Annotated in this window: 58 protein-coding genes and 1 tRNA gene (1 of these 59 cut by a window edge); 19 read left to right on the forward strand and 40 right to left on the reverse strand. The window is 70.9% G+C overall.

Annotation, left to right across the window (positions count from 1 at the left end; translation table 11 throughout):
* Positions 1 to 324: 324 nt before the first annotated feature.
* Positions 325 to 705 (reverse strand): type II toxin-antitoxin system death-on-curing family toxin, encoded by a 381-nt coding sequence (locus K6U06_RS13890; RefSeq protein ID WP_262322549.1) that lies wholly within the window; start codon positions 703 to 705, stop codon positions 325 to 327.
* Positions 702 to 914 (reverse strand): ribbon-helix-helix domain-containing protein, encoded by a 213-nt coding sequence (locus K6U06_RS13895; protein ID WP_262322550.1) that lies wholly within the window; start codon positions 912 to 914, stop codon positions 702 to 704. The genes K6U06_RS13890 and K6U06_RS13895 overlap by 4 nt, the downstream gene beginning before the upstream one ends.
* A gap of 272 nt (positions 915 to 1186) precedes the next feature.
* Here K6U06_RS13895 and K6U06_RS13900 point away from each other — a divergent pair, with 272 nt between their 5' ends.
* From K6U06_RS13900 to K6U06_RS13910, 3 genes are all read left to right on the forward strand, one after another.
* Complete coding sequence (locus tag K6U06_RS13900; RefSeq protein ID WP_262322551.1) at positions 1187 to 1465, forward strand: type II toxin-antitoxin system Phd/YefM family antitoxin; 279 nt, start codon at positions 1187 to 1189, stop codon at positions 1463 to 1465.
* A gap of 1018 nt (positions 1466 to 2483) precedes the next feature.
* Complete coding sequence (locus K6U06_RS13905) at positions 2484 to 2753, forward strand: type II toxin-antitoxin system Phd/YefM family antitoxin (protein ID WP_262322552.1); 270 nt, start codon at positions 2484 to 2486, stop codon at positions 2751 to 2753.
* The gene (locus K6U06_RS13910; RefSeq protein ID WP_262322553.1) at positions 2750 to 3016 is read left to right on the forward strand and encodes a type II toxin-antitoxin system RelE family toxin; all 267 of its coding nucleotides are present in this window, start codon (positions 2750 to 2752) and stop codon (positions 3014 to 3016) included. The genes K6U06_RS13905 and K6U06_RS13910 overlap by 4 nt, the downstream gene beginning before the upstream one ends.
* 7 nt (positions 3017 to 3023) lie before the next feature.
* On the opposite strand, the gene K6U06_RS13915 is transcribed toward K6U06_RS13910, so the two are convergent.
* Positions 3024 to 3428 carry a helix-turn-helix domain-containing protein gene (locus K6U06_RS13915; RefSeq protein ID WP_262322554.1) on the reverse strand — a complete coding sequence of 135 codons (405 nt, stop codon included), beginning with the start codon at positions 3426 to 3428 and terminating at the stop codon, positions 3024 to 3026.
* A 740-nt stretch (positions 3429 to 4168) separates the two neighbouring features.
* Here K6U06_RS13915 and K6U06_RS13920 point away from each other — a divergent pair.
* The 3 genes from K6U06_RS13920 to K6U06_RS13930 all read left to right on the forward strand — a co-directional run bounded on the left by K6U06_RS13920 (position 4169) and on the right by K6U06_RS13930 (position 7236).
* Positions 4169 to 6064 (forward strand): EAL domain-containing protein, encoded by a 1896-nt coding sequence (locus K6U06_RS13920; RefSeq protein WP_262322555.1) that lies wholly within the window; start codon positions 4169 to 4171, stop codon positions 6062 to 6064.
* Positions 6065 to 6169: 105 nt separating this feature from the next.
* On the forward strand, positions 6170 to 6943 hold the full coding sequence (locus K6U06_RS13925) for a universal stress protein (protein WP_262322556.1): 774 nt from the start codon (positions 6170 to 6172) through the stop codon (positions 6941 to 6943).
* 80 nt (positions 6944 to 7023) lie between these two features.
* Positions 7024 to 7236: a hypothetical protein gene (locus K6U06_RS13930; RefSeq protein ID WP_262322557.1), complete on the forward strand. Its 213-nt coding sequence runs from the start codon at positions 7024 to 7026 to the stop codon at positions 7234 to 7236.
* Between the two features lie 140 nt (positions 7237 to 7376).
* Here K6U06_RS13930 and K6U06_RS13935 read toward each other — a convergent pair whose 3' ends face one another.
* The 5 genes from K6U06_RS13935 to nadD form a co-directional block, all read right to left on the reverse strand.
* Positions 7377 to 7973, reverse strand: coding sequence for a hypothetical protein (locus K6U06_RS13935; protein ID WP_262322558.1), 597 nt, complete (start codon positions 7971 to 7973; stop codon positions 7377 to 7379).
* Entirely contained in the window at positions 7973 to 9952 is a 1980-nt protein-coding gene (locus tag K6U06_RS13940; RefSeq protein WP_262322559.1) for an alkaline phosphatase family protein, read from the reverse strand. Before K6U06_RS13940 ends, K6U06_RS13935 begins: the two co-directional genes overlap by 1 nt.
* 138 nt (positions 9953 to 10090) lie before the next feature.
* Positions 10091 to 10489: a ribosome silencing factor gene (rsfS, locus tag K6U06_RS13945; RefSeq protein ID WP_262322560.1), complete on the reverse strand. Its 399-nt coding sequence runs from the start codon at positions 10487 to 10489 to the stop codon at positions 10091 to 10093.
* A 34-nt stretch (positions 10490 to 10523) separates the two neighbouring features.
* A complete protein-coding gene (locus K6U06_RS13950) occupies positions 10524 to 10802 on the reverse strand; it encodes a hypothetical protein (RefSeq protein WP_262322561.1) in 279 nt (92 codons plus the stop codon).
* Positions 10799 to 11395, reverse strand: coding sequence for a nicotinate-nucleotide adenylyltransferase (gene nadD, locus K6U06_RS13955; RefSeq protein WP_262322562.1), 597 nt, complete (start codon positions 11393 to 11395; stop codon positions 10799 to 10801). The genes K6U06_RS13950 and nadD overlap by 4 nt, the downstream gene beginning before the upstream one ends.
* 86 nt (positions 11396 to 11481) lie before the next feature.
* Here nadD and K6U06_RS13960 point away from each other — a divergent pair, with 86 nt between their 5' ends.
* The 4 genes from K6U06_RS13960 (at position 11482) to K6U06_RS13975 (ending at position 17297) form a co-directional block, all read left to right on the forward strand.
* Positions 11482 to 12858: a class II 3-deoxy-7-phosphoheptulonate synthase gene (locus K6U06_RS13960; protein ID WP_262322563.1), complete on the forward strand. Its 1377-nt coding sequence runs from the start codon at positions 11482 to 11484 to the stop codon at positions 12856 to 12858.
* Between the two features lie 131 nt (positions 12859 to 12989).
* Positions 12990 to 14771, forward strand: a complete 1782-nt coding sequence (locus K6U06_RS13965; protein WP_262322564.1) for a nitrite/sulfite reductase — start codon at positions 12990 to 12992, stop codon at positions 14769 to 14771.
* A gap of 52 nt (positions 14772 to 14823) precedes the next feature.
* A complete protein-coding gene (locus K6U06_RS13970) occupies positions 14824 to 15519 on the forward strand; it encodes a phosphoadenylyl-sulfate reductase (RefSeq protein ID WP_262322565.1) in 696 nt (231 codons plus the stop codon).
* Between the two features lie 122 nt (positions 15520 to 15641).
* Entirely contained in the window at positions 15642 to 17297 is a 1656-nt protein-coding gene (locus K6U06_RS13975) for a glucosaminidase domain-containing protein (protein ID WP_262322566.1), read from the forward strand.
* Between the two features lie 24 nt (positions 17298 to 17321).
* Here the strand turns inward: K6U06_RS13975 and K6U06_RS13980 are convergent, their stop codons facing one another.
* Both K6U06_RS13980 and K6U06_RS13985 read right to left on the reverse strand, forming a co-directional pair.
* Positions 17322 to 18797 carry a vWA domain-containing protein gene (locus K6U06_RS13980; protein ID WP_262322567.1) on the reverse strand — a complete coding sequence of 492 codons (1476 nt, stop codon included), beginning with the start codon at positions 18795 to 18797 and terminating at the stop codon, positions 17322 to 17324.
* Between the two features lie 9 nt (positions 18798 to 18806).
* A complete protein-coding gene (locus K6U06_RS13985) occupies positions 18807 to 19706 on the reverse strand; it encodes an AAA family ATPase (protein WP_262322568.1) in 900 nt (299 codons plus the stop codon).
* A 130-nt stretch (positions 19707 to 19836) separates the two neighbouring features.
* Here K6U06_RS13985 and K6U06_RS13990 point away from each other — a divergent pair, with 130 nt between their 5' ends.
* Positions 19837 to 20277, forward strand: a complete 441-nt coding sequence (locus tag K6U06_RS13990) for a hypothetical protein (protein ID WP_262322569.1) — start codon at positions 19837 to 19839, stop codon at positions 20275 to 20277.
* 17 nt (positions 20278 to 20294) lie between these two features.
* Here the strand turns inward: K6U06_RS13990 and K6U06_RS13995 are convergent, their stop codons facing one another.
* Entirely contained in the window at positions 20295 to 21542 is a 1248-nt protein-coding gene (locus tag K6U06_RS13995; RefSeq protein ID WP_262322570.1) for a glutamate-5-semialdehyde dehydrogenase, read from the reverse strand.
* A 97-nt stretch (positions 21543 to 21639) separates the two neighbouring features.
* Between K6U06_RS13995 and K6U06_RS14000 the strand changes: the two genes are divergently transcribed.
* Positions 21640 to 22248: a hypothetical protein gene (locus K6U06_RS14000; protein WP_262322571.1), complete on the forward strand. Its 609-nt coding sequence runs from the start codon at positions 21640 to 21642 to the stop codon at positions 22246 to 22248.
* Positions 22249 to 22281: 33 nt separating this feature from the next.
* Here the strand turns inward: K6U06_RS14000 and gnd are convergent, their stop codons facing one another.
* The 20 genes from gnd to tig all read right to left on the reverse strand — a co-directional run bounded on the left by gnd (position 22282) and on the right by tig (position 43145).
* Positions 22282 to 23298, reverse strand: a complete 1017-nt coding sequence (gene gnd / locus K6U06_RS14005) for a phosphogluconate dehydrogenase (NAD(+)-dependent, decarboxylating) (RefSeq protein WP_262322572.1) — start codon at positions 23296 to 23298, stop codon at positions 22282 to 22284.
* 104 nt (positions 23299 to 23402) lie between these two features.
* Entirely contained in the window at positions 23403 to 24500 is a 1098-nt protein-coding gene (gene proB / locus K6U06_RS14010; RefSeq protein ID WP_262322573.1) for a glutamate 5-kinase, read from the reverse strand.
* 67 nt (positions 24501 to 24567) lie between these two features.
* Complete coding sequence (locus tag K6U06_RS14015; RefSeq protein ID WP_262322574.1) at positions 24568 to 24972, reverse strand: type II toxin-antitoxin system VapC family toxin; 405 nt, start codon at positions 24970 to 24972, stop codon at positions 24568 to 24570.
* Positions 24962 to 25240, reverse strand: a complete 279-nt coding sequence (locus K6U06_RS14020) for a type II toxin-antitoxin system Phd/YefM family antitoxin (protein WP_262322575.1) — start codon at positions 25238 to 25240, stop codon at positions 24962 to 24964. Before K6U06_RS14020 ends, K6U06_RS14015 begins: the two co-directional genes overlap by 11 nt.
* A gap of 67 nt (positions 25241 to 25307) precedes the next feature.
* Positions 25308 to 26543: a GTPase ObgE gene (gene obgE / locus K6U06_RS14025; RefSeq protein ID WP_262322576.1), complete on the reverse strand. Its 1236-nt coding sequence runs from the start codon at positions 26541 to 26543 to the stop codon at positions 25308 to 25310.
* Positions 26544 to 26590: 47 nt separating this feature from the next.
* Positions 26591 to 26848: a 50S ribosomal protein L27 gene (gene rpmA, locus K6U06_RS14030; RefSeq protein ID WP_262322577.1), complete on the reverse strand. Its 258-nt coding sequence runs from the start codon at positions 26846 to 26848 to the stop codon at positions 26591 to 26593.
* Between the two features lie 6 nt (positions 26849 to 26854).
* Positions 26855 to 27154 carry a 50S ribosomal protein L21 gene (gene rplU / locus K6U06_RS14035; protein ID WP_262322578.1) on the reverse strand — a complete coding sequence of 100 codons (300 nt, stop codon included), beginning with the start codon at positions 27152 to 27154 and terminating at the stop codon, positions 26855 to 26857.
* Between the two features lie 74 nt (positions 27155 to 27228).
* Positions 27229 to 29358, reverse strand: a complete 2130-nt coding sequence (locus tag K6U06_RS14040) for an Rne/Rng family ribonuclease (RefSeq protein WP_262322579.1) — start codon at positions 29356 to 29358, stop codon at positions 27229 to 27231.
* Between the two features lie 15 nt (positions 29359 to 29373).
* Positions 29374 to 30153 (reverse strand): TIGR03936 family radical SAM-associated protein, encoded by a 780-nt coding sequence (locus tag K6U06_RS14045; RefSeq protein ID WP_262322580.1) that lies wholly within the window; start codon positions 30151 to 30153, stop codon positions 29374 to 29376.
* A complete protein-coding gene (locus tag K6U06_RS14050; protein ID WP_262322581.1) occupies positions 30150 to 32126 on the reverse strand; it encodes a TIGR03960 family B12-binding radical SAM protein in 1977 nt (658 codons plus the stop codon). The genes K6U06_RS14045 and K6U06_RS14050 overlap by 4 nt, the downstream gene beginning before the upstream one ends.
* A gap of 59 nt (positions 32127 to 32185) precedes the next feature.
* On the reverse strand, positions 32186 to 33358 hold the full coding sequence (gene rodA / locus K6U06_RS14055; protein WP_262322582.1) for a rod shape-determining protein RodA: 1173 nt from the start codon (positions 33356 to 33358) through the stop codon (positions 32186 to 32188).
* The gene (gene mrdA / locus K6U06_RS14060) at positions 33355 to 35301 is read right to left on the reverse strand and encodes a penicillin-binding protein 2 (RefSeq protein WP_262322583.1); all 1947 of its coding nucleotides are present in this window, start codon (positions 35299 to 35301) and stop codon (positions 33355 to 33357) included. Before mrdA ends, rodA begins: the two co-directional genes overlap by 4 nt.
* Positions 35302 to 35352: 51 nt before the next feature.
* Positions 35353 to 35910 carry a rod shape-determining protein MreD gene (gene mreD, locus K6U06_RS14065; protein ID WP_262322584.1) on the reverse strand — a complete coding sequence of 186 codons (558 nt, stop codon included), beginning with the start codon at positions 35908 to 35910 and terminating at the stop codon, positions 35353 to 35355.
* A complete protein-coding gene (mreC, locus tag K6U06_RS14070) occupies positions 35907 to 36773 on the reverse strand; it encodes a rod shape-determining protein MreC (protein WP_262322585.1) in 867 nt (288 codons plus the stop codon). Before mreC ends, mreD begins: the two co-directional genes overlap by 4 nt.
* Positions 36774 to 36789: 16 nt before the next feature.
* A complete protein-coding gene (locus K6U06_RS14075; RefSeq protein WP_316044720.1) occupies positions 36790 to 37830 on the reverse strand; it encodes a rod shape-determining protein in 1041 nt (346 codons plus the stop codon).
* 99 nt (positions 37831 to 37929) lie between these two features.
* Positions 37930 to 38343 (reverse strand): nucleoside-diphosphate kinase, encoded by a 414-nt coding sequence (gene ndk / locus K6U06_RS14080; RefSeq protein WP_262322586.1) that lies wholly within the window; start codon positions 38341 to 38343, stop codon positions 37930 to 37932.
* A gap of 96 nt (positions 38344 to 38439) precedes the next feature.
* Positions 38440 to 39741, reverse strand: coding sequence for a bifunctional folylpolyglutamate synthase/dihydrofolate synthase (locus K6U06_RS14085; protein WP_262322587.1), 1302 nt, complete (start codon positions 39739 to 39741; stop codon positions 38440 to 38442).
* 57 nt (positions 39742 to 39798) lie between these two features.
* Entirely contained in the window at positions 39799 to 41076 is a 1278-nt protein-coding gene (gene clpX / locus K6U06_RS14090; RefSeq protein WP_262322588.1) for an ATP-dependent Clp protease ATP-binding subunit ClpX, read from the reverse strand.
* A gap of 18 nt (positions 41077 to 41094) precedes the next feature.
* Positions 41095 to 41730, reverse strand: a complete 636-nt coding sequence (locus tag K6U06_RS14095) for an ATP-dependent Clp protease proteolytic subunit (protein ID WP_262322589.1) — start codon at positions 41728 to 41730, stop codon at positions 41095 to 41097.
* Positions 41727 to 43145 carry a trigger factor gene (tig, locus tag K6U06_RS14100; RefSeq protein WP_262322590.1) on the reverse strand — a complete coding sequence of 473 codons (1419 nt, stop codon included), beginning with the start codon at positions 43143 to 43145 and terminating at the stop codon, positions 41727 to 41729. Before tig ends, K6U06_RS14095 begins: the two co-directional genes overlap by 4 nt.
* 88 nt (positions 43146 to 43233) lie before the next feature.
* Between tig and K6U06_RS14105 the strand changes: the two genes are divergently transcribed.
* Positions 43234 to 43308 (forward strand) — tRNA-Pro (locus K6U06_RS14105).
* A 25-nt stretch (positions 43309 to 43333) separates the two neighbouring features.
* Positions 43334 to 43897, forward strand: a complete 564-nt coding sequence (locus K6U06_RS14110; protein WP_262322591.1) for a Chromate resistance protein ChrB — start codon at positions 43334 to 43336, stop codon at positions 43895 to 43897.
* A gap of 76 nt (positions 43898 to 43973) precedes the next feature.
* On the opposite strand, the gene K6U06_RS14115 is transcribed toward K6U06_RS14110, so the two are convergent.
* The 6 genes from K6U06_RS14115 to K6U06_RS14140 form a co-directional block, all read right to left on the reverse strand.
* Complete coding sequence (locus K6U06_RS14115; RefSeq protein WP_262322592.1) at positions 43974 to 44183, reverse strand: hypothetical protein; 210 nt, start codon at positions 44181 to 44183, stop codon at positions 43974 to 43976.
* Positions 44180 to 44950: a COG4280 domain-containing protein gene (locus K6U06_RS14120; RefSeq protein ID WP_262322593.1), complete on the reverse strand. Its 771-nt coding sequence runs from the start codon at positions 44948 to 44950 to the stop codon at positions 44180 to 44182. Before K6U06_RS14120 ends, K6U06_RS14115 begins: the two co-directional genes overlap by 4 nt.
* A 37-nt stretch (positions 44951 to 44987) precedes the next feature.
* Entirely contained in the window at positions 44988 to 46145 is a 1158-nt protein-coding gene (locus K6U06_RS14125; RefSeq protein WP_262322594.1) for an ABC transporter ATP-binding protein, read from the reverse strand.
* The gene (locus tag K6U06_RS14130; RefSeq protein WP_262322595.1) at positions 46142 to 47932 is read right to left on the reverse strand and encodes an ABC transporter permease; all 1791 of its coding nucleotides are present in this window, start codon (positions 47930 to 47932) and stop codon (positions 46142 to 46144) included. The genes K6U06_RS14125 and K6U06_RS14130 overlap by 4 nt, the downstream gene beginning before the upstream one ends.
* Before the next feature lie 5 nt (positions 47933 to 47937).
* Positions 47938 to 49062: an ABC transporter substrate-binding protein gene (locus tag K6U06_RS14135; protein WP_262322596.1), complete on the reverse strand. Its 1125-nt coding sequence runs from the start codon at positions 49060 to 49062 to the stop codon at positions 47938 to 47940.
* A gap of 78 nt (positions 49063 to 49140) precedes the next feature.
* Positions 49141 to 49551 carry a hypothetical protein gene (locus K6U06_RS14140; protein WP_262322597.1) on the reverse strand — a complete coding sequence of 137 codons (411 nt, stop codon included), beginning with the start codon at positions 49549 to 49551 and terminating at the stop codon, positions 49141 to 49143.
* A 368-nt stretch (positions 49552 to 49919) separates the two neighbouring features.
* Here K6U06_RS14140 and K6U06_RS14145 point away from each other — a divergent pair, with 368 nt between their 5' ends.
* A complete protein-coding gene (locus K6U06_RS14145) occupies positions 49920 to 50699 on the forward strand; it encodes a phosphatase PAP2 family protein (RefSeq protein WP_262322598.1) in 780 nt (259 codons plus the stop codon).
* On the opposite strand, the gene K6U06_RS14150 is transcribed toward K6U06_RS14145, so the two are convergent.
* Both K6U06_RS14150 and K6U06_RS14155 read right to left on the reverse strand, forming a co-directional pair.
* Positions 50692 to 51321 (reverse strand): PIG-L deacetylase family protein, encoded by a 630-nt coding sequence (locus tag K6U06_RS14150; protein ID WP_262322599.1) that lies wholly within the window; start codon positions 51319 to 51321, stop codon positions 50692 to 50694. The two genes, K6U06_RS14145 and K6U06_RS14150, sit on opposite strands and share 8 nt — an antisense overlap.
* Before the next feature lie 35 nt (positions 51322 to 51356).
* A complete protein-coding gene (locus K6U06_RS14155; RefSeq protein ID WP_262322600.1) occupies positions 51357 to 51755 on the reverse strand; it encodes a carboxymuconolactone decarboxylase family protein in 399 nt (132 codons plus the stop codon).
* A 214-nt stretch (positions 51756 to 51969) separates the two neighbouring features.
* Between K6U06_RS14155 and K6U06_RS14160 the strand changes: the two genes are divergently transcribed.
* The 4 genes from K6U06_RS14160 to K6U06_RS14175 all read left to right on the forward strand — a co-directional run bounded on the left by K6U06_RS14160 (position 51970) and on the right by K6U06_RS14175 (position 55972).
* Positions 51970 to 54165, forward strand: a complete 2196-nt coding sequence (locus K6U06_RS14160; protein WP_262322601.1) for an MMPL family transporter — start codon at positions 51970 to 51972, stop codon at positions 54163 to 54165.
* Between the two features lie 21 nt (positions 54166 to 54186).
* Entirely contained in the window at positions 54187 to 54798 is a 612-nt protein-coding gene (locus K6U06_RS14165; RefSeq protein ID WP_262322602.1) for a class I SAM-dependent methyltransferase, read from the forward strand.
* A 119-nt stretch (positions 54799 to 54917) separates the two neighbouring features.
* Positions 54918 to 55061 carry a hypothetical protein gene (locus K6U06_RS14170; protein WP_262322603.1) on the forward strand — a complete coding sequence of 48 codons (144 nt, stop codon included), beginning with the start codon at positions 54918 to 54920 and terminating at the stop codon, positions 55059 to 55061.
* On the forward strand, positions 55061 to 55972 hold the full coding sequence (locus K6U06_RS14175) for a sulfite exporter TauE/SafE family protein (protein ID WP_262322792.1): 912 nt from the start codon (positions 55061 to 55063) through the stop codon (positions 55970 to 55972). Before K6U06_RS14170 ends, K6U06_RS14175 begins: the two co-directional genes overlap by 1 nt.
* A gap of 44 nt (positions 55973 to 56016) precedes the next feature.
* Here the strand turns inward: K6U06_RS14175 and K6U06_RS14180 are convergent, their stop codons facing one another.
* On the reverse strand, positions 56017 to 56371 hold the end of the coding sequence (locus K6U06_RS14180) for a LysR family transcriptional regulator (protein WP_262322604.1). 596 nt of this gene lie beyond the right edge of the window; 355 of the gene's 951 nt are visible here — the last part of the coding sequence; its start codon lies beyond the right edge, outside the window — the gene reads right to left on this strand; its stop codon occupies positions 56017 to 56019.

A 56371-nucleotide genomic window follows, 5' to 3' on the forward strand; every position in this document is an offset into this window, starting at 1 on the left:
CGTCCCGAAGAGCGACCGGCAGACGCATCGACGTGTTGGTGGTCTCTACCTCTGAGCTGTCGAGCAAGCGGGTGATCTGCTCGATGGCCTTCTCATTCCTCATGAGCCAACTGTACCACAGCCTTGTGGTACAGGACGCACCATCTCATAAGACTCACCCGGACCATCCCGATATCTCAATTCCAAGGGTGCCCTCCAACGCCGGGTCGTGGCTACGCAGAACGACGGAATCAACGTGGTTGCGCGAGTCGGCGTTAGGCGTGGGCAGATGAATGCGCCCTGCCGCTCGCACGAGCGCAGAACGGCGGGCGTCGCCCGGCAGGGTCAATGTCGGAGGCGGCCAGCGATCCATTCAGCCATGGCTGCCTCGTCGACGTCTCCGGCGGCGGCGAAGATCTGTTGGACGGCGTCTTCGACGCTGGTGTGCAGGTCGTGGCTGTTGAGGGCGCAGAACATCGTCAGGCACGACCAGGCGAGCCGCTTGTTGCCCTCGGGCAGCGGGTGGTCGCGGACGATCCGTACGGCAAGGACTGCCGCTTTGTCGACGAAGGCGGGGTACAGCTCGTGGCCGGCGAAGGATGCCTGTGGGGCGTGGAGGGCGGAGTCGAGCAGCCCGACCCCGTTGCCCTTGGAGAGCACGGCGGCGGGGATGCCGGTGACGGCCTCGGCGATGACGAGCGCTTCGCCGAGGCTGAGGTATCTCACTGGGCCAGGCGGTCCAGGATCTCCCGGTCGCGCTCGGTGAGGGCCCGCAGGTGCGCCATGAACTCGGTGTCGGCCTTGACGCGCTCGATCTCCGCGCTGAGGGCGTCGACGACGACGGCGTTGACGCTCACGCCCCTGCCGCGCGCAACCGCTTCCACCTCGTCGGCCAGTTGCTCGGGCAGCCGCACGGTCGTCGCCTTGCGCGTCATGACGTCATGCTATCGCCGGTCTGCCTCAGCGCGGGACGATCCGCCGCGAGGTCGAGGCCCTCGGCCGCCCGCCGCCCGTCGTCGGCGATCGATCTCGCCACCTTTGTGGCCCGGAGCACCACGATCGACCCGCGCCGAATATCGCCCAGCCCCCACCGTTGTCGCCTCTCCCCTGCCGGCAAGTCAACGGCACTGCATTCTGGACCCTCGAGGAGGCTCGCCGTAGCGGGACCAACCTGGAGGATGCCCGTACGGTCTGCCGGGAGGTTGGCGTGGAGAGGTTCGTCGGATTCGATGACGCCCGCAGCTCGCTCGGCCGCCTCGTCGAGGAGGTCGCGGCGAGCGGCGACGTCGTTTCGCTGACCAAGCGGGGCAAGGCGCTGGCGGTGCTGGTCAGTCGCGAGGAGTACCTCGAGCTGAAGCTGGCCGCTACCGAGCGGGCCCGGGCGGAGCTGACCGAGGCGCTGGCCCAGGCTCGCTCCACGGTGAGCCAAGCTGGCCTCGACGTCGGCGTGATCGACGAGGCGATCGCCGCTGCTCGCCAGCTGTGATCGTCGTCGTCCTCGACACCAACACCCTCGTGTCGGGTCTCGGCTAGTCCGGGCCGCCAGCACAGATCCTCGACGCCGTGCTCGCCGGCCAGCTGGTCCTGGCCTCGAGCCCGGCGCTGCTCGCCGAACTCGGGCGCGTGCTCGCCTATCCCAAGCTGGCCCGGGTGTTCCCCGAGCCCGACCGGCTCATCTCACGGTCTTCGGGCCGTCGTCGACCTGGTGGAGCCGACCGTCAGGTTGGCCGTCGTCGCCGACGAGCCCGACAACCGGATGCTCGAAGCTGCGGTCGCCGTCCGAGCCGACGCCGTCGTGACCGGCGGACGGGGGCCTGCTCGCCCTCGGCCAACACGATGGGATCCCCGTGCTTTCAACGGCAGCTTCAGGACATGGTGGGCCCGGGCGCGCTGATCGCTCTTGCCGACGAAGCCGGCCACAACCGGAGGCAAGCCTCCGGCTTCGTGCGCGATCCGTGCGCGATCGGTGCGCGAACGACCGGTCAGTAGGGGGTTGCCAGCGGCCATCGACGGTCAGGAGAAAGCGCAGGCCAACGATGGTTTTCGAGCGTTCGTGCCTGTCCTCGGGATGGCCCCCGCAGCCCGACGGCACGCAAGAGGTTCGTGGGTCCGATTCCCATCGCCTCCACTCCCTTCGACCGCTGACCCGAGATTCGCCGTTTTGCCAAACTGTCACGGCGTTGCTCTGGCCGGGGGCGTTGGCAGTTTGCCAAACCGGCAAAGGGACGACCGCAGCCGACGCCGCTCTCGCCACCGCCTCGCGAAACCGCCTGCGGGACTCGCCGCGAGCAGGCGGACGTTGAGCACTCGACGGCCACCCCGCTGGTCGCGGGTGGCGTCGACAAGGTCGGCCCGCCCCACCGTGAAGTGGAGGAGGTCCACCAGCGGCACCATGAGGTCGAGCCATCCCAGCGCCGTCGGGGGCGGCACAGTCTGGTGCGACCCGGATCATCGCGCCTGACCGCAAGTGCCGAATTAGCCGAACTTCTGGCTATGCTTTGTGCATGACGACCGTGCCGCTGGGCGAGGCAAAAGACCGTCTCTCGGAGTACATCGCCGGTGTGGAACGCACGCACGACCGGGTGACGATCACCCGGCACGGGCGTCCCGCCGCCGTCCTCGTCTCCCCTGATGACCTCGCTGCGCTCGAAGAAACCGTCGACATTTTGACCACGTCCGGCGCTCGGGACGCCATCGCCGAGGGTCTCGCCGACCTAGCGGCCGGACGAGTGGCGGACAACGAGGCCCTGCGTGCTCGCTTCGCTCCTCGTTGAGCGACCCTTACGACGTTCGCATCTCCGCGCGCGCGGAGCGCGATCTGCTCCACCTCCCCAAGAAGATCGGTGCTGCCTGCCTGGACTTCATCTTCGGTCCACTGGCCGGTGAACCGCACCGGCTCGGCGGGATGCTGAGCGGCCAGCTGACCGGCCTGCTCTCCGCTCGACGCGGAAGCTACCGCATCATCTACAGCGTCGACGACGAGCTGTTGCGCATCGACGTCGTTCACATCGATCATCGAGGCGACGTCTACCGCTGAGCCATCCTCAGGTTCTCGGGGAGTCGAGACGCGCCGGGGAAGCACCACCCCCCTGTCCCCGAGCGAAGGAACAGGAGCGCCACGAGAGGGGCACGCGGTTCGCTAATCGCCGTTCACGTCTGATCGCCGAAGCCGGCGACGACGCGGCGCTCTCCGCGGAGCGCCTCGATGTAAGAGCGCAGGGTCCCATCTCGGTGGAAGCCAGCTGCCGGTGCTCGATCTTGCCGACCCGCGCCTGGGACACCCGCATCATCCCGGCCACGTCGGCCTGGGTCAGCGACTGCTCCTTGCGCAGCTGCGCCAGCCGACGCGCTCGGACGGCCTCGCTGAGCAGCGTGCGCTCGTTGGCGACCGCCTGCTCATCGAGCCGGCCGCCGGCCTCTTCCCTGACCTCTCTCCATGCCCTAGCCATCGCACCGATCGGCAGCGGATCTGGACCTCAACAGAGCAGATCGACCAGGTCCAGTCAGATCGACGATTGTCGAGGCAGCCCGACTGTCAGCGGCCACGGAAACCTCCCCGTAGGCGGTCACGCCAGCTCGACGACGCGCGGAGGTTCCCCCCCCGGGGACCGGCCCCGCCGGGCCGGTGCCCCCGGCGCCCGCAGGACAGGCGCCCCCGGTGCCACCGGTGCCACCCATGCGACCGGCGGCTCCGGGTGCCGAACGGTAGAGGCGAGCCCCCGCCTGCCGGGAGACTCCGAGTCGTTTGGCCGCTTGGGTCAGAGTCAGACCGTCTTCCTCGACCAGTGCCCTGATCACCTCGGAGCGCATGGCCGCGATCGACCGCTCGAAGTCGTGGAACGCCTCGACCGACGCCAGCCTCAGCGACCGCCCTGATCTGCTGGTGAGACGGTCGACGATCTCCACCATGGCGAGGCCTTCCGTCCGTGCGCGCCGCCCGGTCTCGAACGCCTCCACCGAGGCGGCGATGGCGTCACAGGCCAAACGGCCCGAGCGCGCCACCTGGTCCAGTGCGGCAAGGAACGAATCGTCCACGATGGCCTCCCCCCGAAGGATTGTGGGCGGCACTGTACGCGAAGCCCCCGACGGCCGGGCTGCAAGTGACCAAAGGCCCTTCTGCTGGGCTCACGGCTGGGAAGTGACCAACGTCTCTTCCAGCACCCCGGGGGTGCGCGTCGATCCTTAACCCGTGACGATCCTCCCTGCCTGCGGTTCGACCGCCGAGTTCCTTGCAGAGTCGATCCCCCACATCGTGTGGACCGCCGCGCCGGACGGCACGACGACCTACCTCAATCGGCAGGGTTGCGAGTACACGGGCTGCTCCCCTGAGGCCGCCTCGGACCGAGCCCGGTTCGACCTTATCCACCCCGACGACGTGGAGCGAAGCAAGCGGGCGTGGATCACGGCCCGGGCTACCGGCGTTGCGTTCGAGGTGGAGCACCGCATGCGCAGGCATGACGGGGCCTTCCGTTGGCATTTATGTCGCGGCGTGCCGATGAGAGACCAGTTCGGCCGGATAGAGATGTGGGTCGGCACGTCCACCGACATCGAGGAGCAGAAGCGACTGGAGGCCTCCCTGCGCCGCTCCGAGCGCGACGCCACCGCGTCCTTGAGCCTCTTGCGAAGCGTCGGGGACGCAGCCACTGCAGGGTTCAAGCTGGTCGACACCAACCTGCGCATCGTCCGCATCAACCAGATGCTCGCCGACATCTGCGGGGCGCCGGCCCACGAGCTTCTCGGGCGGAAGGCGTCAGAGGTCGTAGCACCCGACGTGTGGGCCCAGATCGAGGGCGCCTACCGCCGGGCCCTCGCCGGAGAAGCGGTCAGCAATCTCGACGTGACCGGCCATTCCTCCGACGGCTCGGGCGCCACCATTCATTGGTTGGCCAGCTACTACCCGGTCCGGATCGGCCGTGAGATCATCGGCGTCGGCAACGTGGTGGTCGACATCACAGAGCGGCGCAAGGAGGAGGGGTTCCGGGCCGCCGTCACCGACAGCATGGCGGAGGGGCTGTGCGCGCTCGACGCCGACGGTCGGGTCACCTACCTCAACCCAGCAGCGACGGAGATGCTCGGGTGGACCGAGGGAGAGCTTCGCGGGCGGCATCTGCACGAGCTCATCCACTTCCGGCGGGCTGACGGTTCGATCGTTCCTGCCCCCGACTGCTCGCTGGGTTGTGGACTCGCGGATGGCCAGCGCGTCAGCCGGGACTACGAGATGCTGGTCAGGAAGGACGGATCGGCCTTCCCGGTCGCGTATTCGTCGGTCCCGTTGCGCAACGGCTCGTCGATCGAGGGGATGGTGGTGCTGTTTCGCGACATCACCGAAGAGAAGCGCGAGCAAGAGGCCCTCCAGAGGGAGCTGGCTGCGGTCTCGTGGGTCGGGCGCATCCGCGACGCCATCGACGAGGACCGGTTGGTGCTTCACTCCCAGCCCATCGTGCCCCTAAAGGGTGGCCGCCCAGCCGAGGAGCTGCTCTTGCGGATGCGGGGGCGCGACGGGGAGCTGATCACGCCGGGCTCGTTCCTTCCTGTAGCGGAGCGCTTCGGGCTGATCGCCGAGATCGACCGCTGGGTCATCGCCGGGGCCACCCGGCTGGCCGCGGCGAGCCCTGATCGGGTCATCGAGATCAACCTGTCGGCCGCCTCCATCTGCACCACCGGGTTGTTTCCCTATATCGAAAAGCAGATCCGCACAGCCGGCGCCGACCCGTCGAGGTTGGTGTTCGAGATCACCGAGACGGCGCTCATGAGCGACATGGCCTTGGGCGAGGCCCTCACCCGGGCTCTGGCCGGAATCGGTTGCGGGATCGCGCTCGATGACTTCGGCACTGGGTTTGGCAGCTTCACCTACCTGAAGCGGCTGCCCATCACCTATCTGAAGATCGACATCGAGTTCGTCCGTGACCTGGCGACCAACCTGGCCAACCGTCACGTCGTCGCTGCCATCGTGAGCCTGGCCCAAGCTTTCGGGCTCCAGACCATCGCCGAGGGCATCGAGAACGACGAGACCCTTCGCTTGATCACCGCCGCCGGCGTCGACTTCGCGCAGGGCTTTCACCTCGGTCGGCCGGCGCCGGCGTAGGGGCCTTCAGCCGCCGGCCGGCCCGGTCGGCCTCGACGCAAAGAGCCCTTCGCCCCTGCCTGCGGGTACTCCCGTTGAGCGAGGCTTGCCCAAAAGGAGCGAGCGATGCTGAAACGGATCTTGGTCGGGGTGGACAAGTCGGAAGGGGCGCGCACGGCGCTGGCGTGGGCGGCGACGGTCGGGCAGTCGACCGGGGCGGAGGTGATCGTCGCGTCGACGGTCGCCGACGCCGAGGTGGCCAGCGCGGGTGATCCCGCGCTTGGCGGCCTCCGGCGGGTGGTCCTCGAGGGCGATCCCCGCTTCGCTCTCGCCCAGGCCGGGATCGACGAGGACGCCGACTTGATCGTGGCCGGCTCGAGCGGGATCAGCTGGTACCCGGCCATCCACACCGACCACGTCGCGCACCACTTGGTCTGCCACGCCGACCGGGCGGTGGCGATCGTCCCCCAAGGGTCGCCGCCGGTTCCGGTCTCGTGTGCCGTGCTGGCCATCGATGGATCGCCCGGCAGCCGCGCCGCGGTGGACTGGCTGGCCGCGGAGGAGGCGTCGATGACCTCCAAGGTGATCGTCCTCTACTCCCTGGCCGCGGCCCTACCTGACCGGGTGCAGCCCGCTCCCATGCTTCCTCTGGCCACCGAGGAGGACCTCCACGCCTGGGCCCAGCCGCTCGCCCAGCGCGGCATCGAGGTCTCGACGCTGTACACCTCAGACGAGCCGGTGAGCGCGATCTGCGCCGCAGCCGGACCGCTCGAGGGGAGCACGGTGGTGATCGGTGGCCGTCCAGTGGACGACCGCCATCCGCTCCGCCTCGGCCAGGTCGGCCTGCGGTTGCTGAGCAAGGCCACTCGACCGGTGATCGTCGTCCCGCCTGTCGCCTGACACCCTCCCGGCGGCAGGGCCCGGCCGCCTCGCTGGGCAGCTGCGGGGTCGTCTGCGTCTGCGAGCCGTAGCCTGAGCCCATGCGACGCGGTGAGTCACCGGGGATCATCGACGGCGACGCGTGGCGGCGCCGGCGCCTCGACGCCTTGCGGGAGGCGCTCACCGGTGACCTCGACGCCGAGCAGCGTGCCGCCATCGAACTGGAGCTGGTCGAGCTCGGCGCGCTAGAGGCCGGCGCCCGCCGCCGCCGGCGGCGGTGGCTGTTGTGGGGAGCCCGGCTACCCGGTCGCTGAGCCGCTCGGGCCGGCCCTCGCCGCTGCCCACCCGACACCCCGGGCCCGCCGACGTCCCGCCCGCCCGACATCCCGGGCCCGGCCGACGCCCTGCCCCCCGACGCCGCTGCCCACCAGGCCCCGGCCGCGCCCGGTTCGGATCAGTCGTTCTCGACGACGAAGTCCCACGTGACAACCGGCTGACCGCCGGCCGGCGCCCAGTGCAGCGTCCCCTCACCGGTCGGCAGCACCGCGGTGATCTGGAAGCTGACCGTGCTCCCCACGGGAGCCACCGCCGGCGGGGCGCTCTCACCGGCGACCAGCGAAGGATGCACCAGCCTGCCGAGCTGGTCGCTGAGACTGAAGTCCCCGATCCGGATCGGCACGGTCCCCGCTGTGCGAGCCAGGGTGACCGTGAAGGTGGCGGTAACTGCCGGGGGCGGAGGTGCCACGAAGGGAGGCACCGCCGGTCCCGCCGCGGTGGCCAGAGTCCGGCCGCCGGGCAGGTCGACGTCGACCCCGACACCCTGCACCGCCAGCTGCGGGTGGGCGGTGTCGGCGGTCACCACCCGATCCACCGGGACCGTGGTCCTCGGGAGGAACGAGGGAAGGCCGCCGTAAGCGGAATGGGTCGCGGTGCCGCAGCCGGCTGCCGCCGCGGCCAGGGCCACGGCGGCAGCGACTGAGGCAACGAGAGACGGCCGACCGGTCGCCCGACGGCGGGTCTCACCGCTGCCGGCGGAGGGTGCTGCGGGCATCAGGCCGAGGCCGCGCCCTTGGCGTTGAGCGAGCCGTCAGGCGAGCAGAAGGTCGGCGGACGCTGACGGTTGTGCTTGCTCGCGGCCTCCGCCATCGCCACGTCGGGATCGACGTGCGCCGACTTGGACGGGTTGTTGAACACGTCGGGGCCGAAGGGGGCGAGCCCACATTGGGCGGCGAATCCGAGGTGGCCCAGGCCGTCAAGACCCGGCGACTGGCCTTTGGCGTCCACCGAGAATAGGTCCTCCATGGTCCGCAGCCAGCTGTAGTGGTTGTATGCGACGGTGCTGGTCGTGCCCGGGGCGATGTAGGGGCTGATCAGGACGCTGCCGGTGTCACCCCCGCCGGGGGCCGGGTCGGTGGCGGTGTAGAGCGGGTCGGTGGCAGGGGTCTCGGCGCCCAGGGTCAGGCTGGTCACCGGGCCCGTCGGGTACACCGCCGTGCCGTTGGCGTCGACCAGCTGGAACGACCCGGCGTAGGCCCGGTTGCCAGTCGAGGCGGGCCCGGGGTCGAGGACCGGGCCGGTGTCGCTGACCGGGCCGACGTAGGCGCCGGCGGGGATGTTGGTGCCGGTGACGGCGCGCCCGGCGTCGGGGGCGGTGATGGCGGGGTCGACGATCAGGTTGGAGCCGGCCCCGGCGCTGACCGTATCGGTGCGGGCTCCGGGGACGCTGCCGCCGCCGCCCTTGATGTAGCCGGGGATGCTGCCGGCGGCCGGGCGATCGGTGAAGGCGTTGTCACCTGGCCCCGGGTAAAGCTGGACCCCGCTCGAGTTCTTGAGCAGCGGGGTGTTCGGGCCGGTCGGCTCGGAGTGCACCGTCTTGCCGTCGACGGTCTCGCCGGCGGCGTCGCTGCGGATGTAGGTGTGCTCGGTGGCCGGTTGCGACGAGTTGTTGTAGCTGGAGTTGGCGAAGGGCGGGTTGGCCTCGTCGAAGGTAACGTCGATCAGGCCGCCGTCTTTGAACGCCGGGGAGGCCTCGATCTCAGGAATGACGTGCTCGAGGAACAGATCCGAGGCGTACAGGCCGCCGGTGTAGTTGACCGGCGGCTTGGGGGTGTTGGGATCCGAGAACCCGCCGCTCAAGTTGTTGCCGGCGCACACCGCGTCGTGGGCGTCGGAGCAGTTGTTGGGGGTGATCCAGCTGAATGCCGGCGTGGTGCTCTCGCTCTGCAGGTCGTGGTACAGGCCGCTTGTCGAGCTGAACAGGCTGGCGATGTGAGCCGGGTTGCAGTCCGCCGGGTTGGTGAGCAGCGACTCGAACCACGGGAAGGGGAAGTGCTTGGGCACGTACTGGTCGGTGGCGTTGGCCGAGCCCGGGTTCGGCACCCCGGCCCCCGCCGGGTTGCCGGGGCCGCCGCAGGAGTTGACGTCGTGAGCCGGCCCGCTGGCGTCGGGGTTGCCCATGTCCTGGGCGTAGCCTTTCCAGCTGACGCCGGCGGAGTCGAACTGGTTGAAGAGGGTCTTCACGCTCGCGGGGTACACGCAGCCGGTGCCCTGGTTGGCGCCGCCCTCGGGAGCGACGGTGCTAGTGGCGTACGGCGCCCCGGCCTCAGCGAACTGGCCGGCGTCGGGACCGGTCTTGACCACGCTGCCGACGGCGTCGGCGTACTGCGGGCAGTCGTTCTGGTCGGCGGGCATGGTGGCCTGCCCACTCACCAGCGACGTGTAGTTGTCGAGGCTGAAGTGCCCGGTGCCGAAGTAGTCCTTGAGCAGGACCCCCTGCTGAGGAAGGGCCTTCCACAAGTAGGTGTTGTTGTTGAGGCCGGTGAAGGTGGCGTCGTAGGACTTGTTCTCCAGGATGATCAGCCAGACGTGCTTGATCGCCCCGGACTTGAGGCCTGTGCTGGAGATGTAGCTGGTGGGCGCCGCCGACGCGATCGACGACGCGGTGATCGGAGCCGCCGCGGCGGCTACGCCGACGAGGCCGGTGGCCGCCGCGACGCGCCACCACTTCCTGGTACGACCTGAGAGGACCATAAGAAGAGGTCTATTCGCCGAGGGTAAACCCCCGGGGCACGCACGGCGACGAGCGGAAGAACCCTCGGCGACAGTCGGGTGCGGCCCGCTCCGCCCGGCGCGCTGCGGGCCGCCCCGGCTGCCGGCAGCGAGTAAGAGCTACCTGCCGGCGACCGCGACCTCTGCGTCGGGCTCCGCCCACTGCCAGGTCTCGGCGTCAGCCCACAACCGCTCCAGCTCGTAGAAGTCGCGGGCCTCCCCGAGGAAGATGTGGACGACGAAGTCCCCGTAGTCCATGAGGACCCACCGGGCGTCGTCGAGGCCCTCGACGCGCCGCGGCGGCGGGCCGCCGGCCCGCTTTACCTGCTCCTCGACCTCCTCGGCGATGGTGCGGACCTGGCGGGTGTTGGCGCCGCTGGTGATCACGAACGCGTCGGTGATGGCGAGCAGGTTGCCCACTCCGAGGACCAGGGTGTCCTGGCCCTGCTTGGCGTCAGCGGCTCGGGCCGCGGCGACGCACCACTGACGGACCTGGTCGAGCGACGCCGTCGCCGTCACCGCGACTGACCTGCCCGGTTGATGCTGGTGATGCTCATGCGAGTCCTCCGTGGAGAGATAGGAGTGCGGCCGCCGACGGCGACCCGGTTTGCAGCCACTGCAAACCGAGCAGCACGAGGGTGACTGCCAGCAGCAGGGCGAGGACGAGGACGGCTGCCAGCTCCTCCCTGACCAGGCGGCGCTGCTCGCGCCGACGGGCCTGCCGGGAGGGGATCGGATCCCCGGCCGGGCCGGGGGTGGTCGTCGCCTTGTCGTCGGGCATCCGGCGTGGCAGCGCCACGCGGTTTCGGGTCGCCTGACGAACCGTCGTCATCTCCCTACAGCGTACAGACCGTGGGAGGTGATGAAGTGGACAGCCGACTCGGGGATCAGGTAGTCGAGGGGGCGGCCCTCGGCTGCCCGGCTGCGCAGGTCGGTGGAGGAGATCTCCAAGTTGGGCACCGAGACTTCGACCACCCGCCAGCCGTCGCCGTCGAGTCCCCGCGGGCGCCCGGCGCCGGGCCGGTTGACCAGCACCAGGGTGGCCAGCTCCTTGACGTGCTCGATGCGCTCCCAACTCGGCAGGTCGAACGCCACGTCCCACCCCACGACCAAGAACAGCTCGGCGTCGGGGTGCAGACCGTGGAGCTCCGCGAGGGTGTCGGCGCTGTAGGACTCCCCGCCCCGGTCGAGCTCCAGGCGCCCGGCCTCCAGGCCGGGCACGTCGCCGACGGCCGCCTGCACCAGCGCGAAGCGCTCCTCGGCCCCGGTCACGACCCTGGTGCCGGCCTTCTGCCAGGGGACGTTGGCGACCATCAAGATCACCCGGTCGAGGCCCAGCGCGGCCCTGGCGTTGACCGCGGCCACGAGGTGCCCGACGTGGATCGGGTCGAACGTGCCCCCGAAGACTCCTATGCGCTCACCCATATCCAACCCGACCCTAGCCAGCGGACCTGCAGGTCAGGCCACCTGGCGCATTGCCGCTAGGGGGTCGAGTCGGCCATCCTTTAAGGGTGGAGCACCCTCGCGACGACGCCGCGCCCCCCGCCCCCGCCGGGTGGACCCCCGGCGCGTGGCGGGCCAAGCCAGCAGCCCAGCAGCCCGACTGGCCCGACGCGTACGCGCTCGAGCAGACCCTCAAGTCCCTCTCCACCCTGCCCCCGCTGGTCTTCGCCGGCGAGGCCCGCCACCTCCACAGCGCGCTGGCCCAAGTGGCGCGAGGCGAGGCGTTCTTGCTGCAGGCCGGCGACTGCGCAGAGTCCTTCGCGGAGTTCACCGCGGACAACATCCGCGACAAGCTGAAGGTCATCTTGCAGATGGCGGTGGTGCTCACCTACGGAACCGGCGTGCCGGTCGTCAAGGTTGGCCGCATCGCCGGCCAGTTCGCCAAGCCCCGGTCGGCGCCGACCGAGACCGTCGCCGGCCAAGAGCTGCCGAGCTTCCGCGGCCACATCGTCAACGACGACGCCCCGACCCTGGCGGCGCGGACCCCCGATCCGGCGCGGCTGGTGTCGGCCTACCACCAGTCCGCGTCGACGCTGAACCTCCTCCGGGCGTTCACCAAGGGCGGTTTCGCCGACCTCTCCGAGGTCCACATGTGGAACCAGCAGTTCGTCGCGTCCTCCAGCGAGGGGCAGCGCTACAACGCCATCGCCGAGGAGATCGAGCGGGCCCTGCGGTTCATGCGGGCGTGCGGGATCAACCTGGCGCAGGAGCAGTCGCTGCACCAGGTGGACTTCTGGACCAGCCATGAGGCGCTGATCCTCGGTTACGAGGAGGCCATGACCAGGAACGACTCCCTCACCGGAGACTGGTACGACACCTCGGCGCATATGGTCTGGGTTGGCGAGCGGACCCGCCAGATCGGGGGGGCCCACCTGGAGTTCCTCGCCGGGATCGCCAACCCGGTCGGCGCCAAGCTCGGCCCGGCGGCGACCACCGAGGAGGTGCTCGAACTGTGCGCGGCCCTCGACCCGCACCGCACCCCCGGGCGCCTGACCCTGATCAGCCGCATGGGCGCGGGCCGGGTCTCGGAGAAGCTGCGCCCGCTGCTGCGAGCGGTGCTCACGTCGGGCCATCCGGTCGTGTGGCAGTGCGACCCCATGCACGGCAACACCTTCACCGGGGCCGGGGGCCGCAAGACCCGGCACTTCGACGACGTGCTGGCCGAGATCAGCGAGTTCTTCGCGGTGTGCCGGGAGGAGGGCGTGTGGCCCGGTGGTGTCCACGTGGAGCTGACCGGCGACAGCGTCACGGAGTGCCTGGGCGGCTCCGAGGACATCCTCGAGGACCAGCTCGAGCTGCGCTACACCACCACCTGCGACCCCAGGCTCAACGGCCGCCAGTCCCTCGACCTGGCGTTCCGGGTGGCCGAGCTGCTGCGCCAGTAGGCCCGACGCCGGCGGCCCTCACCTGACCGCCCGGACCCCTGGGACCACGGCCCGGGCCCCTGGGACCACGACCCGAGCCCGATACAAGGAAAATTTGATCAACTAGCTCAGGATTTGATTGACTGGCGGGCGTGCACGCTGCAGCGATCGATCCGGAACTGGCCGCGGACATCGAGAAGTTCGAGAGGCTCCTGCGAGATCACCTGGCCGGCCAGGTGGACGAGGACGCCTTCCGGGTGTTCCGTCTCAACAACGGCGTCTACGGGCAGCGCCAAGGCGGCCACAACCAGATGGTGCGGGTGAAGTTCCCCTACGGCAGCGTCACCGCCGAGCAGCTGGATCTCTTGGGCGACGTGTCCGAGCGCTACAGCCGGGGTTGGGGTCACCTGACGACCAGGCAGAACGTGCAGTTCCACTTCGTGCAGCTGGAGAAGGTGCCGTCGCTGCTGCGGGAGCTGGCCGAGGTCGGCCTGACCACCCGCGAGGCGTGCGGGGACACCGTCCGCAACGTGATGGGCTGCCACCTGGCCGGGGCGTGCCCCTACGAGGTACTCGACATCAGCCCGTGGGCCGAGGCCACTTTCCGGTATTTCCTCCACCACCCCTACGCGCAGCGGCTCCCCCGCAAGTTCAAGATCAACTTCTCCGGTTGCGTCACCGACTGCGGCCAGGCGATGTTCAACGATGTCGGCGTGGTCGCGGTGAGCCGCCCCACCGCCGAGGGCACCGTCGAGGCCGGGTTCCGGGTGTTCGTGGCCGGTGGCCTCGGCGCCAACCCGCACCCCGCCCAGGCCCTCGAAGAGTTCACGGCACGCGAGGACCTTTTGCCCACCATCGAAGCCGTCCTGCGGACCTTCGACCACTACGGCAACCGGGACAACAAGCTGCGGGCCCGCCTCAAGTGGGTCGTCGATCAGATCGGCATCGACGAGCTGCGCCGGCGGGTCCTCAAGGAGCGCAAGCTGCTGCTGGCGTCCTCGTCGTATCCCGGCGGCATCCCGGCGATCGTCGAGGAGCTGGGCGACGAGCCCGCCGGGGTGTCCCCGACCACCGAGGCCACCCCCGTCGGGGTGCCGGTGACCTTCAAGGCGCCGGCCAAGGGCAGCGGCGACCCGTTCACCCGCTGGGAGTCCGCCAACGTGGTGGTCGGCGTCGCCAAGGGCACGGTGTCGGCGCTGGCGTACGCCAAGCTCGGCGACATCACCGCCCAGCAGTTCCGGGAGCTGGCGTCCATCATCCGGGACTTCGGCGTGGACATGCGGGTCACCAACCGCCAGAACCTAGCGTTGCGGGGCCTTTCGGCCGAGCAGCTGCCGGACCTCTACGCCCGCCTGGACGCCATCGGCATGGCCGAGCCGGGCGCCGAGCTGGCCCGCGACGTCGTGTCGTGCCCGGGCGCGGACACCTGCAACCTGGCCGTGACCCAAAGCCGGGGGCTGGCCGACGACATCGGCCGGGCCCTCGAAGCGGCCGGCCTGGCCGACGTCGGCGGGGTCCGCATCAACATCTCCGGTTGCACCAACAGCTGCGGCCAGCACCACATCGCCGACATCGGGTTCCACGGCGCGGAGCGGCGGGCCCACGGCCGGCCCGCCCCCGGCTACCAGATGCTCCTCGGCGGCCACGTCGGTGACACCCAGATCGAGTTCGGGCAGCGGGCGCTGCGCCTGCCGGCGAAAGCCGCGGCGGAAGCCACGGTCCGCCTGGTCGGCCGCTACGCCGACGAGCGCCAGCCCGGCGAGCTGTTCGCCGGGTGGCTGGAGCGTTCCGGCGGCCCGAAGGTGCTCGGAACCGAGCTGAAGGACCTCGACTTCTGGCCGGACCCCGAAGAGCGCCCCGACTACTACATCGACTTCGACGAGACCGGCCCCTACGTGGCCGAGGTCGGCGAAGGCGAATGCGCGGCGGGCTGAGAAGTGCCTGAGATCGGGACGCGACCGGCTACGACGGTGAAAAGGTGACTCTGTGACAACGCTGCTCGACACCAGCCGCCACCTGGTGGCCCCGGACTGGTCGCCCTCCGACCTGTCCGCTCTCAACGCCAGGTTCGAGAAGGCTCCCGCCGCGGCTGTCATCGAGTGGGCGGTCGAGCAGTTCCACCCCCACTTCTGCCTGACCGCGTCGATGACCGACGCGGTGCTCATCGACCTGGCGGTGTCGGTCGAACCGTCGATCGAGGTGGTGTTCATCGACACCGGCTACCACTTCCCCGAAACCCTGGAGACCGTCGAGTCGGTCCGGCGCCACTACGGCCTGAACCTGCGGGTGCTCACCGTCGCCCCCCAGCCCGTAGAGCTGTGGCGGGCGGATCCCGAGCGGTGCTGCTCGGCGGCCAAGGTCGAGCAGCTGGACCGGGCGCTCGTCGGCAAGCTCGGCTGGATGAGCGGCCTGCGCCGGGCGGAGGCCACCACTCGGGCCAACGCCCCGATCGTGGCCCGGGACCTGCGGGGCCTGGTGAAGGTCAACCCCATCGCCACCTGGACCGACGACGACGTGGCCAGCTACATCGCCGACCACGACGTACCGGTCAACCCGCTGCTGGAGCAGGGGTACCCGTCCATCGGGTGCCAGCCCTGCACTGCGCCCGTCGCCGACGGCGCCGACCCCCGCTCTGGGCGTTGGGCGGGGCGGGACAAGACGGAGTGCGGCCTGCACCAGTAGCCGGGCGCTACGGCGACGGCCCCCGGGTGCGGGGCCGCTGGTACATTCCTGCCCGTAGGTCCCGGGCCTGGGCCTCCGCCGAGGGCAGGCGCTGCCGGTCGCCTGTCGAATACCTGAACGTCGTGCCCTCGCTCCGCCTCACCGCCGCCGTCGCCGTCACCGCCCTCGTCGGGTGGTTGGCTGCCGCCGCGCCGGCGGACGCCGCCGGGATCCTGCCCGGGCCGACCACGACGGTCGGCGCGCCGACCACGGTGACGACCGCGCCGCCGGCCACGGCGGCGCCGTCCACGACCGTCGCGCCGCCGGCCACCGCCGCCCCCACCACCGCCGCCAAGCACGCAGGGTCGGCGCCGGCCACCGGGGTGCCGGCCGTGCCGACGGGCGGACCGCCGACCTCGGCGCCGGCTCCCGGAGCGCCGCCGGCGCCGCAGATCGATCTGGGCCCGTCGGTCGCCGCGGTCAACACCGACCTGGCGCAGCTGGCCGCGATCTCGTCCTACGGTCGGGTCCAGGCCGCGGTCGGCGCCGCGGAGGCGCAGCTCACCGCGGCCAAGGCCGGGGTCGCCGCCGCGCTGGCGAACGCGGCCGCGGTCGGCGTCGAGCATCAGATCGCCGCCGGCCGGCTGGCCGGCGCCAGGAACCACATGGCCGGCCTGGCGCTGGCTGCCTACACCGGCGAGGCGTACGCCAACCCCGGCGCGGCGCAGGCCCTCTCCCCGACCGGCACGGTCAGCACGGCGGGGGGGATCACCCCAGACGTAGCCGCCGAGCAAGACGTCCTGCTCGGGATCGTCGTCGACCAGACCGAGAAGGTGTTCACCTCGGCGCGGGCGGTGCTGCGCGACGCCGACGCGGCCAGCGCCAAGGCCCGCGCCGATGTCGCGGCGGCCAACGCGGCGCAGGCCGGCGCGATCCAGGGGGTGGCCAACGCCAAAGCCGCGCTGGTCGCCGCGACCCGGGCGGCCACGGTGGCCGGGGCCGCGGCCCAGCAAGCCGCCGCGGGCGCTCCCGGCGCGTCGGCGGGAGGTGCGCAGCTGACCAGCGCCACCAGCCCAACGATGTCGGAGGCGCAGGCCGCGGCCGACGCCCCGACGATCCTCGGCCCGAGCGCGGCCACCGGCCCCGAGCTGGCCGCGTGGTTCGACTCGACCGGGCACCAGGCCAACACGACCGTGCCGATCGCCCAGCTGGCCGCCGACTACGTGTCGGCGGGGACCGCGACCGGGGTACGCGCCGACCTGGCGTTCGCGCAGTCGATCGTCGAGACCGGGTTCTTCAGCTTCCCCGCCGGCGGCCAGCTGACCGCCGCGGACAACAACTTCGCCGGGATCGGAGCGTGCGACTCCTGCGCCCACGGCTGGAGCTTCCCCGACGCCCTCACCGGGGTCACCGCGCAAGAGCAGCTGCTCGAGGCGTACGCGTCGCCGACCAAGGTCGCGACGCCGCTGGTCGGACCGGTCGGGGTCGGCGGGTGCTGCGCCACCTGGGTGCTGCTGGCCGGCAAGTGGGCGTCCTCCAAGCGCTACGGCGTGGAGATCCTCGCTATCTACAAGCAGATCCTCGACTGGGTGATCCCCCAGCGGCTCTTGGCCGCCGGGCTGGTCCCGCCCGGGTCGGTGGTCCCCGCACCGCCGGGTACCGAGGCGTCGGGGCCCGCCGGTCCGCCCGCCACCACCCAGCCCGCCCCGACCACCCAGGTCGCGCCGGCGACCAGCCCGGCGCCGCCCGCCGCCGCCCCGGCGACGACGGTGCCGTTGGCGCCGGTCGCCGGCGGCTAGCCCGGGCCCGGCGTCGCGGCGGGCCTACCCGAGCTGCTCTACGAAGCGCTCCAGCTGCTTGAGGTTGCGGCACTCGTAGGCACCGTCGCAGTGCGCGGCGTACTGCCCGACGATCGAGTCGCCGGTGTCCCAGTAGCTCTTCGGCTCCGGGTTGAGCCAGTAGACGTGACGGGCCTTCTTGGCCATCTCGGCCACCACCCACGACTGGGAGGCGTGGTAGTTGTTGCGGGCGTCGCCCAGCAGCAACACGGTGGTCTTGCCGCTGATCTCCTTGCCCCACCGCTCCCAGTAGGTCTCCAGCGCGTGCCCGTAGTCGGAGTGGCCGTCCACCCAGATCACGTCCGCCTCGGTGTTGATCCGGTGGATGGCGTGGGCGATGTCCTCGGTGCTCTTGAAGTAGTCGGTGACCTCGTCGATCCCGTCGATGAACACGAACGAACGGACCCGGCTGAACTGGGAGCTGATGGCGTAGACCATCTGGAGGGTGAAGCGGGCGAACGCCGCGACCGACCCCGAGATGTCGGCGATGACCATGATCTCGGGCTTGGACGGGCGCGGGTAGCGGAACTGCGGGTCGGCCGGCACGCCGCCGGTGGACAGCGAGTGGCGCACGGTGGAACGGAAGTCGAGCGGGCCCTTCCGCCCGTGGCGGCGCTTGCGGGCCAGGCGCACCGCCAGCTTCCTTGTGAGCGGGGCGATGGCCTTGCGCAGCGACACCAGCTCGTCGCGGCTGGCGTGCATGAAGTCGATGTCCTCGGGCAGCGGCTTGCGCACCGCCCTGGCGACGGCCTCCGCGCCTCGATCGGCGACCAGGCGGCGGCGGATCTCCGATTCGACCTCCCGGCGGAGGGCGTCGAGGCGGGCCTGGTACTCCTCGCGGGCCAGGCGCTCCTCGAGTTCGGTCAGCTGCTGGTCGGGCACCTTGGACTCGGCCTCGCCCATCATCCGCTCTAGGAGGCCTTCCAGGTCGAGCTGGCGCAGCGTCCGGTACAGGTAGTAGGTGCCGCCGACCGGCCGGCCGGGCTCCATGCCGGCGTAGCGGGTGACCGCGGCGCGCGCCAGGGCCCGCAGCAGCGCGTCGTTGCCGTCCATCAGCGCCCGGTAGAGCATCTCGGCGAGCTCCTCGGCGCTCAGCCCCTCACCGGAGCCGCCTTCCCCCTCCCGGGTGCCGGTGAGCTCGTCGAGCATGGACTCGATGCCGCCGTCGTCGGTCTCGTCTTCCTTCAGCCGGTAGTGGCTGCCCCGGAACGAGAAGTACACCTCGAAGACCGTCTCGAAGGCCTTCCAGTGGGCGTTGTTCTTGACCATCGTCGCGGCGAGGGCGTACTTGAACGCGGAGCGGTCCTCGATCGGAACGTGGCGGAGGGCTTCCATCGCGTCGAGGTTCTCCGTCAGGCTGACGGGTATACCGGCCCGGCGCAGCTCGGTCACGAACCCGGCGAGGGTCTCGAGCATCCCCCCGTCGAAACCGGAGGGGAGGGCGGTCACGTCATCAGCCATCGGGGCGCCTCAGCGGGTGGGGCCGTTGGCGCTGCTCAGGTCCTTGGCCGCCTTCTCGATGTCGGACTGGTACTTGAGCAGGACGTGCAAGGTTTCCTTGGCGGACTCCGCGTCGACGTGGTCGATACCGAGCAGGAGGAGGGTCCGGGCCCAGTCGAGCGTCTCGGACACCGACGGCGCTTTTTTCAGCTCCAGGCTGCGGATCGAGCGGACGATGCGCACGATCTGCTCGGCCAGAGACTCGGTGATCCCGGCCACCTTGGTCAGCACGATCTCTTTCTCGCGCTCGATGTCGGGGTAGTCGATGTGGAGGAACAAGCACCGCCGCTTGAGCGCCTCCGACAGCTCCCTGGTGTTGTTGGAGGTGAGGAACACCAGCGGGATCTGCTTGGCCGCCACCGTCCCGAGCTCCGGGATCGACACCTGGTAGTCGGAGAGGATCTCGAGGAGTAGGGCCTCGGTCTCGACCTCGACCCGGTCGACCTCGTCGATGAGCAGCACGACGGGTTCCTCGGCGCGGATCGCCTCGAGCAGGGGCCGGGTGAGCAAGAAGTCCTCGGAGAAGATGTCCTCTTCGATGTCGCTCCACTCGCCGGCGGACTCCCCTACCCGCTGGGCCTGGATCCGCAGGAGCTGCTTTTTGTAGTTCCACTCGTAGAGGGCCTTGGACTCGTCGAGGCCCTCGTAGCACTGCAGGCGGATGAGGCGGGCGCCGGTCAGCTCGGCGACCGACTTGGCCAGCTGGGTCTTGCCTGTCCCGGCCGGCCCTTCGACCAGGATCGGCTTGCCCAGACGGTCGGCGAGGAAGACCACACCGGCGATGCTGTCGTCGGAGAGGTAGTCGACCGTCCGCAGGCCGTCGCGTACGACATTCGGCGAGTCGAAACGGCTGACGGTGACATCGGTCACTAGTGATCCCTCCGGAGGACGACGGAAACCGTCAGACTACCCGGGGTCCCGTGATCGGCCGGGGGACGGCCGGAGAGGAGTTCGCCGCGGCGTTCCCCCCGAGACGCCCCGGGCGCCTAGCCTCGGGGGAATGGTGTTCACGATGGTCCGGCGGCCAGCGGCGCCTAGGCGGGACGAGGCGGATCTCCTCCTGCAGGAGCTGACCGCCGTCTTGGAGCAGCTGGAGCCGGCGGCGGACAGCGATCGGCGGGCGGGGGGTGGGGCGCAGACCCGCCTCCGGGCCCGCAAAATATTGATGGCGGTCCAGACGTACCTGCGGGGGGTGCAGCCGGCGCACGTCGCGCTCGGCTCGGTGGCAGAGGAGGCCCTCGCGCTGTTCGAGGACAGCGACGACGGGACCCCGCCGCTCGAGGTGGTAGCGGTGGCGGCCCCGCTGGCCCGGCTGCGGGAGCTGAGCGACGCGCCGGCGGCGGCCGACGACACCAGCGCGGACGGCGCGCTGATCGACCGGTACAACCGCGACGACCTGACCCGCCTGGAGGGCCGGCGCCGCCGGCCGTGGAGGCACTGACCCGCAGGCCGGGCGGCTTAGGGCCGGGTCTGCCCTTGGCCGGTCACCAGGTACTTGGTGGTGGTCAGTTCCCGCAGGCCCATCGGGCCCCGGGCGTGGAGCTTCTGGGTGCTGATGCCGATCTCCGCGCCGAACCCGAACTCCTCGCCGTCGGTGAACCGGGTGGATGCGTTGACCACCACCGCGGCCGCGTCGACCTCCTGCTGGAAGCGCTGGGCGGCCCTCAAGTCGGCGGTGACGATGGCCTCGGTGTGCCCGCTGCCATGGGCGCTGATGTGGGTGATCGCCGCGTCGAGGTCGTCGACGACGGCGACGCTTAGCACCAGGTCCAGGAACTCGGCGGAGAAATCGGCGTCGGTGGCCGGGGCCATGCGGTCCGGGCCGACGATGCGCCGGGCTGCGTCGTCGCCGCGCAGCTCGACGCCGTCAAGGGCGGCGGCCGCCTGCGGCAGGAACAGCGGGGCGACATCGGCGTGCACGAGCAGCGACTCGGTGGCGTTGCACACGCTCGGGCGCTGGGTCTTGCCGTTCACCAGGATCGCCAGCGCCATCGCCAGGTCGGCGGACGCGTCTACATAGACGTGGCAGTTGCCTTCCCCGTCGATGATCGTGGGCACCGTCGCGTTGTCGATCACCGCCTCGATGAGGGTGCGCCCGCCTCGGGGGACCAGGCAGTCGATGACGCCCCGCATGCGCATGAACGCGGTCGCTGACTCCCGGCTGGTGTCTTCCACCAGCACCAGCGCGTCCTCCGGGACACCGGCTTTGGCGTACCCGGCGCGGAGGGCGGCGGCGACGGCCTGGTTGGAGGTGATGGCCGCGGAGCTGCCCCGCAAGAAAGCGACGTTGCCGGACTTGAGGCACAGCGCGGCCGCGTCGCTGGTGACGTTGGGCCGGTTCTCGTAGATGATCCCGACCACGCCGAGGGGCACCCGGACCTTGCGGATCTCCAGTCCGTTGGGGCGCCGCCACCCTTCGACGGTCTCGCCGACGGGATCGGGGAGGGCCGCCACCTGCCGCAACCCGCTGGCCATGGACTCCACCCGGGATTCGCTGAGACGCAGCCGGTCGAGCACCGCCGGCGTGGCGTCGGCCCGCTCGGCTCGCTCCAGATCGGCCCGGTTGGCGGCCAGCACCTCCGAGGTGTGAGCTTCGAGCACGTCGGCCGCGGCGCGCAGCGCGGCGTCCTTCGCGGCGGTGGACAGCTGGGCGACCACCCGGCTGGCGGTACGGGCCCGCGCCCCGAGCGCTTCGAGGGAGTGCACGATTGCGATCGTACCGCCGCGGTCGCCCCCGGGCCGCAGGGTCGGGCTGCTCGCGCGTCGGCTGCTCGTAGCATCGGGCTGCTCGTAGCATCGGGCCGTGCCGTTGCGTCCCCGTCGAAGGCGACCAGCAACCCGGGACGCCATCGAGGAGGCCGACGTCGGCGCCGAGCTGACCCGGGCCATCGGCGAGACCCAGGCCCGCTACCAGACGCTGCGGCTTCGCGCCGCGGAGCTGATGGCGCATCAAAAGCAGGCGGACGCGGCCCGCCACCGGGCCCGGCGGGCCGCGGCCCGCCTCGAGGAGGCGATCCGCGCTGCTCTGGCCGCCGCGGAGCGCGCCGAGCGCCAGGGCGACACCGAGAGCGCGGCCGCCCACCGAGCGGACGCGGCGCGCGACGCCCGGCGGCTGGCGGTCACCCGGCGCGACCTCGACCAGCTCGACGCGCTCGCCCGGCGCTGGTCAGGTGACGCCACCGCGACGATGGAGGCGGTGGAGGGCCACCTGGCGGTCCTCCGCCGCCGGCTGAGCGAGCATCAGCAGCTCCTGGCCGAACTGCGACAGGCGGAGGCCCGGGAGCGGCTCAATCAGGCCGTGGCCGGCTCCCGGTGGGCTCCCCGACCCGCGCCGGACCTGGACGCGCTCCGCGACGAGGTCCGGCGCCGATGGGCGGAGGCGTCCGGCGGCGGTCCCGGCGTCGCGGGATGACCCCGAAAGCCCGGCTCAGGCGGTCCACCCGGCTCAGGCGGTCTTCTCGTTGTGGCCGCCGAACTCCTTGCGCATCGCGGAGAGGATCTTGTCGGCGAAGTCGCCCTCCCCGCGGGAGCTGAACCGCTCGAGCAAGGCGGTGGTCAGCACGTAGGCGGGGACACCCTCGTCGATGGCCGCCTTCACCGTCCAGCGACCCTCCCCGGAGTCCGACACCCGACCGCTGAAGGTCTCGAGCTTCGGGTCGGCGGACAGCGCGTGAGCGGTGAGGTCGAGCAGCCAGGAGGCGATGACGCTCCCCCTCCGCCACACCTCGGCCACCTCGGCGGTGTCGATGTCGTACTGGTAGTACTGCGGCTCGGCCAGCGGCGCGGTCTCCGCGTCGCCCGGACCGGACTCCTCGGCGCCGATGTTGGCCTTGGCCAGGATGGCCAAGCCCTCTGCGTAGGCGGCCATCGCCCCGTACTCGATGCCGTTGTGGACCATCTTCACGAAATGGCCGGCCCCGTTGGGACCGCAGTGCAGCCATCCCTGCTCCGCCGGGGAGGGATCGCCGGTGCGGCCCTCGGTGCGGGGCGCGGCGTCCACGCCGGGGGCGATGGTTCGAAACAGCGGCGCCAGGCGGTCGACGACTTGGTCCTCGCCGCCGATCATCAAGCAGAACCCTCGCTCCAGGCCGAACACCCCGCCGCTGGTCCCGACGTCGACGTAGTGGATGCCCTTCGCCTTGAGCGCCGCGGCGCGGTGGATGTCGTCTTGGTAGTGGGAGTTGCCACCGTCGATGATGATGTCGCCTTCGCCCATCGCGTCGGCCAGCTGGTTGACGGTGTCGCCGGTGAACGCGGCGGGAACCATGACCCACGCCGCCTTCGGTGACTCCAGCTTGGCGACGAAGTCCTCGATGCTGCTCGCGCCGGTGGCGCCCTCCGACTCCAGGGCCTTCACCGCGTCGGCGCTCACGTCGTAGACGACGCACGTGTGCCCGTCGCGCTGCAAGCGGCGCACCAGGTTGGCGCCCATACGTCCGAGTCCGACCATGCCGAGTTGCACTTGAGTCCTCCTTCGCCCCGCACCGAGCGAGACGCTTCAGTCAAGCACCTACCCCGCCGGCCGCCGGCCCCACCAGCGCGCCGCCGTGGCGGAGCAGGGTCAGGTCACGGGAGGAGGACCAGATCGTCGCGGTGGACGATCTCGTGGGCGACGTCGCCGGGCAGCTCCGACGTGCGCCGCCCGGCCCACTCCTTGACCACCGACGCCGGGTGGCGGACCAGGCCTTTGGCGAAGGTCCGCCCGTCGGGACCGGCGATCTCCACCGCGTCGTCGGCGTCGAAGTCGCCGTGGACGCCGGCGACGCCGGCGGGCAGCAGCGAGACGCCCCGCTCCCGGAGGGCGGTGGCCGCGCCGGCGTCGACGACCACGGTCCCCGACGACCCGACCGCGAAGGCGATCCACAGCTTCCGGGCGGGCAGGCGCTGCCCTCGGGGCACGAACACCGTGCCGGCGCCGGCCGTGCCGGCCAGCGCCGCGGCGAGGACATCTGGGCGGTCGGCGCCGGCGATCACGGCTCGCACGCCGGACCACGCGGCGATCTTGGCTGCGGTCAGCTTGGAGGCCATCCCCCCCGAACCCCGGTCGGTGCCCGCACCGCCGGCCAGCGCCTCGATCTCGGCGTCGACCTCCACGATCTCCTCGATGAGCGACGCGTCGTGGTGGCTGCGGGGGTCCCCGGTGAACAGGCCGGGGGTGTCGGTCAAAAGCACCAGCGCGTCGGCGTGGAGCAGGTGGGCGACCAGCGCAGCCAGGCGGTCGTTGTCGCCGAAGCGGATCTCTTCGTCGGCGATGGCGTCGTTCTCGTTGATGACCGGCACCACCCCGAGGTCCAGGAGGTGGTTGAGGGTGCGCCGGGCGTGGAGGTACTGGCGGCGGTGACCGAAGTCGAGCGGGGCCAGCAGCACCTGCCCGGCGACCAGCCCCCGGGCCCGCAGGGCCTCCTCCCACGCCGCGAACAGGTAGCCCTGCCCGACCGCCGACACCGCCTGGAGGACCGCCGGGTCGCTCGGGCGGGGGTCCAACCCGAGGACCGGGAGGCCCGCCGCGATGGCGCCGCTTGTGACCACCACCACCCGATCGCCCGACGCCCGCTGCTCGGCGACCTCACCGGCCAGCTTGTGGATGGCCCCGACGGTGAGCATGCCCCGCTCGTCGGTCACCGACGACGTGCCGATCTTCACCACGATCACCCGGCCGCTCACCCCTCCAGTGTGCCAGCCCGCCGGGGGGCGCCTTCTGCGCCCGGCCGGCGTCGTCCTCGGCGGCGCCTCAACCGCCAGGCGCCTCGACGACCATGCCCTGCGCCCGGGCCGCTTCCGCCAGCCGAGCGTCGTATGTCACGAACACCCCGAGGTCCCTGCCGGCCGCCAACGCCGACGCCAGGTGGACCGCGTCGAGAGACCGCAACCCGGGCGGGCGAAGGTCGCCGGCAAGATCGAGCAGCTGCTCGTCGAGGCGGATGAGGTGCACCGCAGCCATGAGTCGCCGGGCGTCACCGACTAGATCGTCGTTGCCCGAACGGCGCAGCGCCCGGACGGTCTCCACCCGCAGCAACGTCGAAGACAGCCGGTGCGGCCACCGCCGCAGCCGGATGCGCAGCGCCTCGGACTCCGGTTCGGCGACGAGGAGCTTCAAAAAGGCGGACGTGTCGAGGTATGCGGCCTCAGCGCTCATCGGCGCGCAGCTGCGCTAGTGCCTCCGACGGAGACGTCGGCCGCTGGCCGGGCAATCCGAGGTCGTCGGCCAGGTCCAACAGGTCGCCGCTCGTCGGCGTGGCCCGCCCCTCGAGCACCAGCTGCTCGAGCGCCCCGGCCCGGAAAGGGACCAGCCGAGCCACTGGGTGTCCGTGATCGGTCACCTCGATGGATTCGCCTGCCGCGACCCGCCGCAGAAGGGCGCTGGCCTGCTGCCGCAACTCGCGAACACCTACACTGTAACTCACGGTGCCTACAAGGTAGCACATTCGGATCCCCGACGACCGGGGCCGTTCACCCCTTTGAGGTCGCCCTCTAGTCCGGCTCGTAGTCGAACTCGAAGCCGCCGATGCGGACCCGGTCGCCGCTGCGGGCGCCGGCCTTGGCCAGCGCCTTGTCCACGCCGAGGCTCTTGAGCCGCCCCTGGGCGTAGGCCAGCGCCTCCACGTTGGTGAGGTCGGAGAGCGCCACGGCCCGCAGCGCCGGGCGGCCAGTGACCTCCCAGCCGCCGTCCATGCCCCGCTCGACCACGACCCCTACAGGCGCCGGTCGGTGGACCACGAAGCGGCGGGGACGGCTCTCCCCGGAGCGGGCTCCGGCCACCAGCTGCGACAGGGCGCCGAGGAGGGGACGCAAGCCTTCGCCGGTCAGGGCCGAGATGCGCATGTCGGGCCCCGGGGCGTCTGGCGGCGCGGCGTCGAGCTTGGAGCCGATCACGATGCGGGGCCGCTCGGCCAGCTCCGGGCGGTAGCGGCGCAGCTCCTCGACCAAGATGCGCTCCTGCTCGTCGGGGCTGCGCCCGTCGGCGGCGGTCAAGTCGACGAGGACGACCATGGCCCGGGCCCGCTCGATGTGGCGCAAGAACCGGTGGCCGAGGCCCTTGCCCTCGCTGGCCCCTTCGATCAGGCCGGGAATGTCGGCCACGACGAACTCGTGCTCCTCGAAGCGGACCACACCCAGGTGGGGTTCGAGGGTGGTGAAGGGATAGTCGGCGATCTTCGGCTTGGCCGCGGAGATCCGGGAGATGAGCGTGCTCTTGCCGGCGTTGGGGAACCCGACCAAGGCCACGTCGGCCATCAGCCGCAGCTCCATGTTGTACCAGTGCTCCTCGCCCAGCTCGGCCTGCTCGGCGAAGGCCGGCGCCCGCCGGCGGTTGGAGAGGAAGCGGGCGTTGCCCTTGCCGCCCTGGCCGCCCTTGCCGGCCAGCCATCGGTCGCCTTCGGTGGTCAAGTCGGCGAGCACCTTGCCGTCGAGGTCTTTGATCACGGTGCCCTCAGGCACTGGGACCTCGAGGTCGGCGCCGCCCTTGCCGTGGCGACCCTTGCCGGCGCCGTGGGTGCCGTTGGCGGCTCGACGGTGCGGGTGGTCGCGGAACCCGTACAGCGAGGCGGTGTTGCGGTCGGCGACCAGCCACACGTCGCCGCCGTCGCCGCCGTCGCCGCCGTCGGGTCCGCCCTTGGCGACGTGGGCCTCACGGCGGAAAGACACCGAGCCGGCGCCGCCGTCCCCGGCTTTGACGTGGAGCTGCGCCTCGTCTACGAATCCGGACATCAGAGCGGCTGGGGGAAGGAGCCGGCCCCGTACCAGGCCGGCGGCACTCAGCCCTCGGGGGTGAGGATGTCGACCAGCTTGCGGCCCTTGCGGGAACCGAACTTCACCGTGCCCGCGGCGAGGGCGAAGAGGGTGTCGTCCCCGCCCCGCCCGACGTTCTCGCCGGGGTGGAAGTGGGTGCCGCGCTGGCGGACGATGATGGAGCCTGCGGTGACGGCGGTGCCGTCGAACACCTTCACGCCGAGGCGCTGGGCGTTGGAGTCACGGCCGTTGCGGGTGGACCCGCCGCCTTTGGTCTTGGACATGCCTGGCTACCTCTGGATCCCTGTGATCTCGATCTCGGTGTAGTGCTGGCGGTGACCCCACTTGGTGCGGCCCCGGGTCTTGGGCTTGTAGGTGAATCCTCGGATCTTGGGACCCTTGGTCTCTCCCACCACCCGAGCTGTCACCTTGGCCCCGGCCAGCTGGGCCGGTCCGGCCAGGACGGTCTCGCCGTCCACGACCAGGACAGGGGCGAACTCGACCGCCTCGCCCTCGGCCTTGCCGAGCAGCTCGACGGAGAGGGTCTGGCCCTCTTCCACCCGTTCCTGCTTGCCACCTGTCGCAATCACCGCATACACAAGAGGGTGAGTATACCGGTCGGCGGGCGAGCCCACAGGTCGGGCCGGGAACCCGACCCGCGGGGTCAGCTGAGGAGCGACTCGTCGAAGACCAGGCCCCGGCCCCCGCAGGTCGGGCACGACTCCGAGAACGACTCCACCAGGCCCTCGGAGATGCGCTTCCTGGTCATCTCCACCAGGCCCAGCTCGGAGATGTCGAAGACCTGCGTCCGGGTCTTGTCCCGGGCCAGGGCGTCCCGGAAGGTCTTGATGACCTCGGCCCGGTTGGCGGCGATCTCCATGTCGATGAAGTCGATGACGATGATCCCGCCGATGTCGCGGAGGCGCAGCTGGTGGGCGATCTCCTCGGCGGCCTCGAGGTTGTTGCGGAACACCGTCTCCTCGAGGTTGCTCTTGCCGACGTTCTTGCCGGTGTTGACGTCGATGACCGTCAGCGCCTCGGTCCGCTCGATGATCAGCGAACCTCCCGACGGCAGCCACACCTTCCGGTCCAGGGCCTTGTGGATCTGCTCGTGCACGTGGTAGCGCTCGAAGGGGGGGAGCGGGTCGTCGGAGTCCGACGCCTTCTCCACCCGGTCGGCCAGCTCCGGGCTGATCGAAGCCACGTAGTCGCGGACCTCCTCGTAGAGCTCGGGGTCGTCGATGACCACGCCGCGGTAGTTGCGGTTGAACTCCTCGCGGATGACCCGCACCGCCATGTCCGGCTCCCGGTACAGCAGCGCCGGGGCTCGCGAGCTCTTGGCCAGGGCGTCGATCCGCTCCCACTGGCCGAGCAGCCGGGCGACGTCGCGGCGCAGCTCGTCGGGGCTGGCGCCTTCGGCGGCGGTGCGCACGATCAGGCCGTGACCGGCGGGGCGGACCTCGTCGAGGATCCGCCGGAGCCGCTTGCGCTCGTCGTCGGCCAGCCGCTTGGAGATCCCGTAGGTGTCGCTGCCGGGGATCAGCACGACGAAACGGCCGGGCAGGGACACCTCCTGGGTGAGGCGGGCGCCCTTGGTGCCGATGGGGTTCTTGGTGACCTGGCACAGGACCGTCTGGCCGGTCTTGAGCAGCTGCTCGATGCGGGCGTCGCGCGCCGCTCCGGCCAGCTTGCCGCGGGTGGGCTTGCCCTTGCCGTCGGGGGCGGGAGGCTCGACGTCGTCGGTGTCGTAGCGGACGTCGCCCCGGTACAAGACCGCGTTCTTTGGGGTGCCGATGTCGACGAACGCCGCTTCCATGCCCGGCAGCACGTTCTGGACCCGTCCGATGTAGATGTTGCCGTCGATCTGGGTGGCGTCATCGGCCGGCCGCGACACGTAGTGCTCGATGAGCGTGCGGCCCTCGAGGACCGCGATCTGGGTGGCGTGGGGTTCCTTGTGGACCACCATCAGGTACCGCCCGACCGGGCGGCCCTTGCGCTCCCGGCCCCGTCGGCGGTCGAGGGTTTCCTCGTCGATCGAGGCGGGGTCGTCGACCAGGACCGCCTCGACGGGGACCGGGCCGCGCCGCTTGGCGGCGGGCCGGCGGTCGCGTTCGGGTGCCGCGCCGTCCGCGCCGGCCCGGTCGGCCCCGGACCGGCCGCCCGAGCGGTTGCGGCGGCGTCGCTTGGAGCGGTTTTCGTCGGCGTCGCTGAAAGCCGTCCGCCCGGCGGGGCGGTCCGCGGCGACCGGGACCGGGGCCGGGCGGGTGTCGCCGATGCGCGGCTTGGCCGGCGCCGGCCGCTCCCCGGCCGGCGGCGCGGCGGCGACCGGGGCCGGGCTGGCGGGCGGGGCGGGCGGGGTGGGACCGGCGGCGCCAGGCCCTCTGCCGGCGGTCGCGGTGACCTCTCCGGCCGGGTCGGCGCTGCCCGCCGCGGGAGCGGCGCGGCGGTCCTCGCCCGGCGGGCTGTCGGGGGCGTGGTCGCCGTCGCCTTCGCCGTCGCCTTGGTCGACGGGCACGCCGGCCCCGGCCCGGCTGCGGTTGCGCCCGCCGCGGGAGCCCCGCCGGCGCCGGCGGGGCCCGTCGGGCCGCTGGCCGTCTCCGGCCGGCCCGCCAGGCTCGCCGCTACCGCCGCCGGTGTCGGCGGCGCCGCCGTCGCGGGCGGCGGCCGCTGCGGTGGGCGTCAGGTCGGCTCCGGGCTGGCGGTCCGGCCCGGCCGGGCGGTCAGGGGCGCTCGGGCCCGAGCGGGTCGGTGTGTCGTTCCCCGGCCCCGGGAGGGGCGTTGCAGCGTCGGACATGGGTGTGTTCCCTTCTCATGACGCACGCTCCAAAGCGTGCGGCGCGTCCGTCGCGGCGGTGGTCCCCCCGAGCCCCAGCGGCTCCCACCGCGCGCCGTCGCGCGAAATCCATTGGTGCAACCTTCGCACGTGCGCCTCGGCCAGGTCGGGGCCGAGGGCCCCGAGAAGCTCGGAGGGGCGCACCCCGCGGGGTCGGGTACCCAGCTCGGCCTCGAGCCAGACCCCTTCCCCGACCCCGGCTTCAGTAGCACCGAGGACGCGGAGGTCGATGATTCCGGGGCGGACGTCGTCGACGACCTCCACCCCCTTGCGGCTCCGGGCGACCATCGCGCTCGGAGCGGCGAGCAGAGCGGCCACTCGCGCGGCCATCTCCTCCTCCCCCACCGCGGCGTGTCCGTCGGCCGCGATGGCCGCCAGGCGCCACGTGCAGGAGGTGACGTCCTCCTGCAGGGACGGGGCGCGCGCCTCGAGCGGCGCGACGGCGAGAACATCCACGCCGAGGGGAAGCGCCGCGGACAGGCGAGCGGGCAGCGCCTCCAAGTCGAGCTGCTCGGCCCCTGCGCCCAGCTCGAGGTCCAAGGTCGCGTCCAGCTCTATGTCGAGGTACTCGGCCAGCGACTCGTGGCCGGTGGGCAAGGCCAGCCCGAAGCTGACCTTGGGCCGGGGCGAGAAGCCTTCGCTGTAGGCCAGCGGCAGCTGCTCGCGGCGGAAGGCCCGCTCCCACATGCGGGCCACGTCTCTATGGCTGCTCCAGCGGATCTTGCCCAGCTTGGCGAAGCGGACCCTGATCTTCACTGCGCACGCTCGTTGCGTCGCCCGAGGGTGACCGGCACCGCTCCGAGCAGAGCCGGGGGCCGGACCCCGCCGGAGCCGAGGTCCTGGCCGGTGCCCTGACTGCCGCCGGCGGGCGGCACGGGGGAGGCCACCACGTGCTCGATGCCGTAGCCGGTGCACGCCCCGCAGTCGTAGCAGGGGGTCCACCGGCAGTCGGGGGTGCCCGCCGCGGCCAGGGCGTCGAGCCACTCCTGCCAGAGGAAGTCGTCGTGCAAACCGGCCGAGATGTGAGCCCACGGCAGCAGCTCGTCCTCGGTGCGGTGCCTGTGGACGTACCAGTCGATCGACAGGCCGTGGGCGGCCATGGCCTCGGTCCAGAGGTTCACGTCGAAGTGCTCGGACCACTCCTGGAACGTACCGCCGCGCCGCCACACCTCTTCGATGACCGCCCCGACGCGCCGGTCGCCGCGGCTGGCGATCCCCTCGGCCAGCGACGCCTTCGGGTCGTGCCAGCGCATCTGCACGCCGCGGTCCTTGCGGGTGGCGTCGCGCAGCAGGTTGACCTTGCGCATCAGCTCGGCGGGGGTGTCCTGCCCGAACCACTGGAACGGTGTCTGCGGTTTGGGCACGAACCCGCCCACCGACGCGGTGACCGACACCGCCTTGTTGTGGCGGCGCCCGACGCTGACGCAGTTGCGGGCCAGCTCGGCGATGCCGAGCGTGTCCTCGTCGGTCTCGGTGGGCAGGCCGGTGAGGAAGTACAGCTTGACCCGCCGCCACCCCTGCGAGAACGCCGAGTCGACCGCCCCGTAGAGGTCCTCCTCGCGGATCAGTTTGTTGATCACCTGGCGCATCCGCCAAGTGCCGCCCTCCGGCGCGAAGGTCAAGCCGGTGCGGCGGACCTTTTGGATCTCGCTGGCAATGCCCACCGTGAAGGCGTCGACGCGAAGGCTCGGCAGGCTCACGCCGACCTGACCGGCGCAGGTCGGGTCGTTGATGATCCCCGACACCACCGAGTCGATCCCGGAGAAGTCGGCGCTCGACAGCGACGTGAGCGACACCTCGTCGTAGCCGGTGCGGGCCAGCCCGTCCGACACCATCTGGCGGACCTGCTCGGCGGGCCGCTCGCGCACCGGCCTGGTGATCATGCCGGCCTGACAGAACCGGCATCCCCGCGTGCAGCCCCGGAAGATCTCCACGTTGAGGCGGTCGTGGACCACCTCGGTCATCGGGACCAGCTGCCGGCGTGGGTAGGGCCACGCGCCCAGGTCCGCGATGGTCTGTTTCTCCACCTTCTCCGGCACGTCCGGGTACTTCGGGGTGACCGACACCAGCCGCTGCCCGTCGTAGGCCACGTCGTACATGGACGGGACGTACACGCCCGGCTGCGACGCCAGGTCCCGCAGCAGCCGCTGCCGGGACCCCGGGGTGCGCCCGCCGGCCTTCCAGGCCCTGACCGCCTCGCTGATCGGCCCGACCGGCTCCTCGCCGTCGCCGATCACGAACAGGTCGACGAAGTCGGCGAGCGGCTCCGGGTTGAACGTGCAGTGGCCGCCGGCGACGACGAGGGGGTGCTCGGGGCCCCGGTCCGCGGCCCGCACCGGCACGCCGGCCAGGTCGACGCAGTTGAGCAGGTTGGTGTAGACCAGCTCGGCCGACAGGTTGAACGCGAGCAGGTCGAAGTCCCGGGCCGGCGTGTGGGTGTCGACGGAGAAAAGGGGGATGGCGCGGCCCCGCATCTCGTGCTCCATGTCCACCCACGGCGCGTACGCCCGCTCCGCCAGCGCGTCGTCGCGCTCATTGAGGATCTCGTAGAGGATCTGCAGACCCTGGTTGGGCAGGCCGACCTCGTACGCGTCGGGGTAGAGCAGCAACCAGGCGGCCTTGGCGGGCGAGTGGACCGGAGCTTGGGCCCCGTCCTCGCAGCCGATGTAGCGGGCGGGCTTGGACACCCGCCCCAGGATCGGCTCGATCTGGGACCACACGCTCGTCATCTCCCGCACCACACTACCTGGCGGTGCAGTGTGGACTCCGGCGGCGTTCGCTGGACAGCTCAGGCGAAACGGCGCATGCGGACGTTCAGGACCAGACCGATCCCGGCGAAGGTGGCGATGATCGCCGACCCGCCGTAGCTCATGAGCGGCAGGGGGATGCCGGCGATCGGCATGATTCCCATGGTCATGCCGACGTTCTCGAAGATCTGGAACACCAGCATGGCCAGCACCCCGACGCAAAACAGGGTCCCCACCAGGTCCCGGGCCAGGGTCGCCGCTCGCCAGGTCCGCCACACCATGATCACGAACAGCAGCAGGAGCGCCCCCGAGCCGACCAGCCCGACCTGCTCGCCGACCGCGGTGAAGATGAAGTCGGTGCGCTGCTCGGGCACGTAGGACAGGTTGGTCTGGGTTCCCTTGCCGATGCCCTTGCCGAACACTCCGCCGTCGCTGATGGTCAGCTTCGACTCGGCGATGTTGTACAAGTTGGCGCCGGCCGCGGTGGCCAGCAGCTGGGTGTTGGGCTGGTCGGGGCTGTTGACAAACGAGGTCAACCGGTCCTTCTGGTACTGCTTGAGGACCCCGAAGTGGACCACCCCGAACATGGCGACCACGACGATCAGCAGCAGCGCCAGCAGGTGGCGTCCCTTGCCGCCGCCCACCACCAGCACGGCGATCAGCACCGCACCGAGGACCAAGGCGGTGCCGAGGTCGGGCTGCTTGTAGATGAGCGCGAAGGGGATGGCAGCCATCACCAGGATGACGATGAAGGCCCGCAGCGGTAATCGGCCCTTGAAGTTGGCCGCGTACGCGGCCAACGCGATGATCAGCGCCACCTTGGCCAGCTCGGACGGCTCGAGCTGGTAGCTGCCGAACTGGAACCACGCCTGAGCCCCCTTGGACTTGTGGCCGACGGCGTACACCGCGAGGAGCAGGAACAGCGCCCCGCCGTAGAACACCGGGGCCAGGTCCCGGTAGCGGCGGTAGTCGATGGCGGCCACCACCAGCATCACGACGATGCCGATGGCCATGAAGATCGCCTGCTTCTTCATGTAGTACTGCGGCGAGAGGCCCTGGGCCTGCAGCTGGTCGCGGGTGGCGGTGTAGACCATCAGGGTCCCGAAGGCGCCGACGAGCACGGTGGCGATGGCCAGGATCGGGTCGAAGTGGATCCACACTGACGGGCCGCTGCGCCGCCTGGGGTTGCCGGGCGCGGGTGAGGAGTTGATCATGTGGCCCCCGCCCCTCCGGTGGTCGCCGCCGCCGCGGACACCGGCGTCAGCGGCAAGCCGTAGAGCTGGTCGTAGATCTGTCGCACGACGGGCGCGGCGATCGACGCGCCGTAACCGGAGTCCTCCATGATGCAGGTCACCTCGTAAGTGGGGTTGGTGGCAGGGGCGAAGGACGTGAACACCGAGGTGTCCTGCTTGCCGACGCCGGTCACCTGGGCGGTGCCGGTCTTGCCGGCGATGTCCTTGGTGGCCAGAGGCCCCGAGAAGATCCCGTAGGCGGTGCCGTGCGGGTTGTTGACGACGCCCTCGAAGCCCTGCACCATCGCGGCCCGGTCGGCGGGCGACAGCGGGACCGACCCGTTCTTGACCGAGGTGTAGGTCTGGATGACCTTGCCGTTTTGGTCCTGGCTGTCGAGCACCAGGCGCGGCACGTACTTGGTGCCGCCGTTGGCGAAGGTGGAGTAGGCGTTGGCCAGCTGGAGCGGCGTGACCTCCACCTCGCCCTGCCCGATGGCCACGTTGGCGCTGTCGCCGGTGTACCAGCTGCCGGTGGCGAACAGGTTGGGGTGGGCCTTGTAGTCCGCGGCGTAGGACTGCGGGGTGGGGATCTTGCCGCCGACCTCGTCGGGCAGGGCCACACCCGTCGGCTGGTCGAAGCCGTAGGACTTGGCCACGTTCTGCAGGGCGTCCTCGCCGTACGCCTGACGGCTGTTCCAGAAGTCGGCGCCGACCTGCATGAAATAGACGTCAGAGGACACGGTGATGGCCTTGGCCAGGTTGATCGGCCCGTACACCGCGTACTGGTCGTTGTGGCGGGTCCCTCCGACGCCGGTGCCGAGGACCAGCTTGCCGGTGTCGTCGTAGATGCCGTTGGCGCTGATGATCTTGGCGTCGAGGCCGGCGGTGGCGGTCACCAGCTTGAACGTCGACCCGGGGGCGTACGCGCCCTGGATGGTGCGGTCGATCAGGGGCTGGTTGGCGGCCGGGTTGGTGAGCGCCTGGTAGTTCTTCTGGCTGATCCCGCCGATGAACTGGCGGGGGTCGTAGCTCGGGAAGGTGGCCAGCGCCAGCAGCGTGCCGTCCTGGGGGTCCTCGACCACCGCGGAGCCGGCCGGGGCGTCGAAGTTGCGCTTGGTCACCGTGTCGAACTGGGTGCGGGCCACGTTGAGGCCCTGCTCGACGGCGGTGACAGCGGCTTGTTGCACGTTGCCGTCGATCGACAGCTTGAGGTCGTGGCCTTGGACCGGCGGCGTCGAGGACAGCGTGCCGAGGACGTTGCCCCGGGAGTCCACCTGAACCCGGGTCACGCCCGGCTTGCCGCGCAGCACGCTCTCGTAGGTAGCTTCCACCCCGGCCAGGCCGATCTGGTCGCCGGGCTGGTATCCCTTCGACTTGAGCTTGGTCAGCTGCGCCCCGGTGATCTGCCCCACGTAGCCGACGATGTTGGCCGCGGCCACGCCGAGCGGGCTGTAGCTGCGCACCGTCTCGGTCGTGGCGGTGACGCCGGGGAAGAGGGCCTGGTGCTCTTGCACGTAGAGGATCTGCTGGGGGGAGGCGTCGCGAAGCACCGGCACCGGGGTGTACACCGAGTACTGGGTGTTGTTGATCAGGCTCAGCACCGTCTTGACCGACGTGCCCATCAGCGCGGCGAGCCGAGCGACCATCGCCGAATTGGGGGGCGTGGCCTGCCGCTGCACCTCGATTACCGGCTCGTTGACGTTGCCGACGAGGACCTGGCCGTTACGGTCGAGGATGTTGCCTCGGGGCGCTTCGGTGTAGATGGTCCGCACGCCGTTGTTCTCCGCGGTGACCTGCGCCTTGGGGGCGTTGATCACCTGCAGGAACCAGAGGCGGGCGAAGAGCGCCGCGAACAAGCAGGTGACCACCACGATCACCACGGTCAGGCGGAGGCGGGTGGTGTCGGACTCGGTCGGCTGGGTCACTCGGCGTCGGGGGCGGTGTCGGGTCTCTCAGTCACGTCGAGGGCCATCTTTTCACCGCATGCCGAGGCGGTCAGGTCGCCCCCGGTCGAGCGCGGCGGCCCCGGCGCTGCCTCGCTCGGCCCTGGCGAACAGCCACGCCACCGGCACCGCCAGCACCGCGCTCCACACCGCCTCGATGACCGTGGTGCGGATCAGGCCGGAGCGCCCCATGGCCACCAGCTGGGTCTGGCCGACGATGTCGCCGATGGCCACGAACGCCACGATGCCCGCCCCGCTCGCGACCAGCGCCAGGACCGGGGTCAGCAGCCACCCTTCCGGCAGGACGTTCTCGCGGAGGGTGCCGACCGCGTAGCCGACCATGCACAGGATCAGCGCGGACAGCCCGACGGGGGTGTCGGTCAGGTACAAGTCGGCGAGCAGCCCCGCAGAGAAGCCGATGAGGACGCCCTGACGGGCGCCGCCGGTCAGCCCGGCGCAGATCGCCACGACGAGCATCAGGTCTGGGGCTACGTGGTCCACCCGCAGGTCCGACGCCACCGTGGCCTGCACCAGGAACGCGGCCACCACCAGGGCGGCCACCCGCAGCCGGGCCTTGGTGCGCTCGGTCACGACCCGGTCTGGGGTGACCAGAGCTCGACGGTGACGATGTCGAGCTGGGCGAGGTCCACGAGGGGCTTGAGGGTGATGGTCGGCTCCTGGCTGCCGGGAGCGGTGACCGCGGAGGCGACCGTGCCCACCGGGATGCCGGGAGGGTAGGCCTCGCCCTGCAGCCCGCTGGTCACCAGCGCCGCCCCCTTGGTCACCTTCGGCGGCGGCTGGTTGGTGGTGATGACCGTGATACGCAGCGGGTTCCCGGCGCCGATGCCCTCGGCGGTGCCGGTGTTGAGCGGGTCCAGGGTGACTCCCACCACGAAGCTCGGGTCGGTCAGCAAGTCGACGGTCGCGGTCCGCTTGGAGACGCTGCCGATGTTGCCGACCAGCCCGCCCGGCGCGCTGCCCACGCCGGCGGCCACCACCGGCTGGCCGACCACCAAGCCGTTGGCGCTGCCCTTGTCGATGGTCACGGTGTTTTGGAAGTTGGAAGAGCCCCGGTCGATGACCCGGGCCTGCAGGTTGGGGATAGCGCCGAGGAACGGGAGGTGGGCGGCGGCGATGATCCGCTCCGCTTCCTGCTGCTCCGCTGCGGCGGAGACGCTGGTGGCCTGCATGGCGGCCACCTGCTGGCGCAGCCGCTGGTTCTCGGCTCGCAGGGAGCCGTAGTGGGTCGCACCGGAGAGGAAGTCACCGAGGGGCTGCAGGGCGTGGTGGGTGGCGCGCTGCACCGGCGACAGTCCGTCGTGGACGTCCCCGCGCAGGCGCCCGAGGAGTCCCGACCCGCTGCTGCGGGCGTCGATGGTGACCAGGGTGATCGCCACCAAGACGAGGACCACGAACAGGGTGCGCGTCCGGTTGGACCGGCGGTAGACAGCCAAGGGTTGTGCTGAGGGCCTAGCGGGTGTTTGTCGACATCAGCACGCCCTTGAGCACATCGAACTCCTCGAGGCACTGACCGCTGCCGATGGCCACCGAGTGCAGCGGGTTGTCGGCGATCACGATTGGCATGCCGGTCTCGGCCGCCAGCCTGGCGTCGAGGCCGTGGAGGAGCGCTCCGCCGCCGGTCAGGACGATGCCCTGCTCCATGATGTCGGCGGCCAGCTCCGGCGGGGTCTTGTCGAGGGTCACCTTGACCGCGTCGACAATGGAGGTCACCGGCTCCTCGATCGCCTCGCGGATCTCCTCGGTGGTGGTGACGATGGTCTTCGGGAGGCCGGTGATGAGGTCACGGCCGCGGATCTCGGCGTGCAGCTCTTCCTCGAGCGGGCAGGCGGAGCCGAGGGCGATCTTGATCTCCTCGGCGGTGCGCTCGCCGAGCGCCAGGCTGTACTCCTTCTTGATGAACTGGATGATCGCCTCGTCCAGCTCGTCGCCGCCGATACGCACCGACTGGCTGGTGACGATCCCGCCGAGGGAGATGACCGCCACCTCGGTGGTCCCACCGCCGATGTCGACGACCATGTTGCCGGTCGGCTCGTGAACCGGGAGCCCGGCGCCGATCGCGGCGGCCATCGGCTCCTCGATGATGAACGCCGGCTTGCGGGCCCCTGCCGACTCGGCGGCCTCCTGGACCGCCCGCTGCTCGACGCCGGTGATGCCGGATGGGACGCAGATCACCATCCGGGGCTTGGCGAAGCGGCGGTTGCCCTGCACCCGGCGGATGAAGTACGACAGCATCTTCTCGCAGATGTCGAAGTTGGCGATGACCCCGTCGCGCAGCGGCCGGATCGCCTGGATGTGGCTGGGGGTGCGACCGATCATCCGCTTGGCTTCGGTCCCGACCGCGAGGGGCCGATCGTCTTTGATGTTGACCGCGACGACCGAAGGCTCGTTGAGCACGATGCCTCGCCCCCGCACGTAGACGAGGGTGTTGGCCGTGCCGAGATCGACGGCCATGTCCCGACCGAGGAAGCCGGAGAAGATGTTGTCAGACACGCGAGGGGCCTCCAGGGTTGGGTGCGGAGGTCGCGAAGAGGCTAGTGGGCAGGACCCCACCAGTCCACCCGCGAAGGAGCAGAGGGTGCACCGCCCCGCTCAGACTGGCAGACCCGGGAACCAGAGGGCAATCTCGGAGGCAGCGGTGTCCGCGCTGTCCGAGCCGTGGACCAGGTTCTCGGTGGTGACCGTGGCCAAATCGCCACGGATGGTGCCTGGCGCAGCCTGCGTCGGGTTGGTCGCCCCCATCATGGCCCGAACCACGGCCCAGGTGTCATCGGGGCCCTCAACTACCAGCAGCATCGCCGGGCTGCGGGTGATGAAGGCGATCAGATCGTCGAAGAACGGCTTACCCCGGTGCTCGGCGTAGTGGTCGCCGGCGGTCTCCTTGTCGATGTGGCGCAGCTCGGCCGCGGCGATGCGCAGCCCCTTGCGTTCGAAGCGACCGATGATCTCTCCGACCAGGCCCCGCTCGACGGCGTCGGGCTTGCAGATGACAAACGTACGTCCCATGGCCCGGAGGGTAGCCACCCGGAGGCGGGGAGCGCGACGGGCCCGCCCGCCCAGCGCAGCTGACCAGCGAAGCTCAGCGCAGCTGACCGGCGAAGCTCAGCGCAGCTGACCGGCGAAGGTGGCCCTCGCCGCGCCGACCACGTAGAGGGATCCAGTCACCAGCACCAGGTCATCGGGGGACGCGGCGGCCAGGGCGGCGTCGAGCGCCTCGGGGACGCTGGCCGCGACCCGAGCCTCGACGCCGAGCGCGGCGGCGGCGGCCGCCAGCACCGCCGGGTCCTGAGCGCGGGGCGAAGGCGGCGGGCAGGCGATGAGCAGGCGGGCCCCGGCGGCCCCCAGCGCCTCGAGCATCTCGGCAGGGTCCTTGCCTCCCAGCATCCCGACGACCAGGATGCGCCCGAGGCGGTCTCCGAACTCCTCGGAGATGGCGGCAGCCGCGCTGCGGGCCCCCTCCACGTTCTTGGCTCCGTCGAGGATAACCAGCGGCCGGCGCCCCACGATCTCCATCCGGCCCGGGGAGCGGACCGATCCGGCGGCGTCGCGCACCAGCCGTTCCGGGGTCGGCGCGTCGAAGAACGCCTCGACGGCGGTGACCGCCGCCGCGAAGTTGTCCGCCTGGTGACGGCCGTGGAGGTCCAGCCACACGCCTTCGTAACGAGCGAGCGGGGTGCGCAGGTCGATGCTGCGCCCGCCGACGGCGACGTCGTTGCGCTCGCAGGCGTAGTCCCGCCCCACCAGGAGCACCCGTTCGGGGTCCTCGGCCTCGAAGATCGCGACCAGCTCCGGGTCGGGCTCCCCCAGCACCAGCGGCGCGCTGGAGCGGATGATCCCGGCCTTCTCGGCCGCAATGTCGGCCCGGGTCGGCCCCAGGAACTCGACGTGGTCCAAGCCGACGTTGGTCACCACCGACACTGCGCCGTTGACGACGTTGGTCGCGTCCCAGCGGCCGCCGAGCCCCACCTCGATGACCGCCAGGTCGACGGGGCGGTCAGCGAAGAACCGGAAAGCCGCCGCGGTGAGCGCCTCGAACCAGGTGAGGCGCTCCCCCACCATCCCCTCGAGCGCGGCGATGTCGGAGAGGACCTCGGCCAACGCGTCGTCGGCGATCGGCTCGCCGTTGGCGCAGATCCGCTCGTTGATCCGCTCGAGGTGGGGGCTGGTGAAGGTGCCTACGCTCAGGCCGCGGGCCATGAGCAGCTGGGTGACGATCCGCGCCGTCGACGTCTTGCCGTTGGTGCCGGTGACGTGGATGACCGGGCATGCGGCCTCGGGGTGCCCCATGATGTCGACCAGCCGGCGCATCCGCCCGAGGTCGGGGGTGGCGCTGCGGGCGTCGGCGAGCATCCGCTCCAGGTTTTGGTGGCGGTCGAGCCACGCCAGGGCGTCACCGAGCTCCACGGGGACCCCCAGTGGCGGCCCGGTGGGGCGGCCTGGCGCCGGGGCGGAGCAGCGGGATCAGGAGGCGGCCCGGCGGGGCCGGGACTCCTTGGGCGCGGACTCGGTCCGGGGCACGAGGGTCGGGTTGACCCGCTCGAGCACCACCGACCGGTCGATCAGGCACTGGCTGACGTCGGTGCGGCTCGGCAGGTCGTACATCACCTCGAGGAGGACCTCCTCGAGGATGGCCCGCAGCCCTCGGGCGCCGGTACCCCGCAGCAGGGCCTGCTCGGCCACCGCCTCGAGCGCGTCGTCGGTGAACACCAGCTCGACGTTGTCGAGCTCGAACACCCGGCGGTACTGCTTGGCCAGGGCGTTCTTCGGCTCGACGAGGATCCGGACCAGGGCTTCCTTGTCCAGGCTGGAAACCGCCCCGATGACCGGCAGGCGCCCGACGAACTCCGGGATCAGCCCGAACTTGAGGAGGTCCTCGGGGAGGACCTGGGCCAGCAGCTCCCCTTCGCTGCGCTCCTCGGCCCGGCGGATCTCGGCCCGGAACCCGATGCCTTGATGCCCGAGGCGGCTCTCGATGATCCGGTCCAGGCCGGCGAAAGCGCCGCCGCACACGAAGAGGATGTTGGTGGTGTCGATCTGGATGAACTCCTGGTGGGGGTGCTTGCGCCCCCCCTGCGGCGGCACCGACGCGGTGGTGCCCTCCAGGATCTTAAGCAGCGCCTGCTGGACGCCCTCGCCCGACACGTCACGGGTGATCGACGGGTTTTCGCTCTTGCGGGCGATCTTGTCGATCTCGTCGATGTAGATGATCCCGGTCTCGGCCTTCTTGACGTCGTAGTCGGCGGCCTGGATCAGCTTGAGCAGGATGTTCTCGACGTCCTCGCCGACGTAGCCCGCTTCGGTGAGGGCGGTGGCGTCGGCGATGGCGAAGGGCACGTTGAGCATGCGGGCCAGGGTCTGAGCCAGGAACGTCTTGCCGCACCCGGTCGGGCCGAGCAGCAGGATGTTCGACTTCTGCAGCTCGACTTCAGAGTCGGCGTAGCCGCCGGACTGGACCCGCTTGTAGTGGTTGTAGACGGCCACCGACAGGATCTTCTTGGCCCGTTCCTGGCCGATGACGTAGTCGTTGAGGAACGAGAAGATCTCGGCCGGTTTGGGGAGCTCGTCGAAGTGGACCTCCGAGGTCTCGGACAGCTCCTCCTCGATGATGTCGTTGCACAAGTCGATGCACTCGTCGCAGATGTAGACCCCAGGCCCGGCGATCAGCTTCTTCACCTGCTTCTGCGACTTACCGCAGAACGAGCACTTGACCAGGTCGCTGGACTCCCCGAACTTGGCCATCCCGGTCCCCTTTGGGCCTCAGGCGACGCCAGCGGCCTGCGGCACGCCGACGAGCTCTCGGGCAGTGATGACTTCGTCGATGATCCCGTACTCCTGGGCCTCGGCGGCACTCATGATGAAATCGCGGTCGGTGTCGTTGGCGACCCGCTCGACGGACTGGCCGGTGTCGGCGGCGAGCATCTCGTTGAGGAGGTCCCGCATGCGCAGGATCTCCTTGGCCTGGATCTCGATGTCGGCGGCCTGGCCGGCCGCACCGCCGTGGGGCTGGTGGATCAGGATCCGGGCGTGGGGCAGGGCGTAGCGCTTGCCCCGGGTGCCGCCGGCGAGGATCACCGCTGCAGCCGACGCGGCCTGGCCGTAACAGAACGTCTGGATGTCGTTCTTCACGTACTTCATCGTGTCGTAGATGGCGAACAGGGCGGTGATCTCACCGCCAGGCGAGTTGATGTAGACGTTGATGTCGCGGTCGGCGTTCTTGTACTCCAGGTAGAACATCTGCGCGATCACGGCGTTGGCGACGTAGTCGTCGATCGGCGTGCCGAGGAAGATGATGTTTTCCTCGAGCATGCGGGAGAACAGGTCGTAGCTCTTCTCGCCCCGGTTGGTCTGTTCGAAGACCCCGGGGATGTGGTACTGGGCGAGGGGGTTGATCACGCTTCTCCGCTCTCTACGGGTCCGGCGGCGGGGGTGTCCTCTGACGCCTCCGGGGCCTCGGGTGCTTCTTCTGCGTCGGGTGTGTCACTCACGTCGGTGTCGCTCAGCAAAGCTGCCCCGTCCAGTTCGAGTGCTGCACGGTCCACGGGGTTGCCCTCGGCATCGACCAGCTCGACGTGCTCGATCAGCCACTCGAGAGCCTTGCTCTTCTTCAGGTCCGAGCGTACCGCGGGCATCTGCTCTGCGCGCTCGAGCTGTGCGCGCACGTCGTCGACCGACAGCTGGTACTGGCCGGCGATGCGAGCCAGTTCGGCTTCGACGTCGTCCTCGCTCGGCTCGATCCTCTCGGCCTCGGCGACGGCCCGCAAGGCCAGGTCGGCCTTGACGGCCGGCTCGGCGGCGGCCTGCAGCTCCGCGATCACGTCCTGCTCGCTCTGACCGGTCGCCGCGAGCCACTGGGCGATGGTCGCCCCCTGGGCCTCGAGCCGGTGTCCCAGGTCGTGAGCTTGGCGCTCGACCTCGGCGTCGACGAGCGCCTTGGGCGGCGCCTCGTCGACCAGGGCCACGAGCGCCTCGATGGTGCCATTGCGCAGGGCCATGGACGCCTGCATCTTCTTGACGGTGGTCAGCCGCTTGACGATGTCTGCTCGCAGCTCGTCGACGGTGTCGAACTCGGAGGCGTCCGACGCCCACTCGTCGGTGACGTCAGGGAGGACCTTCTCCTTGACCTCTTTGACCTCGATGGTCACTTCGCTGCTGGTCGACTCCGAGGAGAAGGTGATGGTGTCGCCGGCCTTGGCGCCTTGAAGGTGCTCGTCGACCTCCGGGAGGAGGCTGCCGGAGCCCAGCTCGTATAGGTAGTCGTCGAGGGTCATCCCCGACACCTCTTCGCCGTCCCTCGTTCCCTTGAGGTCGATGGTGAGGTTGTCGCCGTCCGCCGCCGGGCGCTCCACCGTGGCCAGCTCGGCGAAGTTGGCGCGCAGGCGATCGATGTGCTGGTTGATGTCGTCCTCGCCGACCACCGGGCTCGGGATCTCGACGCGGAGGCCCTGGTAGCCGATCAGCTGGAGGTGGGGACGGACCTCGACGACTGCGTCGAAGGCCACGTCGCCGTCGGCCTCGCCGGCGGTGATGTCGATCTCCGGCGGGGCGATGGCGTCGACCTCGTGCTCCTTGACGGCACGGGCGTAATAGTCCGGGAGGGAGTCCCGCAGGGCCTCGGCCCGACCGGCCTCCTTGCCCAGGCGGGCCTCCAGGATGCGCCGCGGGGCCTTGCCGGGGCGGAACCCAGGGACCCGGACCTCACGGGCGATCTTCTTGAAGGCCGCGTCGACGGCCTTCTCGAACTCCTGGGCGTCCACCTCGACGGAGACCTTGACCTTGTTGCCCTCGAGAGGCTCGATGACCGACTTCATTGCAGACCGAGTTCCATACAGGGGCGGCAGTCTACCGGGGTGGGCCACCTCCCTGCGGTCTCGCCGCCACGTAGCATCACCTGGTGCACGGGGAGTGGCGCAGCGGTAGCGCACCTGCTTTGGGAGCAGGAGGTCGCGGGTTCGAATCCCGCCTCCCCGACCAGCCTTGCGCCGGGCAGACTCAAGCGGTGTCACCGAGGTCGACCTCCCCCCGCCCGTCCAGCGCCGGTTGGCTGCTGCTGGTGTACAGGGTGCCGTCCGAGCCGACCCGGCTCCGGGCGACGGTGTGGCGCCGGTTGAAGACGTCGGGCGCCATCTACCTGCAGAACTCCGCCGCGGCGCTGCCGGCAACCGCGGCCGCGGAGCGGGCGCTGCGCAAGTTGCGCCACGAGATCATCGAGATGGGCGGGACGGCGGTGCTGCTGCGCTGCGAGGCGCTGGCCGGGGAGGACGAGGTGATCGCGGCGTTCCAAGCGGCGCGCGACGACGAGTACGAGGAGATCGTCGACCGGGCACGGGACTTCCTGGTCCAAGTCGAAAAGGAACACGTGGCCGACCACTTCAGCTTCGCCGAGCTGGAGGAGAACGAAGTGGACCTGGTCAAGCTTCAGAACTGGCTGGCGAAGGTGAAGGCCCGAGACACCTTCGCCGCCCCGGGCCGGGCACCCGCCGAGGAGGCCCTGGCCGCCTGCGAGGCCGCCCTAGAGGGCTACGCCAGCCAGGTGTACGCCCGCGACACCGACGCCCATTGAGCACGCCGGCCCCGCCGGCGTTCGGCGGGGCCAGGGGGCGGGGGGCGGGCTCGGGGGCGCAGCGGGGGCGGCGGGGTCAGCGGCGGGTGGTTCGCACCGCCCGCCACAGGCTGAACGGCAGGAGGACGACCACAGCGACGGGCACCAGCCACCACGCCGGTACTGATGTGCGGCTGACGCCGTAGGTGACGGCGAGGGCGATGACCACACCGACCGCCACCCGCCAGTCGTCGCCGACGATGAAGTCGTACCAAAAGGCGCCGAACGCCTTGAGCCGGGCGGTCACGGCTGGGCCCTAACCGGCACCGGTCGGGGCGGCGCCGCCGGGGTACCGGCCCGTCGCAGACCGGCGGCCAGCGCCAGACCGAACAGGGCGAAGGCCGGGACCATCACCAGCAGGGATGCGTCGTTGCCGGGCCAGTGGGCACCGGCGCCCTCGGCTCCCCAGAAGGTGCCAAACGACGTGAGCATCACCCCGACCACGAACTTCATGGTGTTCTCCGGGACCCTCGCAAGCGGGGCTCGAACGGCCACGCCGGCGGCTACGACCGCTACCACCGCGGCGACTGCGGCGATCGCCGCCAGAGGGATGTCGTGCTGGTTGCTGCCGAAGGTGAGGGCGATGAAGGCCACCTCCAAGCCCTCGAGCACGACCCCTTTGAAGGAGAGCGTGAACGCGTACCAGTCCTCGACCAGCCCTCGCCGCTCCGTCGCCGCCGCTCGCGCCGCGGCGACCTCGTCGAGGTAGATCTGCGCCTCGTCGTGGAGGGCCTTGTGGCCGCTGGCCCGCAAGATGGCCTTGCGCAGCCACTGCAGGCCGAACACCAGCAGCAGGCCACCGACGGCCAGGCGTAGCGTCCGGAGGGGGATGGCCGAGATGGCCGGGCCGAGCGCAGCCACGATCACCGCGAGCACGAGCAGCCCGGCGGCCACCCCGAGCAGGGCGGACTTCCAGTTGCGGGTCGTCCCGGCGGCCAGGACGATCGTCGTGGCCTCGACGGCTTCGACCGCGCAGGCCAAGAACACCGCGAGAAACAGCGCGCCGCCGTTCATCGCTCCCTCACCCGTCTCTCCATGTTCCGCGTGTACGTCATGCGCTGAGTGTAACCGCTGTTAGGTCGAGTACGCGGCTGTCGGCGGGGTGCGGTCCTTCGGTGCGGTAGGCGCTGCACCCGGCCGGGTCGACCGCGACCGACACCGTGCCCGACCGGTCCCACCGGCGGGGCGAGAACACCGCGGCCAGGCTCCCGGCGGCCGTCTCCACGACGTGGTCGTAGCCCCGGCCGCGGTAGGCGACGTCGATGACGGTCCCGGCCAACCCGCCGAGCGGCGCGGACGACGGGTCGTGGATGCTGGTGGCCGCGGGGCGGATGAGCAGCCGCACCCGGTCGCCTGCGGCGAGGGCGTCACCGGCACGGGCCGAGAGCCTCACCCCCGCGACGTCCACCCCGACCTGGTCGCCGTCCGCTCTGGCCACCACCCCGGCCAGCTCGCCGGCGATGCCGGTGAAGCGGGCCACGAAGGGGGTGGCGGGACGGTGGTAGATGTCCTCCGGAGCACCGGCCTGCACGATGGACCCTCTGTCGAGGACGATGATCTCGTCGGCCAGGGCGAACGCCTCCGACTGGTCGTGGGTGATGTACACCGCGGTGGCGCCGGTCTCGCGGGTCAGGGTGGCGATCTCCACCCGGAGCCGTTCGCGCAGGTCGGCGTCGAGGTTGGACAGCGGCTCGTCGAAGATGAGGAGGCCAGGGCGCCCGACCACCGCCCGGGCCAGCGACACCCGTTGCTGCTCGCCGCCTGACAGTTCGTGGGGGTAGCGATCCTTCAACGCCCCCAGGCCGACGCGCTCGAGCGCGTCCGCGACCCGCCGCTCGACTTCCGCGCCGGGCAGCTTGCGGCGCCGGAGGGCGTAGCTGACGTTGCCGGCGACGCTCAGGTGAGGCCACAGCGCGTAGTCCTGGAACACCATCGCCAGGTTGCGGCGATCCGGCGGCAGGTGGCGGCGGCCGTCGCCCACCAGGGTCCCGGCCATGTGGATGGCCCCGCCGTCGATCCGCTCGACGCCGGCCAGGCAGCGGGCCAGCGTCGACTTGCCCGACCCTGACGGGCCGAGGAGCACCACGAAGCGCCCGGCGCCGATGGTGGCGTCGACACCGGCGAGCGCCGGGGTCTTCCCGTAGCGCTTGTCGACGCCTTGGACGACGACCTCGTGGCCCGGTGCTGCCTGCGTCGTCTGGGTTGTCATCGAGTCCTCCCGAGTCGGCGCCACCCGACCGGCGCGAGCAGCCGGAACAACCCCCAGGCGGCGGCGACGACGACGAGCGCGAAGAGGATGGCGATGACCTCCATCGCCGTCCCGCCGCCGAAGTCGTAGTTGGCCAGCGCCTTGGTGATGCCGACCGAGACCGGCGGATGGTTGGGTACGTAGAGCAGCTGCGAGACGGGCAGCTCGAGCAGCGTCGCGCAGTAGGTGAGGATCCACGCGGACAGCAGCGGGCGGGCCAGGACCGGCAGCACCGTACGGGCCCAGGAGGCGCCGCCACCATCGCCGTGGACCTGGCCAGCCTCGCGCAACGAATGCTGGACCTGGCTGAACGGCCCGAGAAGGACCCGGGCGGTGGCGGGGAGAGCCGTCGCGAGGTACGCCAGCACCAGCAGGGTGGCCGTCTCGTAGAGGTGTACGCCGAGGGTGTTGGCCAACGGCAGGTTGTAGGTGAAGATGTACCCCGCGGCGAACACGATGCCGGGCAGGGCCACCGCGGTCAGCAGGAGGAGGTCGAGGATCCGCGCCGACAGCCGCCCGCTGCGGCTGGTGAGCAGCCGGGCGGACACCGCGCCGATGGCGGTGGTGAGGGTTGCGGTGATCGCCGCCAGCTTCGCCGAGTAGAGCAGCGGCCCGCGCAGCGCGCCGCTGTCCAGCACCCGCTGGTAGTTGGAGAGGGTGAAGCCGTGGGATGAGGCGAGCGACCCGAGGCCGTTGATCAACGAGGCGGACAGGGCACCGAAGGCGGGGACGCCGAGACCGACCACGACCAGGAGGGCGAGGCAGCCCACCGCTCCCGCGGCGAGCGGCGGGGCGAGGTGCTGGCGTCGGGCCGGGCGGGAGCGGCCGCCGAGCACCCGGTAGCTGCGTCCGCGCAGCGCCCGGGACTGGGCGATCAACGCCAGCCCGGCCATGGCCATGAGGATCCATCCGATGGCAGCAGCGACAGGGAAATTGATCGGGAAGTTGTCGACCGCGTTGTAGAGGGTGAAGGTCGCGATCGGGAAGTGCGCGTCGTTGGCGAGGGTGGCCGCCACCCCGAAATCGCTGATCGACTCGGCGAACACGATGGCCAGGGCCGACCAGACCGCCGGCGCCAGGAGGGCGACCACGATACGGGCGGCGTCCCGGCCCCGGCCGCCGTGAACCCGGACGGCCATCTCGAACTCCTCGCCGAGACCCCGCAGCGCGTTGGATATCGCCAGGTACGCGAACGGGACCCCCTTCGCGGTGAGGACCACGATGACCCCGAACGGACCGTAGAACAGGTGCCGCGCCCCGCCGGAGCCGAGCCCGAGGACGTCGAGGACGCCCGAGGGCTCGAGGAGCCGCTCCCAGCCGAGGGCCACGAGGTAAGACGGCGCCAGTAGGAGGGCGAACATCGACGCCGACCACAACCCCCGCGCCGGGATGTCAGTGCGCAGCACAGCCCACGCCACGCCGAAACCGATCGCCGTTGCGGCCACCGCGGTGGCGGCCCCCACGGCCAGGGAGTCCAGCACGGCGTGGAGCAGGGGCCCCCTCAGCGCGTCCCGAAAGCCGGTGAGGGTGAACCACTGCGATCCCTGCGACAGGAGGCGGGGGGAGAACGCCACCAGCAAAAACAGGGCGATGGGCAGGACCAGGATGGCGACGATCACCAACCAGAACGCGATGAGCGGCGCGCCCTGTGCCCGTGACAGCGCCATGGTGAGGCGATGACGGCGCCCGGAGGGGACCGAGGCGGCGGGGTGCACCGCCTCGGTCCGCTCCGGCGTGAGAGTCGCCACCTCGGTTACTTGATGGTGGTGTCGAAGAACGTGTTGATCTGCCCCTCGAGCGGCCCCCAGAAGTACGGGTCGATCTTCTGGTAGTCGGTCGGGAACGCCGGGAGCGACGGCGCTGCCGCCAGCCCCGGCACGACCGGCCAGTACAAGGAGTCGCCGGTCGGGTCACCGGTCTGCATCACCTGCTGGCCGGCGGGTGACAGCACGTACTGGACGAACTTCTTGGCTTCGGCTTGCTCGGCAGCCGGGGCCGCTTTGTCGATGCCGATGACGCCCGGCAGGAGCGTGGATTTGGGCAGGTAGGCGATCTTCGGCTGGAACGACGCGTTGGCCGGCTTGGTGGCCACCTCGCCGGTCGCGGCCGAGCTTTGGATGAGGCCGTAGTCGATCTGCCCGGTCTCGAGGGCGTGGAGCGTGTCGCCGTTGGTGGGAAAGACCTGCAGGCCGTTGGCCTTCAGCTGCTTGAAGTAGGTCTCACCGGCCTGGACTCCTCCGGTGGTGCCGCCGAGCTGGTTCATCAGGCCGGCGATGAACGGGTACGTCGGCCCGGATTGGGAGGGGTCGTTCATCCCGACCTTTCCCTTGTAGGGCGCGCTCAAGAGGTCCTGATAGGAAGATGGCACTGCGGTGACCTTCGCCGCGTTGTATATCAGTGCGGCCATCACCGTCGTGGACACCGGGATGTAGGAGTGGTCCGCGGGGACCAGGGCCTCCCCCGGCGCGTTGAGCGTGATCGGCGGTGCGTAGTCGAGCAGCTGGCCCTGCTTATCGAGCGCGGCGAAGGCGGTGTCGCCGTCGACCCACAGCAGACCCCACTGCGGGTTGTTGCGCTCCGCGGCGATCTTGGTGAGCAGCGGACCGGTGCTGTCGTCGTCCAACTTCACCGGGATGCCAGTGGCCTTGGAGAACGCCGCCGTCACCTTGGAGTCGTATCCCTGGGCGGAGTACACGACGAGCGGGACGACGCCCGACGAGCTGGCCGCCGCGGACGCGGAGCTGGTGGCGGCTGGTCCGGCGGCGGTCGTGGCCGAGGCGTTGGTGGAGTTGCTCGATCCGCACGCCGCGGCCAGAACAGCGACGGTGGCGACTGCGGCAGCGCCGGCCGCGGCGCGGCGGCCTCGTCGGACGATCATGGTTCGGTCCCTTCGTTGCAGGTCTGGGCTAACAGCAGTTACAGACCGTAGAGAACCGAAGTGAACACAGACCGGAGCTCAGGTTGACGGCGAGAGAAGGTTTGATGACCGGGAGACCTCCGAACATCGGGACAATCTCGCCAGCGCGCCGCGCCCGACCGTCGGCGCCGCGGTTGCGCCGAATACGCTACCTGCCGTGCCGCCCGCCCTGCCCTCGCGCGCCGGGCCTGCAACAGATCCGACGAGGGAGACGGCGCACTGGGCCGTGAGGGTGGTGGCCGTCGTCGCCGTCGTCACCTTGGCGCTGTCGCTGATCATCGGCCGCTTCACTCCGCTGGCGTCGGACGTAGGTACCGCCTCGGGCCGGCCGATGGCAGCAGCCCCCGCGGCGAGCAGCCACGCCCCCGGCGCTTCGTCGGCGCGGCCGGATTCCGCTGGACCCGGCGCCCACGCCAATCGGACGCCGAGCGCGGCCAGCTCGGCGATCACCTACGGTCAGCTCAGACTGCACGCAGCCCCCGGCGGTGGCGCCGAGCTGATCGCAGCTCAGCGCCCGGCGGTCGAGTGCCCGACCTGCGACGGGCGGGCCCCACTGTCGTCAGCCCTGCTGCGCTGCACGGCCGCGATCGTACGCTGGTCGAGCCGGGCTCCCCCTCACTGTCGGCTGCGCTGACCGCACCCTAGGAGGCGTCGCCCGCGGGCGCGCCCCGGCGGTCAGGACATGACCGAAGCGGGCGCCTCGTCGCGCCTGCGCACACAGAGGACAACTCACCTTGACTGCTGCACCCACCAGGGACAGCACGGCGCGCCGTCGCGGATCGCGCGACCTGCCGCCTCTGCCCGGCAACCCGCCACCCTTGACTGCTGCGCCCGCCCCAGCCGCTCCGACTGCCCGCCTGTCGTGGAAGCGGGAGGTCGCGGTGATCGCAGCCTTCTACGCCGTCTACACCCTCGTGCGCGATCTGCGCGGCACCCGTCCGGTGTCGGCGTCCCTCGCGTTCGCCAATGCCCGCCGGGTGGTTGGCCTGGAGAAGGCGATAGGGATCTTCCAAGAGGCCGACATCCAACACTGGGCTCTCCACTACCGCTTCTTGGTCGAGTCACTCGACGTCTGGTACGCCACGACTCACTTCGTCGTGACCACCGCGGTCCTCGTCGCGCTGTTCTTCGCCCGGCCGAGCCAGTACCGGCCGTGGCGCAACACGCTGGCCACCGCCACCGCGGTGGCCCTCGTGGGCTTTGCCTTGTTCCCGCTCATGCCGCCGCGGCTGCTACCCGGCGCCTACGGCTTCACCGACACCCTAAAGACCGTGGGCGGGTTGTGGAACGTCGACTCCGGGCCGATGCTCCACGTCTCGGACCAGTACGCGGCGATGCCCAGCCTCCACTTCGCCTGGGCGTTGTGGTGTGGCCTGGTCCTTTGGTCGATCCTGCCCCGGCGTTGGATGAAGGGCCTGGCCCTCGCCTACCCGGCGATCACGCTGGCGTGCATCATCATCACCGCCAACCACTACTTCACCGACACCGCCGCCGGTGCGGCGATCATCGCCTTCGGGTACGGGATCTCGGCGCTGTGGGAGCGGCGCCGGCGCCCGGAGGAACAGCGGGGCCGGAAAAGCGCGATGAGCGTCACCTGAGCCAACGGCATGCCTCTTGGGACCCTTGCAGCTCCAGGCGTCGCCACAGCACCGGGTTGGCGGTCGATTGGCTGGCGTGGCAGGCGATCGCCGCGAGCTGGCGGCGGCGGTCGACGGTCACCGTGACGTCGATCTCGGCCGCGGGTCTGCCGACGAACCCGCCGGCTCCTTCGGCCCGCAGCCGGCAGCTGACCGCGGCGGGCAGCGTCCAGCCCAGGGCCGGGATCTGCAGCCTTTCCGCCGCGGCCAGCGCGGCGTCGGTCGCCCGGCAATGGTCCGGGTGGCCGGTGATGCCGCCGCGGTCGAAGGTGACCAAGCAGTCGGCTCCGAGCGGTTCGGCCACGCGAACCACGTGGTCCGCCAGCTCCTCGACTGGCACCTCCGCCAGCCGGCCGTCGGGGTAGTCCAGAAGCGACGCGGCCTCGATCCCGAGGACCTTGGTGGCGGCCGAGAGCTCCCCGACCCGCTCGGGGCCCACCTCCTCGGGAGTCAGGTCGCCGAGGGTGGATGCCTCCCCGTGGGTGAAAGTCACCAGACCGACCCGGCTGCCACCCTCGACCAGCTCGGCGATGAGCGCTCCGAGCCCGAAGGACTCGTCGTCGGGATGGGCACACACCGCCATTACCGAACGGAAGGAGTCAAGCGGCGGCGTCAACGTCACGGCCGGCCCGCCTGCGGCGCGGGGACCGCCTCCGGCTGGTGGGCCTGCGGCGGCGACTGATCAGAAAACTCGTGATAGGCCTGCCACGCCCGGGGCCCGTAAACGCTCGCGGTGCCGCCGTCCATGAGGAGGGCAACGCCGAGCATCTCGGCCACCTCCTCGGCGGTGGCCCCGGCCCTGGCGGCGGCCTTGGCGTGGTAGGCGATACAGCCGTCGCACTGCTTGACCACCGCTATCGCCAGCGCGGTGAGCTCCTTGATCCGGGCGGGCACCGCCCCTTCGGCTACTGCGGCGTGGTGCATGGCGGCGAAGCCAGACCACACCTCCGGGATGGCGTCGCGCAGGCCCCGGGTCGGCTCCGCTAGGTCCCTGACCAGCTGTCGGTAGTTGCTCATAGTGCGAGGATCCTGCCGTCATCGGTTCTGCGAGTAGGGCCGAACGGCACCTCCGCGCCCCAGGCGACGACCCGACACACCCGGCTCGTCGATCACTGCCATAGGCGCCCGGTTATGGCCCGATCGGATCTTCGGATTGCGCTAGCGGCTCCGCCAACCCCATCATGGTGATACCCCCCCGGGTATCCCTGTACAGCGTGGAGGACGACGCCAGATGACCACGACCCATTCCGCCCCCGCGGCGACCGGCGATCACGCCGACCCATCGTCGGCCGGCTTGATGGCCCGCCTCGGCTACTGGACGGGCAGCCACCTGCGCCCGGTGCTGTTGACATGGCTGGCCATCCTCATCCTCTTCGGGGTGTTCGCCCCCAAGGTCCAGTCCTCGCTGGCCGGGGCTGGCTGGCAGGACTCCACGTCCCAGTCGGTCGCGGCCCGAAACCTCATCCAGAAGGACTTCTCCGGCCTCGGCGCCAGCGCCCTCCAGGTGGTCGTGGTCGACCAGCGCGGCCCGCTCGCCACCGACCCCGCTGCGCAGCGGGTCATAGACCAGGTCACCGCCACCCTCCGCGCCGACAAGCGGGTGTCGACGGTCGTGCCTCCCCAGCCAGGTGCGTCGCTCTCCAGGGACGGGCGGACCGGGATCATCACTGCGGGCGCGGCAGCCGGGACCAACGCCATGGTGACCGCCGCTGAGCACCTGGCCAAGCCCCTGTCCCGACTCGCCACGCCCGGGATATCCGTCACCCTCACCGGCGACAGCGCCCTCTGGGCGAACTTCAACTCGGCCAACCACTCGGCGATGATGCGATCCGAGATGCTGTCATGGCCGGTGACGTTGGCCATCTTGGCCATCGCGTTCGGGAGCCTGGTGGCCGCCGGGCTGCCCCTCATGCTGACCATGGCCGGGCTGTTGGTCGCCGCCGGCGCGCTGGTCATCGGCACCCATATCGCCCCGATCTCGATCTGGGCCCTCAACTTCGCGCTCATGTTCGCCCTGGCCCTCGGGATCGATTACGCCTTGTTCCTGGTCGTGCGCTTCAGGGCAGCGCTGCACCGCCGTGGTGCGCAGCCCGGGGACCGGGAGGCCTCGGCCGCCGCAGCCGCTGAGACCGTGGCCACCGCGGGCAAGGCGGTTGCGTTCTCCGCGGTTACGGTCCTCGCCTCCCTGGCGGCCATTCTGCTGGTCCCGTCTCCCGCCTTCCGGTCGATGGCGGTGGGCATCATGCTCTCGGTCCTGGCCGTCTTGGCCGCCACCCTCACGCTCCTGCCGGCGGTGCTCGGAAAGCTGGGGACCCGCGTCGACAGCGGCAGGCTGCGGTTGCACCGCCACGCGGCGCCTCGAGAGCACCCCCATGGCCACCAGCTCGAGCAGCGACTCCACGCGTGGGGTCGGGGCCTGTGGAAGCATCCCGTCGTCGCTGGCGTCGCGGCCCTCGCAGTGCTCGCCCTCACCGCCCTTCCGGTGCTCGGGCTGCGCACATCGATGCCGTCCATCACGATTATCCCGTCGTCGGCCAATGCCCGGGTCGGCTACGACCAGGTCACCGCGGCCTTCGGGCCTGGTGCGCCGGGGACCCTCCAAGTGGTCGTGCCGGCAAGCCAGCAGGCCGAAGCCTTGCACGCCTTGAACGCCACCGAGGGAGTGGCGGGCGTGGTCCCCGGACCGAGCAACGCCGGCTACACCCTCGATCAGGTGGTCCCGACCACAGGACCGTCCACTGCGGCGACCGGTGCCACCATCGACCGGATTCGTCACGCCCTGCCGGCCGGCAGCCTGGTCGGTGGCGCCGCGGCCGAGAACCACGACCTGCAGCGGGCCCTGGCCTCTCGAACCTTGCTCGTGTTCGGGATCCTGGCCGCCATGGGGTTCCTGTTGCTGCTCGTGGCGCTCGGTGCTCCCCTGATCGCGGCCGCCGGGGTCGCGGCGACCGGTCTGTCGGTCGCGGGAGCGTTCGGCATCGCCAGGCTCATCTTCCAAGACGGCCACCTCTCCGGCCTGCTCAACTTCACTCCCCAGGGGTTCGTTGACGCATGGGGTCCGCTGTTCTTCGGTGCGATGGTGTTCGGTGTGGCCATGGACTACACGCTGTTTTTGCTCTCAGCGGCCAAGGAGCGCTACGAGACCCACCCCGACCCCGAGCACGCGATGGTGGGTTCGGTCGGGACCTCGGGCCGTGTGGTCGTGTCCGCCGCGGCGGTCATGATCGCAGTCTTTCTGACCTTCGCGCTCTCCGGACCGCTCGCCCCGAAGGAGATGGGCGTCATCCTCGCCGTCGCCGTCGCCCTCGACGCCCTCATCGTCCGGATGGTGCTGCTGCCCGTGGTGCTGCGCCTCGGCGGCCATGCCGCCTGGCACCGCCCCCGGTGGATGGACCGGGTCGTTCCCCACGTCCGTTTCGCTCACTGAGGGACCTGGCAGACTCGGGTAGTGGGGTTCTATGAGGAGCGGGTCCTCCCGCGGCTGATCGATGTCGCCCTCGGGCGACCGATGGAAGAGATCCGCTCCCGTGTGGCCGCTGGCCTGGCCGGGACCGTCCTCGAGGTCGGTTTCGGTTCCGGCCGGAACGTGCCCCACTACCCGGCAGCGGTCACCAGCGTCTTGGCCGTCGACCCGTCCCTCGGCGCCCGCAGGCTGGCGGCCGGACGGGTGGCTGCCCGGGGGGTGCGGGTCGACTACGCCGGGCTGGACGGCCAGCAGCTGCTCCTCGACAAGGCGAGCGCCGACCATGCGCTGCTCACCTGGACGCTGTGCACCATTCCCGATCCAGGGCGGGCCCTGGCCGAGCTGCGGCGGGTTCTCAAGCCCGGCGGCACGCTCCATTTCGTGGAGCACGGCAGGTCCCCCCGCCAGGAGGTGGCCCGCTGGCAGGATCGGCTGACCCCCGCATGGAGCAAGATCGCCGGCGGCTGCCACCTCAACCGGCCCATCGACGCGTTGCTGGAAGGCGCCGGTTTCCGCCTCGAGCGGCTCGAGCGCTACGTCGCGTCGCACCCGGCTGCCTTCGGCTACTTCTACGAGGGGACGGCGGCGAGCGATTGAGCGACCGCGCCGATAAGCCTGACTTATCGGCCGATCCGAGGTTCCGCTTGGACAAGGACCGTCGCGTTGGGGAACATGGATACATACCCCCCTGGGTATATGTCCAAGGAGCGTCCTGCGTGAATTCCGTCATCCCGATCGACTCAGTGGGCCTGGGGGACGGCATCTGCGTGGCGGACGACGCCATCGTCGCGCTCGTCGAAGACAGCTCCGCGCCGGCGACCGGCGCCGGCTCGAGCGTCACCAACCGATCCGGTGCGTGATGCTCCTTCTTGCCATCCCGGTAGGAGCGCTCATCGGCCTCAGCCTCGGGGCGCTCGGCGGAGGAGGGTCGATCCTCACCGTCCCCGCCCTGGTCTATCTCCTCGGGCAGAGCCCCCACGGCTCGACGACCGCGTCGCTGATCATCGTGGGGGTCACGTCCCTGGCTGGCATGGGTGCGCACCTGCGGGCGGGAAGGGTGCAGGTCCGCTCCGGCCTGGTGTTCGGGGTGCTCGGCGCGGGCGGCTCCTACCTCGGCAGCCGGCTGTCGGCCACCATCGACCCCAACGCCCTCCTCGCCGCGTTCTCGGTTCTCATCGTGCTGGCCGCGGCCGCCATGCTGCGCCGCCGGCGCTCCGAGGTCCCGGCCGGCGACGGAGCGACCGCGCCAGCCGGCGCGGTACCGGCGGCGGTTAGCCCCCTTGGCAGCGCGTCGGTGGCGGTGGGGTACGCAACCCCGTCCAGCGCGGCGCGGGTCGGGGCGGCGCCGGCTGCGAGCGGCGCCGATGGACGCCGACGGTCTGGGCGGCCAGCGCGGAGCTCACCGGCGCGGGTCCTCGCGGCCGCCACGGTGGTGGGCCTGCTGACCGGTTTCTTCGGGGTCGGCGGCGGTTTCGTCGTCGTCCCGGCGCTGGTGGTGGCCCTCGGCTTCGACATGGCCACCGCCGTGGGCACGTCCCTCCTCGTCATCGCCATCAACTCCGCGTCCGCTCTTGTCTCAAGGCTGTCGAGCCCTGCCCATGTCGACGCCAAGCTGCTGGTCGTGTTCACCGGCGCGGCCGTCGTCGGCACGCTCCTCGGGAGCCGGGTGGCGTCCACGACCAGGCCCGAGAAGCTGGTGGGGGCGTTCGCTCTTCTCCTCGTCGCCGTCGCCATCTACACCGGCGCCCGAAGCGTCGGTCACCTGATCTGAGCGCCGTGACAGACCCCTTCCGCTCGCGGCCAGCGCCACCCGCCTCAGCCCGCCTCCGCCCCGGCGGACGCCCCATCGGGGAACGCCTCGGCGATCAACGCGAGGAACGCACCGGCAGCCGGCGTGAGCGGTCCCGGGCGATGGACCACCGCCAGGTGCCTGACGAGGGGCGGCTCCACGGTTGCGGTCAGGGCGCCGGCGGCGGCGGCCAGGCGAGCCGCCCCGGCGGGGACCAGCGCCGCCCCGGCCCCCGCCAAGACCAGGGGCACCACCGCCTCCCGCTGCCCGGTCTCGACGGCCACCGTCGCTTGCAGCCCGGCGCCGGCGAACCAACCGTCGAGAAGGTCGCGCCCCGAGGTTCCCCGCGGCGTAGCGATCAGCGACACCGCGGCCAGCTCA

It is taken from the genome of Acidiferrimicrobium sp. IK (assembly GCF_025499425.1).
Taxonomy (GTDB): domain Bacteria; phylum Actinomycetota; class Acidimicrobiia; order Acidimicrobiales; family Palsa-688; genus Acidiferrimicrobium.

Coding starts and splice junctions, on each gene's coding strand:
- K6U06_RS14155 (WP_262322600.1), bottom strand. CDS start 51,755: ATGAGCAACTACCGACAGCTGGTCAGGGACCTAGCGGAGCCGACCCGG.
- rpmA (WP_262322577.1), bottom strand. CDS start 26,848: ATGTCCAAGACCAAAGGCGGCGGGTCCACCCGCAACGGCCGTGACTCC.
- K6U06_RS14160 (WP_262322601.1), top strand. CDS start 51,970: ATGACCACGACCCATTCCGCCCCCGCGGCGACCGGCGATCACGCCGAC.
- K6U06_RS13950 (WP_262322561.1), bottom strand. CDS start 10,802: ATGACGACGGTTCGTCAGGCGACCCGAAACCGCGTGGCGCTGCCACGC.
- K6U06_RS13990 (WP_262322569.1), top strand. CDS start 19,837: ATGGTGTTCACGATGGTCCGGCGGCCAGCGGCGCCTAGGCGGGACGAG.
- K6U06_RS13925 (WP_262322556.1), top strand. CDS start 6,170: ATGCTGAAACGGATCTTGGTCGGGGTGGACAAGTCGGAAGGGGCGCGC.
- K6U06_RS14120 (WP_262322593.1), bottom strand. CDS start 44,950: ATGAACGGCGGCGCGCTGTTTCTCGCGGTGTTCTTGGCCTGCGCGGTC.
- K6U06_RS14050 (WP_262322581.1), bottom strand. CDS start 32,126: ATGACGAGCGTGTGGTCCCAGATCGAGCCGATCCTGGGGCGGGTGTCC.
- K6U06_RS14135 (WP_262322596.1), bottom strand. CDS start 49,062: ATGATCGTCCGACGAGGCCGCCGCGCCGCGGCCGGCGCTGCCGCAGTC.
- K6U06_RS14175 (WP_262322792.1), top strand. CDS start 55,061: ATGCTCCTTCTTGCCATCCCGGTAGGAGCGCTCATCGGCCTCAGCCTC.
- ndk (WP_262322586.1), bottom strand. CDS start 38,343: ATGGGACGTACGTTTGTCATCTGCAAGCCCGACGCCGTCGAGCGGGGC.
- tig (WP_262322590.1), bottom strand. CDS start 43,145: ATGAAGTCGGTCATCGAGCCTCTCGAGGGCAACAAGGTCAAGGTCTCC.
- K6U06_RS13980 (WP_262322567.1), bottom strand. CDS start 18,797: ATGGCTGATGACGTGACCGCCCTCCCCTCCGGTTTCGACGGGGGGATG.
- K6U06_RS13905 (WP_262322552.1), top strand. CDS start 2,484: ATGACGACCGTGCCGCTGGGCGAGGCAAAAGACCGTCTCTCGGAGTAC.
- K6U06_RS13915 (WP_262322554.1), bottom strand. CDS start 3,428: ATGGCTAGGGCATGGAGAGAGGTCAGGGAAGAGGCCGGCGGCCGGCTC.
- rodA (WP_262322582.1), bottom strand. CDS start 33,358: ATGATCAACTCCTCACCCGCGCCCGGCAACCCCAGGCGGCGCAGCGGC.
- K6U06_RS13895 (WP_262322550.1), bottom strand. CDS start 914: ATGACGCGCAAGGCGACGACCGTGCGGCTGCCCGAGCAACTGGCCGAC.
- nadD (WP_262322562.1), bottom strand. CDS start 11,395: ATGGGTGAGCGCATAGGAGTCTTCGGGGGCACGTTCGACCCGATCCAC.
- K6U06_RS14125 (WP_262322594.1), bottom strand. CDS start 46,145: ATGACAACCCAGACGACGCAGGCAGCACCGGGCCACGAGGTCGTCGTC.
- K6U06_RS14040 (WP_262322579.1), bottom strand. CDS start 29,358: ATGTCCGACGCTGCAACGCCCCTCCCGGGGCCGGGGAACGACACACCG.
- obgE (WP_262322576.1), bottom strand. CDS start 26,543: ATGTCCGGATTCGTAGACGAGGCGCAGCTCCACGTCAAAGCCGGGGAC.
- K6U06_RS13930 (WP_262322557.1), top strand. CDS start 7,024: ATGCGACGCGGTGAGTCACCGGGGATCATCGACGGCGACGCGTGGCGG.
- clpX (WP_262322588.1), bottom strand. CDS start 41,076: ATGGCCAAGTTCGGGGAGTCCAGCGACCTGGTCAAGTGCTCGTTCTGC.
- K6U06_RS13940 (WP_262322559.1), bottom strand. CDS start 9,952: ATGGTCCTCTCAGGTCGTACCAGGAAGTGGTGGCGCGTCGCGGCGGCC.
- K6U06_RS14015 (WP_262322574.1), bottom strand. CDS start 24,972: ATGAGCGCTGAGGCCGCATACCTCGACACGTCCGCCTTTTTGAAGCTC.
- K6U06_RS13935 (WP_262322558.1), bottom strand. CDS start 7,973: ATGCCCGCAGCACCCTCCGCCGGCAGCGGTGAGACCCGCCGTCGGGCG.
- K6U06_RS14150 (WP_262322599.1), bottom strand. CDS start 51,321: ATGGCGGTGTGTGCCCATCCCGACGACGAGTCCTTCGGGCTCGGAGCG.